This window comes from Halomonas flagellata, from assembly GCF_022487945.1.
Lineage (GTDB): Bacteria > Pseudomonadota > Gammaproteobacteria > Pseudomonadales > Halomonadaceae > Halomonas > Halomonas flagellata.
In genome coordinates this window covers 1-56,812 of sequence record NZ_JAKVPY010000018.1, presented here as the reverse complement: position 1 = coordinate 56,812, position 56,812 = coordinate 1, and the positions used below count along the sequence as shown (strand labels likewise).

The 56,812-nt window shown below is 58.9% G+C and carries 58 protein-coding genes and 3 pseudogenes (1 of these 61 cut by a window edge); 33 read left to right on the top strand and 28 right to left on the bottom strand.

Annotation, left to right across the window (positions count from 1 at the left end; genetic code table 11):
• Positions 1-399 carry the beginning of an AAA family ATPase gene (locus MKP05_RS14825; protein ID WP_110282590.1) on the bottom strand. 528 nt of this gene lie to the left of the window's left edge, so only the first 399 of its 927 coding nucleotides appear in the window; it begins with the start codon at positions 397-399; its stop codon lies off the left edge, out of view.
• Complete coding sequence (locus MKP05_RS14820; RefSeq protein WP_110282591.1) at positions 396-941, bottom strand: NUDIX hydrolase; 546 nt, start codon at positions 939-941, stop codon at positions 396-398. Before MKP05_RS14820 ends, MKP05_RS14825 begins: the two co-directional genes overlap by 4 nt.
• A 132-nt stretch (positions 942-1,073) precedes the next feature.
• Here MKP05_RS14820 and MKP05_RS14815 point away from each other — a divergent pair, with 132 nt between their 5' ends.
• Positions 1,074-2,720 carry an acyl-CoA dehydrogenase family protein gene (locus MKP05_RS14815; protein WP_240569051.1) on the top strand — a complete coding sequence of 549 codons (1,647 nt, stop codon included), beginning with the start codon at positions 1,074-1,076 and terminating at the stop codon, positions 2,718-2,720.
• Here MKP05_RS14815 and MKP05_RS14810 read toward each other — a convergent pair.
• Both MKP05_RS14810 and MKP05_RS14805 read right to left on the bottom strand, forming a co-directional pair.
• Positions 2,660-3,889: an EAL domain-containing response regulator gene (locus MKP05_RS14810; RefSeq protein ID WP_240569050.1), complete on the bottom strand. Its 1,230-nt coding sequence runs from the start codon at positions 3,887-3,889 to the stop codon at positions 2,660-2,662. The two genes, MKP05_RS14815 and MKP05_RS14810, sit on opposite strands and share 61 nt — an antisense overlap.
• Before the next feature lie 91 nt (positions 3,890-3,980).
• Positions 3,981-4,604, bottom strand: a complete 624-nt coding sequence (locus tag MKP05_RS14805) for a LysE family translocator (protein ID WP_240569049.1) — start codon at positions 4,602-4,604, stop codon at positions 3,981-3,983.
• A gap of 284 nt (positions 4,605-4,888) precedes the next feature.
• Here MKP05_RS14805 and MKP05_RS14800 point away from each other — a divergent pair, with 284 nt between their 5' ends.
• From MKP05_RS14800 to MKP05_RS14765, 8 genes are all read left to right on the top strand, one after another.
• A complete protein-coding gene (locus tag MKP05_RS14800; protein WP_240569047.1) occupies positions 4,889-5,746 on the top strand; it encodes a DUF4922 domain-containing protein in 858 nt (285 codons plus the stop codon).
• Between the two features lie 289 nt (positions 5,747-6,035).
• Complete coding sequence (locus MKP05_RS14795; RefSeq protein ID WP_110282596.1) at positions 6,036-6,266, top strand: hypothetical protein; 231 nt, start codon at positions 6,036-6,038, stop codon at positions 6,264-6,266.
• A gap of 228 nt (positions 6,267-6,494) precedes the next feature.
• Positions 6,495-6,650, top strand: a complete 156-nt coding sequence (locus tag MKP05_RS14790) for a hypothetical protein (protein ID WP_181421975.1) — start codon at positions 6,495-6,497, stop codon at positions 6,648-6,650.
• Positions 6,640-7,254 (top strand): exopolysaccharide biosynthesis protein, encoded by a 615-nt coding sequence (locus MKP05_RS14785; protein ID WP_240569045.1) that lies wholly within the window; start codon positions 6,640-6,642, stop codon positions 7,252-7,254. Before MKP05_RS14790 ends, MKP05_RS14785 begins: the two co-directional genes overlap by 11 nt.
• 228 nt (positions 7,255-7,482) lie before the next feature.
• Positions 7,483-7,695: a hypothetical protein gene (locus tag MKP05_RS14780; RefSeq protein ID WP_110282598.1), complete on the top strand. Its 213-nt coding sequence runs from the start codon at positions 7,483-7,485 to the stop codon at positions 7,693-7,695.
• A 449-nt stretch (positions 7,696-8,144) separates the two neighbouring features.
• Positions 8,145-8,297, top strand: a complete 153-nt coding sequence (locus MKP05_RS14775; protein WP_240569043.1) for an XRE family transcriptional regulator — start codon at positions 8,145-8,147, stop codon at positions 8,295-8,297.
• Between the two features lie 74 nt (positions 8,298-8,371).
• A protein-coding gene (locus MKP05_RS14770) for an IS3 family transposase (RefSeq protein ID WP_240569092.1) occupies positions 8,372-9,888 on the top strand; the annotation gives its coding sequence in 2 pieces (ribosomal slippage) (positions 8,372-8,806 and positions 8,809-9,888; 1,515 coding nt in all).
• A 12-nt stretch (positions 9,889-9,900) separates the two neighbouring features.
• Complete coding sequence (locus MKP05_RS14765; protein WP_338072358.1) at positions 9,901-10,104, top strand: helix-turn-helix domain-containing protein; 204 nt, start codon at positions 9,901-9,903, stop codon at positions 10,102-10,104.
• 223 nt (positions 10,105-10,327) lie between these two features.
• On the opposite strand, the gene MKP05_RS14760 is transcribed toward MKP05_RS14765, so the two are convergent.
• From MKP05_RS14760 to MKP05_RS14740, 5 genes are all read right to left on the bottom strand, one after another.
• Positions 10,328-11,200, bottom strand: coding sequence for a hypothetical protein (locus tag MKP05_RS14760; protein WP_240569038.1), 873 nt, complete (start codon positions 11,198-11,200; stop codon positions 10,328-10,330).
• Between the two features lie 19 nt (positions 11,201-11,219).
• Positions 11,220-11,849: a DUF2726 domain-containing protein gene (locus tag MKP05_RS21890; RefSeq protein ID WP_240569036.1), complete on the bottom strand. Its 630-nt coding sequence runs from the start codon at positions 11,847-11,849 to the stop codon at positions 11,220-11,222.
• Between the two features lie 929 nt (positions 11,850-12,778).
• Positions 12,779-15,169, bottom strand: coding sequence for a S8 family peptidase (locus MKP05_RS14750; protein ID WP_240569034.1), 2,391 nt, complete (start codon positions 15,167-15,169; stop codon positions 12,779-12,781).
• 15 nt (positions 15,170-15,184) lie between these two features.
• A complete protein-coding gene (locus tag MKP05_RS14745) occupies positions 15,185-16,159 on the bottom strand; it encodes an AAA family ATPase (RefSeq protein WP_240569033.1) in 975 nt (324 codons plus the stop codon).
• 225 nt (positions 16,160-16,384) lie between these two features.
• A complete protein-coding gene (locus MKP05_RS14740) occupies positions 16,385-16,669 on the bottom strand; it encodes a hypothetical protein (protein ID WP_240569032.1) in 285 nt (94 codons plus the stop codon).
• A gap of 110 nt (positions 16,670-16,779) precedes the next feature.
• On the opposite strand from MKP05_RS14740, the gene MKP05_RS14735 reads away from it, so the two are divergent.
• The 12 genes from MKP05_RS14735 to MKP05_RS21795 all read left to right on the top strand — a co-directional run bounded on the left by MKP05_RS14735 (position 16,780) and on the right by MKP05_RS21795 (position 24,927).
• Positions 16,780-16,986 carry a MerR family transcriptional regulator gene (locus tag MKP05_RS14735; protein WP_240569031.1) on the top strand — a complete coding sequence of 69 codons (207 nt, stop codon included), beginning with the start codon at positions 16,780-16,782 and terminating at the stop codon, positions 16,984-16,986.
• A complete protein-coding gene (locus MKP05_RS14730; protein WP_240569030.1) occupies positions 16,983-17,549 on the top strand; it encodes a hypothetical protein in 567 nt (188 codons plus the stop codon). The genes MKP05_RS14735 and MKP05_RS14730 overlap by 4 nt, the downstream gene beginning before the upstream one ends.
• Entirely contained in the window at positions 17,546-17,764 is a 219-nt protein-coding gene (locus MKP05_RS14725) for a hypothetical protein (protein WP_240569029.1), read from the top strand. Before MKP05_RS14730 ends, MKP05_RS14725 begins: the two co-directional genes overlap by 4 nt.
• A 383-nt stretch (positions 17,765-18,147) precedes the next feature.
• On the top strand, positions 18,148-18,468 hold the full coding sequence (locus MKP05_RS14720) for a hypothetical protein (RefSeq protein WP_240569028.1): 321 nt from the start codon (positions 18,148-18,150) through the stop codon (positions 18,466-18,468).
• Between the two features lie 217 nt (positions 18,469-18,685).
• Positions 18,686-18,898: a major capsid protein gene (locus MKP05_RS14715; protein ID WP_240569026.1), complete on the top strand. Its 213-nt coding sequence runs from the start codon at positions 18,686-18,688 to the stop codon at positions 18,896-18,898.
• 72 nt (positions 18,899-18,970) lie between these two features.
• Positions 18,971-20,170 carry a virulence factor TspB C-terminal domain-related protein gene (locus MKP05_RS14710; RefSeq protein ID WP_240569024.1) on the top strand — a complete coding sequence of 400 codons (1,200 nt, stop codon included), beginning with the start codon at positions 18,971-18,973 and terminating at the stop codon, positions 20,168-20,170.
• A 10-nt stretch (positions 20,171-20,180) separates the two neighbouring features.
• Entirely contained in the window at positions 20,181-20,468 is a 288-nt protein-coding gene (locus MKP05_RS14705; RefSeq protein ID WP_240569022.1) for a DUF2523 family protein, read from the top strand.
• A 2-nt stretch (positions 20,469-20,470) separates the two neighbouring features.
• The gene (locus tag MKP05_RS14700) at positions 20,471-21,322 is read left to right on the top strand and encodes a zonular occludens toxin domain-containing protein (RefSeq protein WP_240569020.1); all 852 of its coding nucleotides are present in this window, start codon (positions 20,471-20,473) and stop codon (positions 21,320-21,322) included.
• Positions 21,319-21,993, top strand: a complete 675-nt coding sequence (locus tag MKP05_RS14695) for a TraX family protein (protein ID WP_240569018.1) — start codon at positions 21,319-21,321, stop codon at positions 21,991-21,993. Before MKP05_RS14700 ends, MKP05_RS14695 begins: the two co-directional genes overlap by 4 nt.
• A gap of 156 nt (positions 21,994-22,149) precedes the next feature.
• The gene (locus tag MKP05_RS14690) at positions 22,150-23,442 is read left to right on the top strand and encodes a phage replication initiation factor (protein ID WP_240569017.1); all 1,293 of its coding nucleotides are present in this window, start codon (positions 22,150-22,152) and stop codon (positions 23,440-23,442) included.
• Complete coding sequence (locus MKP05_RS14685; protein ID WP_240569016.1) at positions 23,439-24,428, top strand: phage integrase; 990 nt, start codon at positions 23,439-23,441, stop codon at positions 24,426-24,428. Before MKP05_RS14690 ends, MKP05_RS14685 begins: the two co-directional genes overlap by 4 nt.
• Positions 24,429-24,792: 364 nt before the next feature.
• A complete protein-coding gene (locus MKP05_RS21795; protein WP_276316627.1) occupies positions 24,793-24,927 on the top strand; it encodes a hypothetical protein in 135 nt (44 codons plus the stop codon).
• Between the two features lie 170 nt (positions 24,928-25,097).
• Here MKP05_RS21795 and MKP05_RS14680 read toward each other — a convergent pair whose 3' ends face one another.
• The 10 genes and pseudogenes from MKP05_RS14680 to gbd form a co-directional block, all read right to left on the bottom strand.
• Positions 25,098-26,666: an aldehyde dehydrogenase (NADP(+)) gene (locus MKP05_RS14680; protein ID WP_240569015.1), complete on the bottom strand. Its 1,569-nt coding sequence runs from the start codon at positions 26,664-26,666 to the stop codon at positions 25,098-25,100.
• Between the two features lie 363 nt (positions 26,667-27,029).
• Positions 27,030-27,468: pseudogene (tnpA, locus tag MKP05_RS14675) on the bottom strand (IS200/IS605 family transposase).
• A 102-nt stretch (positions 27,469-27,570) separates the two neighbouring features.
• Complete coding sequence (locus MKP05_RS14670; RefSeq protein WP_240569014.1) at positions 27,571-28,398, bottom strand: amidohydrolase family protein; 828 nt, start codon at positions 28,396-28,398, stop codon at positions 27,571-27,573.
• Positions 28,395-28,829, bottom strand: coding sequence for an RbsD/FucU family protein (locus tag MKP05_RS14665; protein ID WP_240569013.1), 435 nt, complete (start codon positions 28,827-28,829; stop codon positions 28,395-28,397). The genes MKP05_RS14670 and MKP05_RS14665 overlap by 4 nt, the downstream gene beginning before the upstream one ends.
• Before the next feature lie 21 nt (positions 28,830-28,850).
• Positions 28,851-29,888 carry an aldo/keto reductase gene (locus MKP05_RS14660; RefSeq protein ID WP_240569011.1) on the bottom strand — a complete coding sequence of 346 codons (1,038 nt, stop codon included), beginning with the start codon at positions 29,886-29,888 and terminating at the stop codon, positions 28,851-28,853.
• Positions 29,889-29,900: 12 nt separating this feature from the next.
• The gene (locus MKP05_RS14655; RefSeq protein ID WP_240569010.1) at positions 29,901-30,914 is read right to left on the bottom strand and encodes an ABC transporter permease; all 1,014 of its coding nucleotides are present in this window, start codon (positions 30,912-30,914) and stop codon (positions 29,901-29,903) included.
• Entirely contained in the window at positions 30,911-31,885 is a 975-nt protein-coding gene (locus MKP05_RS14650) for an ABC transporter permease (RefSeq protein WP_240569009.1), read from the bottom strand. Before MKP05_RS14650 ends, MKP05_RS14655 begins: the two co-directional genes overlap by 4 nt.
• A complete protein-coding gene (locus MKP05_RS14645) occupies positions 31,882-33,396 on the bottom strand; it encodes a sugar ABC transporter ATP-binding protein (RefSeq protein WP_240569008.1) in 1,515 nt (504 codons plus the stop codon). Before MKP05_RS14645 ends, MKP05_RS14650 begins: the two co-directional genes overlap by 4 nt.
• A 91-nt stretch (positions 33,397-33,487) precedes the next feature.
• Complete coding sequence (locus MKP05_RS14640) at positions 33,488-34,564, bottom strand: sugar ABC transporter substrate-binding protein (protein WP_240569007.1); 1,077 nt, start codon at positions 34,562-34,564, stop codon at positions 33,488-33,490.
• 72 nt (positions 34,565-34,636) lie between these two features.
• Complete coding sequence (gene gbd, locus MKP05_RS14635; protein ID WP_240569006.1) at positions 34,637-35,791, bottom strand: 4-hydroxybutyrate dehydrogenase; 1,155 nt, start codon at positions 35,789-35,791, stop codon at positions 34,637-34,639.
• A gap of 416 nt (positions 35,792-36,207) precedes the next feature.
• Between gbd and MKP05_RS14630 the strand changes: the two genes are divergently transcribed.
• The 10 genes and pseudogenes from MKP05_RS14630 (at position 36,208) to MKP05_RS14590 (ending at position 45,602) form a co-directional block, all read left to right on the top strand.
• A complete protein-coding gene (locus MKP05_RS14630) occupies positions 36,208-36,894 on the top strand; it encodes a GntR family transcriptional regulator (RefSeq protein ID WP_240569005.1) in 687 nt (228 codons plus the stop codon).
• Positions 36,891-38,441, top strand: coding sequence for a UxaA family hydrolase (locus MKP05_RS14625; RefSeq protein ID WP_240569003.1), 1,551 nt, complete (start codon positions 36,891-36,893; stop codon positions 38,439-38,441). Before MKP05_RS14630 ends, MKP05_RS14625 begins: the two co-directional genes overlap by 4 nt.
• 47 nt (positions 38,442-38,488) lie before the next feature.
• Positions 38,489-40,027, top strand: a complete 1,539-nt coding sequence (locus MKP05_RS14620) for a GMC family oxidoreductase (RefSeq protein WP_240569002.1) — start codon at positions 38,489-38,491, stop codon at positions 40,025-40,027.
• A gap of 26 nt (positions 40,028-40,053) precedes the next feature.
• Complete coding sequence (locus MKP05_RS14615) at positions 40,054-40,839, top strand: SDR family NAD(P)-dependent oxidoreductase (protein ID WP_240569001.1); 786 nt, start codon at positions 40,054-40,056, stop codon at positions 40,837-40,839.
• A gap of 24 nt (positions 40,840-40,863) precedes the next feature.
• The gene (locus tag MKP05_RS14610; RefSeq protein WP_240569000.1) at positions 40,864-41,982 is read left to right on the top strand and encodes a glycerol dehydrogenase; all 1,119 of its coding nucleotides are present in this window, start codon (positions 40,864-40,866) and stop codon (positions 41,980-41,982) included.
• 387 nt (positions 41,983-42,369) lie between these two features.
• Positions 42,370-43,782: pseudogene (locus MKP05_RS14605) on the top strand (IS1380 family transposase).
• Positions 43,783-44,568: 786 nt separating this feature from the next.
• Positions 44,569-44,772, top strand: a pseudogene (locus MKP05_RS14600) (transposase); the annotation flags it as partial.
• Between the two features lie 131 nt (positions 44,773-44,903).
• Complete coding sequence (locus MKP05_RS14595) at positions 44,904-45,221, top strand: helix-turn-helix domain-containing protein (protein WP_240568999.1); 318 nt, start codon at positions 44,904-44,906, stop codon at positions 45,219-45,221.
• 107 nt (positions 45,222-45,328) lie between these two features.
• On the top strand, positions 45,329-45,445 hold the full coding sequence (tnpA, locus tag MKP05_RS22140) for an IS66 family insertion sequence element accessory protein TnpA (protein WP_439108998.1): 117 nt from the start codon (positions 45,329-45,331) through the stop codon (positions 45,443-45,445).
• Position 45,446: 1 nt separating this feature from the next.
• Positions 45,447-45,602, top strand: a complete 156-nt coding sequence (locus MKP05_RS14590) for a hypothetical protein (protein WP_240568998.1) — start codon at positions 45,447-45,449, stop codon at positions 45,600-45,602.
• Positions 45,603-45,986: 384 nt separating this feature from the next.
• Here MKP05_RS14590 and MKP05_RS14585 read toward each other — a convergent pair whose 3' ends face one another.
• The 8 genes from MKP05_RS14585 to MKP05_RS14550 all read right to left on the bottom strand — a co-directional run bounded on the left by MKP05_RS14585 (position 45,987) and on the right by MKP05_RS14550 (position 54,743).
• Positions 45,987-47,270, bottom strand: coding sequence for an amidase (locus MKP05_RS14585; RefSeq protein WP_240568997.1), 1,284 nt, complete (start codon positions 47,268-47,270; stop codon positions 45,987-45,989).
• The gene (locus MKP05_RS14580; RefSeq protein WP_240568995.1) at positions 47,267-48,397 is read right to left on the bottom strand and encodes a M20 family metallopeptidase; all 1,131 of its coding nucleotides are present in this window, start codon (positions 48,395-48,397) and stop codon (positions 47,267-47,269) included. Before MKP05_RS14580 ends, MKP05_RS14585 begins: the two co-directional genes overlap by 4 nt.
• Before the next feature lie 81 nt (positions 48,398-48,478).
• Positions 48,479-49,189 (bottom strand): ABC transporter ATP-binding protein, encoded by a 711-nt coding sequence (locus tag MKP05_RS14575; RefSeq protein ID WP_110282609.1) that lies wholly within the window; start codon positions 49,187-49,189, stop codon positions 48,479-48,481.
• An 8-nt stretch (positions 49,190-49,197) separates the two neighbouring features.
• Positions 49,198-49,980, bottom strand: a complete 783-nt coding sequence (locus MKP05_RS14570; RefSeq protein ID WP_110282610.1) for an ABC transporter ATP-binding protein — start codon at positions 49,978-49,980, stop codon at positions 49,198-49,200.
• Positions 49,977-51,149: a branched-chain amino acid ABC transporter permease gene (locus MKP05_RS14565; protein ID WP_219999886.1), complete on the bottom strand. Its 1,173-nt coding sequence runs from the start codon at positions 51,147-51,149 to the stop codon at positions 49,977-49,979. The genes MKP05_RS14570 and MKP05_RS14565 overlap by 4 nt, the downstream gene beginning before the upstream one ends.
• 34 nt (positions 51,150-51,183) lie before the next feature.
• Positions 51,184-52,104 (bottom strand): branched-chain amino acid ABC transporter permease, encoded by a 921-nt coding sequence (locus MKP05_RS14560; protein ID WP_219999887.1) that lies wholly within the window; start codon positions 52,102-52,104, stop codon positions 51,184-51,186.
• Between the two features lie 84 nt (positions 52,105-52,188).
• Complete coding sequence (locus MKP05_RS14555) at positions 52,189-53,316, bottom strand: branched-chain amino acid ABC transporter substrate-binding protein (protein WP_240568993.1); 1,128 nt, start codon at positions 53,314-53,316, stop codon at positions 52,189-52,191.
• A 116-nt stretch (positions 53,317-53,432) separates the two neighbouring features.
• The gene (locus MKP05_RS14550; RefSeq protein ID WP_110282613.1) at positions 53,433-54,743 is read right to left on the bottom strand and encodes a M20 family metallo-hydrolase; all 1,311 of its coding nucleotides are present in this window, start codon (positions 54,741-54,743) and stop codon (positions 53,433-53,435) included.
• A 359-nt stretch (positions 54,744-55,102) separates the two neighbouring features.
• Here MKP05_RS14550 and MKP05_RS14545 point away from each other — a divergent pair, with 359 nt between their 5' ends.
• Both MKP05_RS14545 and MKP05_RS14540 read left to right on the top strand, forming a co-directional pair.
• Complete coding sequence (locus MKP05_RS14545) at positions 55,103-55,696, top strand: cupin domain-containing protein (RefSeq protein ID WP_110282614.1); 594 nt, start codon at positions 55,103-55,105, stop codon at positions 55,694-55,696.
• Between the two features lie 545 nt (positions 55,697-56,241).
• The gene (locus tag MKP05_RS14540) at positions 56,242-56,397 is read left to right on the top strand and encodes a hypothetical protein (RefSeq protein WP_181421982.1); all 156 of its coding nucleotides are present in this window, start codon (positions 56,242-56,244) and stop codon (positions 56,395-56,397) included.
• A 320-nt stretch (positions 56,398-56,717) separates the two neighbouring features.
• On the opposite strand, the gene MKP05_RS14535 is transcribed toward MKP05_RS14540, so the two are convergent.
• On the bottom strand, positions 56,718-56,812 hold a 95-nt coding region (locus MKP05_RS14535; protein WP_240566927.1), incomplete at its 5' end, for a transposase domain-containing protein.

Here is a 56,812-nt window from a genome sequence, read left to right as displayed (position 1 = left end):
CTCCACGGTCACCCGCCCCTCCTCCATCGCCTCGAGCAGGGCGCTCTGGGTCTTGGGGGTGGCCCGGTTGATCTCGTCGGCCAGCACCACCCCGTGGAACACCGGCCCCGGGTGGAAGGTGAAACGCGCCTCGCGGGGATCGAACACCGAGACCCCCAGCACGTCGGCAGGCAACAGGTCGCTGGTGAACTGCAGACGCTGCATGTCGAGCCCGGTGACCCGCGCCAGGGCCTGGGCCAGGGTCGTCTTGCCGAGCCCCGGCAGGTCCTCGATCAGCAGGTGGCCGCGGCACAGCAGGCAGCAGAGCGCCAGGCGCACCTCCCGGGACTTGCCCAGCACCACCCCCTCGAGGGCGGCGACCACCGCCTCGAGGCTGTCGATCCGCGCCTGGCGGTTCATGGCGCCGGCTCCAGGGCGCCGGCCTCGAGCAGCGCCTCCACCGCCTGGCGGGTATCCGGGGTGACCGCCTCCAGGGCCAGCGCCTCGGCGGGGGGCAGCCAGAAGGCGTCGGCGACCTCCTCGGCCTGCAGCGTCAGCGGCCCGTCATGGTCGACCAGGAAGAGGCTGCCGAAGATATGGTGGCCGCCCTCGGCGTGGACGAACTCCCGCACATGGCGCAGCGGCACGCCATGGATGCCCAGTTCCTCGGCCAGCTCGCGGCGGGCCGCCACATGGACCGCCTCGCCGGCCCCCACCACGCCACCGGCGGCCAGGTCGAGCCCGCCCGGGAAGACCTCCTTGGTCAGGGTGCGGCGCTGCACGCAGATCTCGCCGCGGGCATTGCGCACCACGATGTAGGTGGCGCGATGCCAGAAACGGAAGCGCCGCATCTGTACCCGGGAGGCACTGCCACAGGGACGGTTGCGGGCATCCACCAGTTGGATGCTCTCGTCGGCGATGCGTGGCGTCGGCAACGCCTCGGGCCGGAGGGCGTCGGTCATGGCATTCTCCCTGCGAAATGCCTTCAGCCTAACCAGTCCCGTCGACAGCGTCACGCGCAGGCAGCGCCGCGTTGACCCGGAGGCTCCCGGCCACCATGCTCGAAAGAGGCAGGTAACAGGGAGTCTTCGCCCATGTCCGACCATGCCCCCCGCACACGACTGGCCACCCACGAGGTGACCAACCAGCCCGCCCCGGGCGGAGACCGCGACCTGCTCGCCACCGACCTGCCCCTGCGCGAGGCCCTGGGCCGCGAGGCCCCCGACTGGGTGGCCCGGCGCCTCGCGGCCCTGGGCCGCGAGACCGGCAGCGCTCGCGTCCAGGCGCTGGGCGAGGCGGCCAACCGCCACCCGCCGGAGCTGCGACTCTTCGACCGCCATGGCCGGCGCCTCGACGAGGTGCTGTACCATCCCGCCTACCACGAGCTGATGCACCTGGCCATCGACCATGGCTGGCATGCCGTAGCCTGGCAGGAAGAGGGGCGCGGCGGCCACCAGGCCCATGTCGCCGCCCTCTACCTGCTGACCCAGGCCGAGCCCGGCTTCTGCTGCCCGATCACCATGACCCATGCCGCCATGCCGGTGCTGCGCCAGTCATCGCGCCTGGAGGCCCGCTGGGCCACCGGCTTGCTGGCCTGGGACTACGATCCCCGCCCCCTGCCCGCCGCCGACAAGAGCGGGCTGACCTTCGGCATGGCGATGACCGAGAAGCAGGGCGGCAGCGATGTTCGCAGCAATGCCACGCGCGCCGAGCCCGGGGAGGATGGCTGGTGGCTGACCGGCCACAAGTGGTTCTGCAGCGCGCCCATGTCCGATGCCTTCCTGACCCTGGCTCGCAGCGACGAGGGGCTCTCCTGCTTCCTGGTGCCGCGTTTCACCCCCGACGGCGAGCGCAACGCCATCGAGCTGCAGCGGCTCAAGGAGAAGTGCGGCAACCGCGCCAACGCCTCGGCGGAGATCGAGTACCGCGGCGCCTGGGCCGAGGCGGTGGGCGAACCGGGCCGCGGCGTCGCCACCATCCTGGCCATGGTGCAGCAGACCCGCCTGGATGCCGCCACCGCCCCGGTGGGCATGATGCGCCAGGCGCTGGGCGAGGCGTGGCGCCACGTGCGCGAGCGCCACGCCTTCGGCCGCGCCCTGGCCGAACAGCCGCTGATGCGGCAGGTGATCGCCGACCTGGCGCTGGAGGTGGAGGCCGGCCTGGCGCTGGTGATGCGCACGGCCCGGGCCTTCGACGGCATGGACCAGGAGCACGAGCGTGCCCTGGCCAGGGTGCTCCCCGCACTGGCCAAGTACTGGCACAACAAGCGCGGGCCGGGCTTCATGGCCGAGGCCATGGAGTGCCTCGGCGGCATCGGCTACGTGGAGGAGACACCGCTGGCCCGGCTCTACCGGGAAGCGCCGGTGAACTCGATCTGGGAGGGGTCGGGCAACGTGATCTGCCTCGACCTGCTGCGGGTGTTCTCGCGCCACCCCGAGGCGGTGGCCGCGCTGCGCATGGAGCTCGCCCAGGCGCACGGCCAACAGGCCGACTTCGACCGCGCCCTGGCCGGGCTGGAGCGCGAGCTGGCCCGCCCCGCGGAGGAGCTCGAGCCCCGGGCGCGCTGGCTCGCCCAGCGCCTGGCCCAGTGCCTGCAGGCCGCCCTGCTGCTGCGCCACGCCCCGCCCGAGGTGGCCACGACCTTCTGCCGCGCCCGGCTCGGCGACGAGGCCGGTCCGGCCTACGGGGTGCTGCCCAGCGACGCGCCGCTGGCGGCGATACTGGAGCGGATCGGCAGTTGAGTGCGGGCCAGCTCGGGGATCGCCTCCGCCGGCACCGGCCGCGACAGGCCGAAGCCCTGGACGTGGGTGCAGCCGTAGCGCTCGAGAAGCGCCAGACAGCTCAGCTCCTCGACCCCTTCGGCCACCACGCGGATGCCCAGCCGGCGGCCGAGCAGGGCCACCGCCTCGACGATGGCGGCATCCTGGGACTCCTCGTGCAGATGGCCCACGAAGCTGCGGTCGACCTTGAGCTCGCTGATCGGCAGCAGCTGCAGCCGGGAGAGCGACGAGAAGCCCACGCCGAAATCGTCCACCGAGACCTCCATGCCGTTGAGGTGCAGCCGGGCGGCGACCTCGCTGCCCAGCAGCTCGTCGTCCATGGCCGCGGTCTCGGTGATCTCGAGCACCACCAGTGGTGGCTCGCCCGGGGCACGGTGCCGGGTCAGCGCCAGCAGGTCGGGGCTCATCAGGTCATCGGCGGTGACGTTGACCGACAGCGACAGCGCCAGCCCCATCTGCCTCCACTGATCGGCATCGGCCAGGGCCTGCCGCAGCACGTGGCGGGTCAGACGCTTGCTCTGGGCCGTGGTGAGCAGGGGCAGGAAGCTGGCCGGTCCGAGCAGTCCGATCTCGGGATGGGCCCAGCGCACCAGGGCCTCGACCCCGCTCAGGCAGCCCGAGGCAAGCTCGAACTGGGGCTGGTAGTGAACGGTGAGTTCCCGCCGCTCGAGGGCCTGCTCGAGCTCCTCGGTGGTGAACACCGGGTCGCCCTCGACCTCCGCCGGCGCTTCGCGGCCGACCCGCAGGCTACCGAGACGCTGGCGCAGCTCGGTTAGCCGCATGGGCTTGTCCAGCGAGCCCAGCATCTGCAGTCCCAGGGTCTGACCGACACGCTCGGCGATGCGCACGATCTTGCGCTCCACCCCGCTGAGCAGCAGTATCCGCCCCCGATAGCGGCGCTCGGCCAGCAGCCGCAGCATGGCGATGCCGTCCAGTTCGCCGAACTCCAGGCTCATGATCACCAGCTGCGGCTGACAGCGGGCGATCTCGTCCAGCAACCGGGTTCCCTGACGGTAGTAGCGGCTCTCCATGCCCAGTACGTGAAGCTGCAACGACAGGACGGCGGCCACGTCGGGGTCTGCTTCCAGAACCACCGCCAGTGCCCGCGTCTCGTTCGACAGTTCGTTCATCGACAGGATTTCCGGTCAGGCAACAGGCTTGAGCGTAGCACCGACGCCGGGCGGCGACACCTGCAGAAACTGTCCCGCATCAACGTTCCCGTCATGAACCGCCGAGCGGTCCGGCCACCACCCGCAGCGCCAGGGCCAGCAGCAGCACCCCGGTGAGGCGATTGATCCAGTGGGCCCGGGCCTGCAGCCAGGGCAGCACCCGGGAGTGCGACAGGCTCACGGCCACCAGCACGTACCAGCCACCGTCGATGATCATCGCCGTGAGCACGATGACGGCCTTGGCCGCGACGCTCATCTCCGGGGTGACGAACTGGCTGAGCAGGGCGACGAAGAACAGGATCAGCTTGGGGTTGCCCAGCGCCACCAGCACGCCCTCCCGGGCTGCCTGGCGCTGGGTGGTGGCCATGGCGGTCGCCTCGAGGGGCCCGGCACGCCCGGCGCGCAACGCCTTGATGCCCAGCCAGGCGAGGTAGCCGGCCCCGGCCCAGGTGATCGCCTGGAACAGGGGCGGGACGCGCACGACCAGGGCTCCCAGGCCCCAGACGGTCAACAACGCATAGAAGCCGACACCGCACGCATGGGAAACTGCCGCCACCACGCCCGGCGCGCGTCCGCCACCCAGGGTATGACGCAGCACCAGGGCCAGGCTGGGGCCCGGTGACATGGCGCCCATGGCGCAGATCGCCACCAGCGAGATCCAGAGGGAAAAGGGCATGTCCGATCGACTCCCGGGGGTGTCAGCGGTGGAACTGCTTCTCGCGCTCCGGCTGCCACAGGATGGCATCGAGCCGATTGATCGTGGGGGGACGGGACGACACGAAACCTCCTTCAATGCCCGGCCAGCGGTCCAGGCGCCATAATAGTGATATGACGGCATCAACCAACAAAAACAGCCCTCCACCCGCGAGAGGTGAAGGACTGGTGTCTTCTGCATCATAGGGCCTCGGCACCGCCTTTGAAAGCCCCGCTGGGGAGGTACATCCGTCAGGGAGGAGCGCAATGGACGATCTCTGGACACGCACCCACCAAGTGAGTGCAGCGGCCCTGGCCAGCGGCGCGTTGCAGCCCATCGCCACCGAGTGCCTGACGCTTCGCGAGAACGGGATCCCCTTTGCGATCCGGATCCTCGGCAGCCTGGCCGACAAGGAGCGGGCCCGGGAACGGCTCGCCCGTGCCGGCCGGCAGGACGTCGATCCCTTCCTGCCACCCGACCCGGCGCTGCTGGTCAGCGAGGCGGGCCCGGCACACCTCTGTGTGCTGAACAAGTACTACGTGATCGAGCACCACCTGCTGCTGGTCACCCGCGCCTACGAGCCCCAGCGGCGGGTACTGAATGCTGCGGACTTCGCCGCCCTCGCCACCTGCCTGGCCGACGGCCCGGCCATGGCCTTCTACAACAGCGGCCCGGAAGCCGGGGCGAGCCAGGCGCACAAGCACCTGCAGCTGCTGCCGCGCGGCGACGCCATGACGCTGCCCTTCGAGCCGCTGCTGACGCGGGCGGCCACGCGGGGCTCGCCCACCGCGCCCGAGATGGCGTTCGCCCACCGGCTCGTCGCACTGCCCGACGGCCTGCTCGCCCGGCCGGCGCAGGCGGCGGGTTGGCTGCATCGGTGCTATCGGGAGCTGCTCGAGGCGCAGCACCTGGTGGTGGCCACCGACGGCAGCGTGACGCATCCCTACAACCTGCTGCTGACCGAGAGCTGGCTGATGCTGGTCCCGCGCCGGCGCGAGCGGACGGGGACGGTCTCGATCAACGCCCTGGGCTTTGCCGGCGCGCTGCTGGTCAAGAGTCGGGAGCAGGCCGAGGCGCTGCGGCGCGAGGGGCTGATGCGGGCCCTGGTGTCGGTGGCCGGCTGATCCCGGGCGACAGAGCGATGGCGCCCGGCGCCACCGTCGATACCGCTCTCGGAGGCTCAAGATACGGTGGCTCACGGCGATCCTCGCTGGTCGGATAGCCGAGGAGCACAGAGTTAGGGAACGGTGTTTACAAACACTGTTTTTATACTACACTAAGGATAGGGACGATGCCAGGCGCAGACACGATTTCCGCTCCCGCTGGCACGGGCTGCAAGAGCCTTACCTGCAGATAATGGAAAGCATCCTGAGCCAGCGCCCTGCACAGGATGCTTGAGGAGGGACAGCCATCATGACCATCGCCATTGCCACCCCGCTCGCACCCAACTGGCAGCACGTCCATGCCGACTGGTGGCAGGACGATCAGGGCAACGACATCCATCGTGTCGAGATCGATGGCGTCGCACTCTATCACTGCCACTTCGCCGGTTCGCCGCTGCCGTGGGATGCGGTGGCCACGAGCCTGGACGAGGCAATGACGGTCGCCTCGAGGGCCCGGGCACGCTCGGCGCGCAACGCCTAGATGTCCAGCCAGGCGAGGTAGCCGCCATCACCGGCGCCATTACGGAGGATGACGCCCTGCAGATGCTCGGCGTCGTGCCGATTGATGACAGCCCTCCACCCGACAGCGGGCAAAGGGCTGTGATAACCACTGCCTGACGTCATTCCAGGCCACCGGGACAGCCCCGGCGGCTGCACTCCCGCGGGGGACGCCGGTACACTGTCGGCATACCCGACGATGGAGCCCTTCATGAACGTCCGCACCTTCGCCTTCGCCCTGCTGCTGCTCGGCCTCGTTCTGGTGGTCTTCGGCTGGCTGACCACCAACCCGGCGGCGCTCGTGGGGCTCACCCTGATCGCTCTCGGCGTGATCCTGCTCTGGACCCGGAGGCAGAATGCCGAGTGACATCCCCGACGAGTCACCATGCGAGTCCCCGACCGACCTGACCGGCCTGTTGGCACGCATGCGACAGGCCGGCCAACGGGAGGAGAGCGTCAGCCTGGACGCCTTGCTCGACAGCGTGGGCCGGCGCTCCTTCGCCCCCTTCCTGCTGCTCGCCGGGCTGATCACCCTGGCGCCCATCCTGGGCGACATCCCCGGGGTGCCCACCCTGATGGCCAGCCTGGTGGTGCTCTCGGCCGTACAACTGCTGGCCGGCCGGGATCATGTCTGGCTGCCGCGCTGGCTGCTGCAGCGCCGTATCGCACGCGAGCGCTTCGTGCAGGCCACCCGCTGGATGGAGCGCCCGGCCGGCTGGGTCGACCGCCTGCTCAAGCCGCGGCTCACCTGGCTGACCCGGCCGCCTGCCCACCTGCCGGTGGCCCTGACCTGCCTGCTGATCGGCCTGGCCATGCCGCCCATGGAACTGGTGCCCTTTACCGCCACCGGCGCAGGCCTGGCGCTCACGCTGTTCGGCCTGGCCCTGCTCGCCAACGACGGCCTGCTGGCCCTGCTGGGCTATGCCCTGACCGGCGGCACCCTGGGCGTGGTGATCGCCAGCCTGGTCTAGGACGCCGTCACACTAGGCCCTCGAGCACGAGCGCGCCCTGGCTGGCACCAGGCATCCACTCCCAGGCGCTGCGCCGGGGTTTGCAACCCTATACCAAGGTCGATGATCAAAACTCTTTGCAAGGTAGCCCCCCGGGTGCTGCCTTTAACCATGTGGGCCGACGCATCCCACGCCGGCGACACCCCGAAGGCCATCGACTACCTGAACCCCCTCGAGGAGGCCTGACCCATGACCCGATGCAACCACACTGAAACTCGCCCAGTCGGAGATGACTGCGCTTTCGCGGGCCCAGTCACCCGCGAACACGAGAATCCCGCGGCACACGGCAACATCACCCGCACCGAGCGCTGCGTACTCTGCGGCGCCGAGCGGAGCGTGAACATCAATGGCATCCACGAGGAGTACGGCGAATGGGATGAACCGTTCGACGACGAAGACTGAAGGACCCGGTGACTGTCGGATTTGACCGGTCGTCGCGAGAGATGCGGATTTCGTGGGGGGGACGATCCGGGCATGCCGGTTCGGGGGATGACTGCTGCGCGTCAGACAGGGTCCGCAGGGCGTACCAGACCTCGGGAGTGGATCACCGAAGTGTCGCACCTCAGGCTCTGATCCAGGCCTGTAACCCGCTGAACCCCATGGCCATGGGGCGCGCAGGTTACGTGGTACCGGCGGTCGGACTCGAACCGACAAGGGCTTGCACCCGGCGGATTTTGAATCGGGGCTCGACTTGCTCACAGCCAGTCAAATCAGCATGTTATCGGCCATGAAAGGCTCGTTTCGCTACGCTAGCGGCTTGTTGCGTCGACGCGATGTCGACACTTTCCGCTATACCCATATGGGTATAAACTGCCGCTGAGTGGTCAGCAGCACGCCAAGGGGAAAACGTCATGACCATCGAAACCGGCTCCACCAATGTCTATGCCGACCTGGGCATGCCCGATGCCGAGGAAATGCTCATCAAGGCCCAGTTCGCCGCCAAGATCGGCGAGATCATCAAGCGCCGCCGCCTGACGCAATCCAGGCCCTATCTGTCAACGTAGTTGTCACCTAACCCAGCTTAGAGGTGATCAACGTGCGTTACTCTCCGGAGCGTAAGGAAGCCATCCTCAAGAAGATGGCACCGCCCATGAGCCTGACCATCCCGGAACTCGCCGAACAGGAAGGCATCTCAGCAGCAACCCTCTACAATTGGCGAAAACAGGCCAGAGCACGAGGACAGGTTTTGCCATCACGATCCACCAAGCCCGATCAGTGGACCAGCCAGGAGAAGTTCCGCATCGTCCTGGAAACCGCCCCGATGAACGAGGCGGAGTTCGCTGCCTACTGCCGTGAGCGTGGGCTCTACCCCGAGCAGGTGGAGGCCTGGCGGGATGCCTGCATGAACGCCAACGCGGATGCGGCAGAGCAGACCAAGCAGCTCCGTCAGGCCCGCAAGGAAGAGCAGAAGCGGCTCCGCAAGCTGGAGCGAGAGCTTCGCCGCAAGGACAAGGCACTGGCTGAGACGGCGGCGCTGCTGGCCCTGTCAAAAAAAGCCGAGGCGATCTGGGGCACGACCAACGACGAGGACGACTGACCAGCCTCCCGGATCGCCAGCACATCGTGGCGTTGGTGCAACACGCCCAGCGCGACGGTGCCCGGCTGGCCAAGGCCTGTCAGGTGATGGGCATCAGCGTACGAACCTTCCATCGCTGGACCGCCGAGGGCGCTGTGGCGGCAGACCGCCGGCCCGAGGCGGACCGGCCTGAGCCGGTCAACAAGCTCTCGGCAGTGGAGCGAGAGGCGATCGTGGCGCTCTGCAATTTGCCGGAGTATCGCAGTCGACCGCCGGCCTTCATCGTGGCGGACCAGGCCGACAAGGGCCGCTATCTGGCCTCGGAGTCGACAATGTACCGAGTGCTTCACGAGCATGGGCAGCAACACCATCGGGGTCGGCAGCAGTCTCCCCAGCGTAAACGCCCACCGACCACCCACCAGGCCGATGCGCCTAACCGCCTGTGGTGCTGGGATATCAGCTGGCTGCCTGGCCCCGCGCGGGGCACCTGGTGGTACCTGTACCTGATCATGGACGTCTTCAGCCGCAAGCTCGTCGGGCACGAGGTCTACGAAACCGAAAATGGTGAACTGGCCGCCGAGCTGATCCAGAAAGCCTGCTGGCGGGAGCACCTGACGGATCGTCATAAACCTTTGATTTTGCATTCAGATAACGGCAGCCCGATGAAGGCCGCGACCTTCCTGGAAAAGCTGTATGACCTGGGGATTACCCCGTCCTACAACCGACCGAGGGTCAGCAACGACAATGCCTTCGCCGAGTCGGCCTTCAAGACGCTGAAGTACCGGCCGGGATTCCCCATCGACGGCTTCGCCACGCTCGCCGAGGCCCAGGCGTGGGTCCAGCAGTTTACCGAGTGGTACAACCATGAGCACCGCCACAGCGCGCTTCGCTACGTCACACCCGGGCAGCGCCACAGCGGCGAGGCCGATGGAATTCTGGCTCAGCGGCGAGAGGTATTTGAGGCCGCGAAGCAGCGCCATCCTGAGCGCTGGGCGGGCGACATCCGCGACCTCAGCTTGCCAGAGGTCGTGTACCTGAATCCCGAACGGGAGCCGGTACGCCAGGCAGCAGGATTTTAAAGAGCCGACACCATTTCATGTGTCATCTATGTTGACAGACACCGCAGGGCCGTCGAGATCATGGGCATTCCCCAGCCCAAGGTTTCCGCCCTGCTGCGTGGCCAGTTCCGCGGCATCTGCGAAGCCAAGATGCTCGAGGCCATTGCTCGTCTCGGCCCTGAAGTGAAAATTGTGATCGGCCCATCACGCCGTCGATCTTCCCCTGGGCATGTTTAACTTGAGATGTCTTGAATCGAGGCCGCTCGAGTTAACTTCCTTTCATATCAGCACGTTACGAGCAAAATAGGCTAATCACGCCTCATTTCAGCTCGCTCCGTCGACAAGGTGTAGTCACTTGCCGTTATATCCATGTGTGAGATGTGGCTGGTCTGATGTTGCACTTCCTCATTGAGAACGCCAACTCGTTCATTCAAGCTGCCACAGTTTGTAGTCCACAACCTCAATCACCATTATAAAAATACCCACCAATCAAATACAAAACAACAACGATCAATGCAAGAGAAATGAATGAAACCAAAATCTCTTGAAGTCTGTTCCTTTTTATCTTTTCTCTCAGAACATTAACATATGCATCTTCTATATTAGAATAAGAATCCTTTATTTTGTTGTAAAGAGACTCAATATCCACCATATTCTCATTAATTGTATCCTTTCTAATCTGACCACATATCGCACGGCATTTCCCCATCGAGCTTTCTATTCTTTCTCGCTCTGCTTTTATTTGGTCGTCGCTCTTTTTGATGATTCGATCCAACTCTCTACTTATAGTTGTATAATCAATAACCCTCATTGCTTCGGCCACAAGAGCAGGTGGCCACCACAAAATCCTTAACATCTTAACAACAAAGGATTCCTCTCCTTTTTTTACTGCCAAGTAGTTAGCATCCACCACCAACTTCACACCTCTAGCAATGACAGCCTCTCCATCTATTTTGATAGAAGCAGGCATATTTTTCATTACAGCCTCTTGCTTTAAAACCAATAACTCTCTTTTTTCATAAATTTCTTCCAGCGCAAACTTTGCCTCGCTTTGAATTTCATTGGTATATGGCATCATCCTCGTGCTTTTAAAGCCTGGCACTCCAATATCGCAACTATCAACATGCTTATCTAACCCCTTCCTGAAAAAGGTCTTTTTTGCAAGTTCAATATTCCTACACGATGCTATAAAATCGTGCACTGCCTCATTGAGTTCTTCTATCTTTTTCTCATTAAACCTAAGTAGGGCATAGTTCTTTTCATTAAAATTCCTGTTGCTTATCAATATTGCCGCATAAAATGCCAAAAAAGGACCCCAAACAAAAATATCCATCCCCCCTCCCTATTACAACCTAAATAATCTCAATTTTTCTTTCTTTATAATTAACGCGCATTCTCTCCAGTCTTACTCCCGCCACTTCACATGCCTTATTAATTATCCTATCTCTCTTCAATCTATCTGGCCTTTCATGGCTAGGATCGTCCAATTCCAAGGTACAATACACCTTAAAATCTTCATGGTTACACAGCACATAGTCAAAGTGCCACTGTGAAAGCTGCCGAAACAGCGACATATACTCGCGACTCTTTGGATGGTACTTTGCGCTGTTTGGCTGGATCAGATCGACAACACGAACCTGACAGAAAATCCTATATCGGCCGCCATAGGCTTTTTCAAGCACCTTATAGACATCACGCTCGGTGGGGGTCATCAGGTGAGATCGAGCGATGTAGGCGTCTTCACGCTCCATCAGCTCTTCTGAGTAGTTACGGTTCGGGCCTTTCTCATGAAGGTTCAAAGACTCTTTCAGCTCTCCCTGGTCCTTGCCTGGCTGGTAGCGGTCCTGTCGTTTCCCCGGTCTTCCCTTACGCGTTGCTCGTTTGACCAGGAGCAGCAGCATAGTGATGGCGGCGATTGCCGCAATAGCGATGAACGCAAATTTCCATACCATTTGCGTGACGTCATTTAAGGCCTGTTCCACTGTGTCCCCTCCCTGGTTTCTTTTTATCTACAATCCCTGCTCAGGCTGCCCCTACTCGTGAAGCTTGCCTCCCTGGTACAGATATCCACAACCCGCCTCGCTACTCAGCACCGGGGTGGTTCGAGCTCTTCATCTGTAAAATCAACAAGCTGAGTCCACCCCCTGGGTCGCTACACTCATCAGCTTATGGCTGTCGACGCAATGTTGCCACCCCCATGTGGCTTGCAGCTCCATCGCCTCAGCTATAATGTTACAGATTGTGTGCTATATCCACTTCGGACACGCACACAGGGGCATCATGGATTATGATATTATGCTAATTCATCACGTTGCAGCTTGCTGCTTGTAGAGTCAGTGTCTTGCAGCGCTTCATTCCTTCATCTTGGCTCGCCATGGCATCACCCTGTAGACACGATGTAGTCACCACATTGTCTACGGCACTGGTCATCCCATCCCTACGCGATTGTCAGCGTTGGCCTACATACCTGCCTGGCTTTTATCTTTATCATTTAATAAAGCGGGAAGGCTCAGCCATTGACGATATCACGATGATGACAGACCCTAGAGGCCGCTGGGTGATGATATGCCGTTGTGGTTCTACAGAGTCAAGGCCCTCCTGGGCGGTGTTTGATCTACACCTGATAGAGGGCACCCGCTACCGCATTGTCTGCCATGCTTTCGGGCATGTCACCGATCACTCAATGCACCATGGGACTGCTGGAAAAGTCCATCATGGATAAGTAGATTGTATAGATCCTCCTTATAAAAGATATAACGACTCATGCGACACCCTACTTATATTCATGGATTAACCTTCTTAACTTTGCGGAAGCTCTACAAAAAACGTGCTTCCACAAGTCTCTTCACAGCACGAGAGAGCTTAACAATATATTGAACCACTAAAGCACAACCTTGTATTAAACCAATTACTAAACTCTAGCTCTTTCCTGCGCTCTAGCCCTCTGTTGAACCTGTTGCTCGATCCGCTGCGATATTTGGGTATATAGTTGAGCATTTTCGTTTTCACGATCAGTAACTGTAACCACAAGCGAATAGGGTTCTTTCTCTAAGCTAAGAGCCTCACCCCAGTCCTTATCTTGACGCGTAACAACTACAAACCACCTTTCAGCTGGATTAGGTTGACGAATTGTCCATTTAGAGAATTGAACAGACCCTTTTCCTCGCAACTCAGAAGAAACATCCCTGTTATTTACAGCAGCATCACTCCTTGATTTTGTTTCATCCTGGGTATTGTGATTAAAGAATCTTTGCACATTATCGAGAGATGTGTCTTTGACCAACCTATAGTGAATCTTCGTGGCCATATAATCAATTCGAGTAGTTCTAACCGCAGGAGAATAGGCTAGGGTTACGCGAATTTCCCTAGTTGCTCGCTGAGATCTTAAAAACTCTTCAGGGAGGGGAAGCTCAAAAAAGTGGTGAACATTATTCTCTATCTTTTCCTCCGCCATAAGCACAACAGCACTTTCAGATGAACGAAAAAGCTCGCTCTCATCAACAAAACCATAGCCAGCCAGATCTCGATGCACCTCACGACCAGTTGAGCGCTTATAAGCCTCTTGGATTTCTTCAGAGAAAGTGCTTTCAACTTCTCTCGGCATATTGGCGTGATTGACGATTAATGCTCTTAGTAAGTTTGAAGAAGCTTTGGGGTAGTTATTTAGCAGGCGGCCGGCCAAATGGGTTATATATGGAGCTGCGTAACTAGTCCCAGACACCTCACTTAAAAGAGTGCTTCCCATAAACCTATTATTGCAAGTCAACACTCCCATGCCATGCCCAACAGCATTATATTCAGCTCCTGTTCTCACAGGAGAAGCCAAGTTACCACCCACTGCAACTAATTCAGGCTTTATTGCACCTTTAACAGATGGGCCATGACGTGTAAACGGAGAGGGCTGGTGTTCAGATGCAGGCGCTAGCTGATTAATTTCCGGGTAGCGCTGAGCATCGAATGTCGCATTATGTCTCGCTATACTCCCTACAGTAATCGCATGTAATGCAGGAGCGGGATCAAAAATAACGCTCTCTTCACACAACAAATATTCCGGGTATTCTTCACGCCAGCTGTACTTAGGAATATCAGGATCTATCGACCCGTTAAAGTTGCCAGCCGAGACAACAAAAAGCACATCATATTCTCTTGAAAGCTTATCCAATACATAAGCTATCCCTCGAACATGCCGACTATCATATGGAGCGTTCTTATTTCCGATCGATAGATTAAATATCCTACACTCATGCTCATCCACAAAGTATGACACTGCATCCATCAAAGTTTTTTCGATTGTATTTATATTAAACTCACAGTTTGAATCCAAAATCTTTCCATTAAACACAAGAAGCTCTGGCTTCCAATAGTTCGATGCTTTGCACGCTTCAAGGTCACCATAAAGAGCTATCCCTGCGACTGCTGTACCGTGGCCAGCAACATCAAACTCATCTTCCCCATTAACAAACGATGCACTCTCAGCCACTGCTGGTGCTAACAGTGGATGATTAGTAGCGACACCACTATCAAGAACACAGATCCTGGCAGCATTTTCGGGCGGGGTAGGAATTTCATGAGGCAACTGCTCAAGATCAATATTGAGCTGATGATATTGAATACCACTCTTAGGCGGCAAGTCCACAAGCCTAACGTCGCCAAGTTCAAGTAGTAGGTTTGCCTGGTCCTCACTAACCTCTAGACGATACATAACCAAGCTATCGAGATTCAACTTATCCTTACGAGCAATATCGTTTTCAGCTATCCATTTCTCGAATGCCTGACAGATAATTAGCCTATCAGGATGGTGAGCAACCGCTATTGGCCAAAGCTCCACATCTAAGGCGAATGATGCTTCATCTGGAAAACCTTGCTTCTTAACAATCCAGCTTTTCCTATCCTCAGCTGTCCAGTTGTCAACCCCCTCAATGGCCTCTAGTATTTGCTTATATGTGAGTTCAGACTCATCTATACCAAGTTTTTGTAGATGATCTGAAAAAATAGCCAACCCAGCCTCATCCGCAAAAACAATACATAACTCATTATCTTCCTGACTGACAAATTGAACGCCGTGCTTTTGCAGGTGATTTATATCTAGAAGGCCTGTATACTGTATTTTAAAAACAAAATTTCCAGGCCTAGAAGAAGGCTGCTCTCTCGCGTACTCAATAGAATGATTCAAGCTGGTCAACAAACGCTGACCGTGGCCTCTCAAATCGCCGCGATCTGGCCTTGGTATATTCATCTTTCTTGTTCTTCTTTCGTTTTGCAGAAGTTCCCTTTCTATCACCAGGTGCTCATAATCCATCATAGCCAACCCTTCTTATTACACTCGTTCCCGCAAAGCGGCCTTCTTAATATCTTTAATAGTTATGAACTCTTGGCTGCGAAGAATCATGCGCTTAACAGCTCTTCTCACGATGCGCTCAATATCAGCACCGCTACAATTTCCAAATATTTCAAGCAATGCTTTCTCATCTAACTCAAACTGACGGCGAACACCACGCAGCTTAAGCAAAAGAATCTGCTGAATCTGTTGTTCGCTTGGAAGCGGGAAATCGATACTTTCATCGAATCTACGCCAGATTGCAGTATCAAGAATCTTCTCATGGTTTGTAGCTGCTAAGATAAGACTTTTTCCTTGGTAAGCATCCATCATTTGTAGCACAGCGTTAACTACTCGACGTAACTCACCATGCTCAGCTGGATCATCCCGCTCCTTACCAATCGCATCAAACTCGTCAAATAACACCACCATCGGCCGAGTTGCAATAAAGTCAAAGACCTTGCGAAGGTTAGCAGCAGTTTCCCCAAGAAAGGAAGAAACCAGCGCATCAAGGCGTACTATAGCCAGTGGAAGATCTAACTCAAAAGCGATCACTTCTGCAGCGAGAGTTTTCCCACACCCCGGAGGGCCAAATAAAATAACTTTCCCTGAGGGTTTCATTCCATAGCTTTTAAGAACATCTGCTCGCCTGTGCTCTTCCAGCAACTCTTCAATAGCTATCAAGCTTTTATCTGGTAATACAATTTCTTCCAAGGGTCGTTGTGCTTGGCGGATATCCAGCAGAGGTAAGCCACGTTCTTTGTCAGTCGGAGGCTCTGGTAAAGTACTACGCCCATTCCATTTTGCAGGCTTCAAGTTGTCGCCGTACAAAATTTTCTCAAGGTCGTTAGCCAACAGGTGATGTTGCTTCTGTCGTTCATCCTGAATAATAGTTTCTGAGGCATGACGAAATGCAGCAGAGTCTCCACTTGCCCCTGCTCTAATCAGCTGCCTTAGTACTTTTCCATTCGCCATTAGTTTTTCCTCGACCAGTCATTTCCTCTTACTGGCATTTTCAACAGCCATTCACTCCCTTTCTGTAATCTTGGGGAACAGCCATCATCTTTCTTCATAAACATTTTTAGCCCTGATTGTGCATCTTGATAGCAGCTTATTTCTACTTCTTTACGCGATGCTCAAGGCCGACCTCCTATCCCTGGAGCCTGCCGCCCTGGTACCACCTTGCCACTGCCTTCCTGGCTAGTCGGTATCCGTCCCTGTCTGCTTGAGCGTCTTCCGCGCCTTCTCGATCTCTGGGCTGACCTGCCCGCCAGCCTCGTTCACCTGCCCTGTCATCAGCCACAGCGTGTATTTCGGCCACACGCTGCACACCGCTTCTAGTAGCTCACCTTTTGGGGCACGACCTGTCTGCTCGAGGCTCTCGAGCGTTTTCTTATTGATTCCAACGAGTTGCGAGAACTCATGACGACCACTTGTCTCGGCCTCGCGGATTTCGCGCATTCTACGCGTGAGTTCGCTTGACATACCCCAACTTCTTAGTACACTCGAATTATAGGGTACCAACTAGTTGGTACACCTCGGTTTTCACCACTCTCTAAAAAGTAACACAACCAGCCACAGCGAGCAGGTACGACATGGAAACGAGCAACGCGCCCCAGGTCCCGGCCTCTGTGCCAGTCATGACCGTCGAGCGGTTCTCCGAGCTCTCTGGCCTCACTGCGGACACCATCCGCGGGCAGATCCAGCAGGGGAACCTTCCGTTCATCAAGGTCGGCCGCCGCCGGCTCGTGAATGTCGCACTCCTGACCGCCGAGTGCATGAACGCGGAGGACTGGTCATGACCTTTAATCTCGGCTTCGACCATGATCGCACCCTCGACGGCTGCACCTTCGTCGACTTCCACTTCGACGCCCCCAGTTACGTCGAGCCCGTCACCCTGCATGGCAAGACCTACGGCATGACCTGCAGCGGCAAGGACAACGGCTACCTCTACGGCTCCGACCTGCTCGGCTGGGACGTGGTATTCGGCAAGCGCATCACCGCCGACCTGATCCACGGCCTCGCGATCCCCGGCGTCACCTTCCGCGTCTGCGCCCGTAACGGCGCCGTGGCGGCCGACGGCTTCGCCTCCTTGGACGCCGCCAAGCGCTTCGTCGCCTACCTCTATGAGCGCTTCTACGAGGCCTTTTATCTCGGCTTCGACACCTACACCGCCACCGAGGCCCCGGCCGCTCAGCCAGCCCCCTCGGCTCAGCACAGCACCGTTTCACCCCGTAGCGTCCCCGCCCCTTTGGCCCGCGACGTCGTCCCTTCTCCTGCCCCTGCCCCGACCAGGACGACCTACCGGGCCGCTTTTTACGGCACCGCTGTTTATCCACACCTGTTCAAGAGGAACACCCCATGACCCACGCCACCGGCAAGAAACAGCCCGTCCGCGTGTTCCTGGACGCCCAGGACTACAGCCGTTACCTCGTCCAGGCCGGCACGCACCAGGTCACCCCCTCCGGCCTCGGTGAACTGCTCATCCAGGACGGCCTCGAGCGCCTCGAGCAGGGCGACTTCCGCGCCCTCGGTCTCGACGCTACTGAACCAGCCCGCGCCCAGGGCTCGGAGCGCTGAAAGATGTTGTCCCCTGCCCGTCACCCGTCGCCCATCGGTCGCACGGCTCCCCGAGTCGGCGACCGGGCCCCCGTCAAGGGCGTGGGGGCGAGCGCAGCGAGCGCCCTTGACGGGGGACAGGGCGTCGACTGCCGTGCGGATCGACCGAGGGGCACGGGGGCGGCGCGGGGGACCCCCTGCCCGGAGCCCCGAGCCTTGAGGGAGCGGGCGGCCCGCTGCCTCCATGGCCGGGACACCGGCAAGGCCGCCCTGCTCTACCGCCGTGCCGAGTACTACGCCAGGGAGTTGGAAGGTTCGACTCCCTTCACCACCGAGCTAGCGGCTCTCGCTGAGCACTGCGAACAGCTCACCAGACCCACAGCCACCACAGGAAGGACATCGCCATGATCAACACCATTCAAGCCCGCGTGATCGGCGCCATGCGCTACAGCATGGATAACGGCGTCAAGGGCGCCAAGCTCACCATCATGAACGAAGCCGACGCCAGCAATGACAACCGCGTCGGCTACGAGGTCGCCACGATCTCCGCCCCCTACGAGATCTTCGACCAGATCCGCCCCCATGCCGCCCATATGCCGTGCAACCTCGAGATCGACGCCGAGATGCGCACCACCGGCGGCAAGATCACCATGCACGCCATCGCCGTGCGCAAGCCCGCCACCGGCGAGCCCAAGGCCACCGCTGCCCAGGGGGCCAAGGCGTGAGAGTTCAGGTCTGCCATGACTTCGATGAGGAGCTCGGCGAATGCAAGGCTCCCCTCGAATGGGTCACGGCAGCTGAAGTAGTCGAGGCCGGCAACGAGCCTTGGCTAACTGTCGAAGGGGCCCTCGTGGTCGCTGCGGCAATCGGTACCGTCTGGGCCGTCGCCTGGGCGTATCGGGCACTTGCCCAACAACTCCACTCAATCCTGAGGTAACTTCCATGCGTCTCATCAAGCAAGCCAAACGTGTCGTCCTCGTCCCCGCCTCCTTCCTCGGCGCCTCGGCCGCCATGGCCGACGCGGGGGGTGTCGATGTCAGCGGCGTCGTCGCCGCCGTCGATGGTGCCGCCGGCCCGATCGCCGCCGTCGGCACCGCGGTGCTCGCCGTGCTGGCCGGCATCCTCGTCTTCCGCCTGATCAAGCGGGTGATGTAACCCCGGCCACGCCGGCCAACCCCGGGCCCCTTCGGGGGCCCTTTTTGATCCACCCCGACCAGGACTGAGGCCATGCCCCATGCTCGAACTCTCCCCCGGTATGCTTGTCTTGCTGGCCTTGTTGCCGGCCTTCTGGCTCCTGTTCATGCACTAGCGTCACCCTCCGCCGAGATCCGCTCTATCCAGTATGCGGGCACCTCCACGCCGACCCATATCAACACCAAGGTGCGTGCCGCGTATCGGTTCTCGGCCAATGACCCGCGTTTCTATCACCGGCTGACCCTGGCCGTCTCTCGTCAAAGCATCAGGACCGGCGCCCTGGCGGCGTTATCTCGGGGTGTCATGCATCCAGGGGTAGCGGTTGCCATTGCGGCCGCTGGCTGGGCCTGGTCGATGGCTGACGGTATCTATGAGGAGCTGGCACCGGAGGAAACCTTCACCTCCCCGGGTTACGACGAATACGGCGCTCTTGAACAATGCTCCCCATCGTCTACCGCCCTGTGCCGGCATTCTTCGTCAAACAAGGAATATGGCTTCGTTCGCTTGGGCAAGTCCTCTGTCTATGGTTATGACTCATCCCGATACGTTGTTGTTGGTCATTGCACCACGGGGGCCTGCCAACCCGATCAGAACGGCTACTGGCCGACTTATTACGCCTCGCGCACCGGCACCGATGCCACCTATTCAGGCGGGCAGATCACGGAAACCTTTCCTCGAGAAATTGAACCCGTCTCGGAAGCGGACCTTCCTGCCCTCGATGAGTTCTTTCCCGGCTCGATCATCGATGACCTGTGGGCCGACGATCCTTCCGCCATCCCCCAGCAATGGCAGGACCAGATCTCCGTGCTTCCCTTTTCTAATCTCAACCCTGCCGGCCAGGCCGCGCCGGAAGTTCATCAGGGGGTATCCCGATGGGCCGAGAACATGACCGCCCGCATGCAGGATGAAGCGCTCCCCCATCCCGATCCCGGCGTGTCGCCCGAGGGCAATACCGCCGCCGAGGAAATCGTCGACCGAATGGATGAAGAGCCGCCCGACTTCCCGAACGAGCCGGAGCCCGTTTGGAACGTGGTCGAAATCGACGAGCTGCCCGACTACAACGCCAGCATTGGCAGCGGCCAGTGTCCCGGCCCGCATCATATCAACTTCCCCTTTTTCGGCTCCATCAGCCTGGATTGGCAACCGGCCTGCGACCTCGCCTCGAACATTCGCGGGGCCGTTATCGCCCTGGGCTACATCCTCGGCCTACTGATCGTCGTCGGCAAAAAATAGGAGGCATGTCATGGCCGCTGTTCTCGTTACGGTTCTCACCTTCTTCAGCAAGTTTCTGATTGCCGTGCTGATCGCCAAGGTGGCGAGTTTCGTCGTCTTTACCACCATCTCCACGATCCTGATCCGCAACCTCATGGATGCGGCCATCAACAACCTGGGCTCGGTCGGTGAAGCCTTGTGGTTTATCCAGCTCGCCGGCTTCGATGTGGCGCTGTCGGCCCTCGGCTCGGCGTTTCTCCTGCGTGCCGCCTTCCGCTCCTGGAGCCTTGGGCCCTCTTCACTGATCACCGGGGGTTAACCATGGCCATCCACCTGATCTCGGGTGTGCCCGGGGCCGGCAAGACCCTGCGGGCCGTCTATACCCTGATCAACCTGCTGCGCAGCGAGGAAGGCGCCGACCGTCCCTTCTTCGGCAACGTCAACGGCCTGCGCCACCAGGCCCCCATTCCCGACCAGTGGATGGACGTGCCCGATGGCGCGATCATCCTGATCGACGAGGTGCAACAGCGCTGGCGCCGCTACCGCAACACCGGGGAGCCCCCGGCCGAGATCGCCGCCCTGGAAACCCACCGGCACCACGGCGTCGACTTCATCCTGACCTGTCAGAACCCCTCCCAGCTCACCAGCGACGTGCGCGCCCTGGTCGACACCCACGAGCACCTGATGCGCAAGGGCAAGCTCAATGGCGCCATCGTCTGGCGCTGGGAAGGCGTCTGCCACACCAACCCCGCCAGCCACAGCAAGGATGCCGACTGCGAAGCGTCCCTCTGGCGCTATCCCAAGTGGGTCTTCGAGCAGTACACCTCGGCCAGCCTGCACACCGGCAAGAAGCGCCTGCCCCGTCTGCTGGTCGTCGCCCCGCTGGTGCTGGTCGCCGGCATCGTCTCGATCACCGTCGCCATCGCCCAGGTCAAGAGCTACTTCAACCCCGACCCGGGCCAGGACACCGACTCGCCGCCGGCGCCCCACGAACAGCCCCATCTTCCCGAGCCCGTAGAGATCCCCACGGCCACCGCCCACGCCGGCGTGATCCAGGGCGATTCCTGCCGGCTCTACGACCAGGACGTCCGCCCCCTGCTGGTCTCCCGCCCCATGTGCCTGGAAGCCATGGACATGGGCCTGCCCTACGACGTGGAGGTGCTCCAGCCATGACCACCCTTACCCTACCCACGACACGGCCCCGCCAGCTCCCCGCCTGGTGGCCCCTGGTCCAGCTGCTCGCCATCGGCACCATGGCCCTCGATCACATCGCCTACTGGCTGATCACCGGGCCCTGGCCGGATCTGCTGCGCCTCACCCTGGGGCGCATCGCCCTGCCCATGTTCGCCTTCCTGATCGCCTGGCATGCGCTGCACACCGCCGATCCGCGCCGCTATGCCAACCGCATCCTCCTGATCGCCCTGGTCGCCCAGCTGCCCTACCTGGCGCTGCGTGGCGAACTCCTCGGCAACATCTGTTTCACGCTGGCCGCCGCGGCCTACCTGGTGACCGCCTACCGCCAGCACGACCTTACCGCCCTCGCCACCGGCCTCGCCCTCACCGGGCTCACGCCCTGGATCTCCTACGGCCCCGCGGCCCTGCTGTTGGTGATGCTCCTGGTGCTCGCCATTCGCCACCCGCTGGCCTGGCTGCTGCCACTGCTCGTGTGGCCGCCGATCCAGTACGGCCTATCGATCCCCGCCCTCTCGGCGGCCGGCGCCGTGGCGCTCCTGATCATCCTGACCACCACCCCCATCGCCGTCCCCAGCCTGCCCCGCTACCTGACGCGATGGTTCTACCCGGCGCACCTGTGGGGGATCTATGCCGTTCGTGCCCTGGGGTAACCGCCCGCGAGTGCGGCGCGGGAGAGGACGCTTGCGCCCGCATCCCCGCGCCGCGCGAGCGGCGCGGGGCGAGACCCTCCCTGTAACACGTCTCGCAGAGTGACAACGAAAAGCGCCGTGACACGTCACAGCAGCACATTGAAGGGGTTTAGGAAAATGAAGCGATGGGAACGCTATTCACAGGACTCGCTGGCACGCGGGGAGCAAGACCCGTTCGGGAAGCTGTTCATCAGTCCCAGGGGGCAGCGGGAGCTCCACGGAATCCGGCTGCTCAATGCCGGCGTCGATACCGTTCGCCAGCTCTACCGCGGCAAGCCCTGTCTCTCTCAGTTTGACGAGATCATCACCGTCTACCAACAGGGTCGCGGCGCGACCATCGATCTCTTCGGCGTCACCTGGGCCGTGGGTGCGGGAGCCGCCGGCTCTGGCTTCCGCTACCGTCTGCAGAACAACGACCTCGGCGTGATCGTCTTCCTTCAGGCGCGACACACCAAGGTCGAGCAGGTCGGCACCCACGTGAAGATCGAGCTCTCGCCCCACTTCATCCAGGAACGCAGCCCCGACGACTGCCAGGCCTTCATGCACCACATCGCCGCCCACCTCCTGGCCAACCTCGAGCCCGCCGGCTGTGCCGTTCACCTCGCCCTGGACGTCCAGGGCTGGCAGCCCCCGAAGGACTTCATGGACCGCTTCGTGACGCGCTCCAAGAAGGTCATGCGCATCGATGGCATCGACGACCTCACCTTCGATCACGGCAACATCGCCACCACCTACGGCCGCTGCGAAACCCTCATGTTCGGTACCGCCGGTGCCCTGCAGTGCGCTATCTATAACAAGACCCGGGAAGCCCACCACCGCGACAAGCTGCACTTCTGGGAAGGGATCTGGCAGCAGGCGTCAGGAGACGACCCGCTCGACACCTCCTACGACCCCGAGCAAGACGTCTGGCGCATCGAAATGCGCTTCCACCAGTCCGTGCTTGCCGAGTTCGCCCGTGCGATCCCCTGCAACGTCGACACCGGCGAAGTCCTCGACGACAACGGCTTCGCCCGCTTCATCGACATCATCCCGCACCTCACCGGCCTGTGGCGGACCGCCATGCAGAGCTACCGCCTCGACACCTGCCGGGATCTCATCGACCCCGCCTGGCAGCTGCTCCAGGACGATGCCCGGTTCTACGCCCACGAACCCCACTTCCTGTACAAGCGAGCCCGCAAGGCCCCCGGCCTGGGAAACGAAAAGAACGTCTGTCTCGCCTTCGGCAACCTGATCTCGATCTACGCCCGCCAGGGCTTCCGCACCCATGAAGCCATTCGCTACCTGCAACGCTCCGGCATGTGGGACGACCTTGCCGAGTACTACCGTCGACGCGGGATCGACAGCGCTGGCTTCCGCCTCCTGGTGGAACAGAAGCTGATCGAGCGACGACTCCTCGGGAAAGCCGCGTGAGCATCAAGAAGGTCAAGACCGGCTGGCAGGTCGATATCTGGCCCCAAGGGCGGTACGGCAAGCGCGTGCGCAAGACATTCAAGACCAGGGCCGAAGCCAAACGGTTCGAGGACTACGTTCGCGGCCAGGCTGCCATCGGCAAGCCCTACCTGCCCAGGAAGCGGGATGTTCGCCGCCTCCTGGATCTCATCCACATCTGGTACGACTATCACGGGATCTCGCTCAGGGACGGCAAGCGCCGACTCTCCCAGCTCCAGGCACTCGCCGAGAAGATGGGCAACCCCATCGCCTCCACCATCACCCCCATGGACGCCGCCAGGTTCCGCCAGCAGCGCCTCGCCGAAGGCATCACCCCCAACACCGCCAACCACGACCAGGCGCACCTTCGTGCCGTCTTCAACAAGGTCATTCGCCTTGGGGAGTGGGAAGGGCAAAACCCCTTCGCCAGCATCCAGCCCCTACGCCTGGACGAGAAGGAACTGGCCTACCTCACCGAGGACGAGATCGCCCGCCTGCTCCAGGTCCTCGAGCAGTCACCCAATCCGGACGTCTACCTGGTCACCCGGCTCTGCCTGGCCACCGGCGCCCGCTGGAGCGAAGCCCAATACCTGCGCGTCGAAATGCTCCGGGATAACCGAGTCACCTACACCGGCACCAAGAACCGCCGGAATCGCACCATTCCGCTCGCTGACGAACTGTTCAAGACCCTGATCGACCATGCCCCCAGGTTCGGGCGCGTCTTCCGTACAGACGCCTATCAGCCCTTCGCCAGGGGAGTAAAGGAAGCCGGTATCAAACTGCCCCAGGGACAATGCACCCACGTGCTACGGCACACCTTCGCCAGCCACTTCATGATGAACGGCGGCGACGTGCTCACGCTTCAGCGGATCCTGGGCCACCAGACCATCACCATGACCATGCGCTATGCACACCTGTCCCCGGACCACCTGGCCGACGCCATCAAGTACGCGCCGAAGGTGTCGTAGACACAATGTAGACACTGGAAAAAATGCGGAAGAAATCAACCGAGGAAGGAAACGCTAAGTGGTTGATTCTCTGGTACCGGCGGTCGGACTCGAACCGACAAGGGCTTGCACCCGGCGGATTTTGAATCCGTTTTTCGACAATACAAGGCCGCGCTTGCTACGGGCATTTGTCGATAAATCAACCGTTTGCACACTTACACTGCTTACACACACAACGTAGAGTCGCTGCAGTCTGCGACCAAACTGCGACCACATTACGCCAGCCATTGCAGCGGACGAGCGTCCGCTGCGTAGGCAGAAGCGCTTGATCGTAGGCATTTCCAACAACCATCATTGCCTGGGCCCCTCCGGGTAGAGCCGCCGGGTGACCGGCGGCTCTACCCGGAGGGCCCTGGCCCATACCATCGAGAACAAGGTGGAGGCGGCCTACCGGCGGGGCGACCTGTTCGAGAAACGAAGAGCACTGAGGCAAGACTGGGCCGACTTCACCACCAGCTAGTCCGGCAGAGTGCATAACATGGCCAGTACTGACAGGGCAGTTAGTCTTTCACGAGCTGAGGTGTACCACCTTTTGCTTAAATTTAGGGAACTAACCAGTTATTTCGTATAACCGAGAAAATGGCGGCTCGTAGGCCGCCAAGCAATCCCATTACTCACTCATTCGAGACATCACTCGCGCTTGCCGTCCACCAAGCGGCTCACCCCTAGCGGGTTGCCGTCCTTGAGCACCTCGGGCAGCAGGCCCTGCTGCAGGTTCTGGTAGCACACCGGTCGCAGGAAGCGGTAGATGGCGGCGCTACCCACCGAGGTGGTACGTGAGTCGGAGGTGGCCGGAAAGGGTCCGCCGTGAACCATGGCGTCACATACCTCGACGCCGGTGGGCCAACCGTTGGCCAATACTCGTCCGGCCTTGCGCTCGAGCAACGGCAGCAGGGTGCGGGCGGCCTCGAGGTCGCCGGCGTCCATCTGCAGGGTGGCGGTGAGCTGGCCTTCCAGGGCCTCGGCTACCGCCTTGACCTGGTCGATGTCATCGCACTCGATCACCAGCGAGGCCGCGCCGAACACCTCAGCCTGCAGCGCTTCGTTCTTCAAGAAGTCTGATGCCTGAGTGGCGAACAGCGCGGTCTGGCAGGCGCAGGGGCCGTTCCCGACCTGGCCACGCGCTATCTCGCGGGCCTCGCCAGAAAGTGCTCCGACGCCATCCTGGTAGGCGCCATGAATCCCCGGGGTAAGCATGGTCTGGGCCGCGCTGCCTTTGACCGCCTGGCCGGCGGCCTCGATGAAGGCGTCCAGCGCCGTGCCCTTGACGCCGATCACCAGGCCCGGGTTGGTGCAGAACTGCCCGGCGCCCATGTTGAGCGAGCCGACGAAGCCCTCGGCGATCGCTTTCCCGCGCGCTTGGAGCGCCGCCGGCAGCAGGAACACCGGGTTGATCGAGCTCATCTCAGCATACACCGGTATCGGCTCCTTGCGCTGTTGGGCGACCTTCATTAGAGCAGTGCCTCCACTACGCGAGCCGGTGAAGCCCACCGCCTTGATGCGATGATCGGCAACCAGCGCTGCACCCACTTCACGGCCGGAGCCGAACAGCACTGAGAACACGCCTTCCGGCAGTCCGCACTGAGCCACTGCCTTCTGCACCGCGCAACCGACCAGCTCGGAGGTGCCGGGGTGAGCGGAGTGCGCCTTGACGATCACCGGGCAGCCAGCTGCCAACGCCGAGGTGGTGTCGCCCCCGGCCACAGAGAAGGCCAGTGGGAAGTTGCTTGCACCGAACACGGCGACCGGCCCCAGCGCGATGTGGCGCTGACGCAGGTCGGCGCGCGGCATCGGCTGGCGGTCGGGCATCGCCGGGTCGATACGCACGTCGAGCCATTCGCCGGCACGTACCACCTTGGCGAACAGGCGCAGCTGGCCGCAGGTACGGCCGCGTTCGCCCTCGATGCGCGCCTGGGGCAGGCCAGTCTCGGCCACGGCGCGCTGGATCAGGTCATCGCCGATGGCCTCGATCTCGCTGGCCACAGTCTCGAGGAACACTGCGCGGTCCTCGAGCGAGGTCTCGCGGTAAGTGTCGAAAGCGTCCCAGGCTAGCTGCGCAGCATTTGCCACCAGAGTGGCGTTGCCACCGGCATAAGCCGGGTCGAGCTGCTCGCCTGTGGCAGGGTTAACGGCGGAAATAGCGGAGCTATTGCCAGCGACAACCTGCTGACCGATGAGTGATTTGCCTTCCAGTTTCATGCTTGTTCCTCCTGTTATAGATATCTTGCCTTTCGTGTAGCAATGTTCGAACCCGTATCGTCGTATCAGACAGAGACATCTCTGCGTGGACCAAGTTACAACTTCGCCTACCTTGCCCGATGGCCCACTCGTCATGGCGCTACTCCGCCAGCTCAGCAGCCGCATGCTCGAAATTCAAAGGCAGCTTGCTTACGGCCCATTTTTATTAGAAAACTGACCAAGCTGGATACTCCAGTTGGTGTTGAGTTTATAAATGAGTAACGATGTGAAACGGACACCTTAAGTAAGTATCCCCCGGCAAAGCCGCGGGCTTTACATTGTTAGCCCCTCAAAGGGGCAAGAATCTGAGCCGCCTGAAGTCGGCTACCTTCTCATGCCGAACTTGATCTGATAATAATGCTCATTTACCTTTTCTTGGTTACGGATGTAGGCACGGACCATGTCTTCATCAAGTCCGACTGTCGAAACAAAGTAACCTCTTGCCCAGAAACTCTCGCCTGTGAAATTTTTTCGCCCTACCAATAAATCTCCTGGCTATCGAAATTGCGCTCTTCCCTTTGATGTAGCCAACCACATGTGACACAGAGTGCTTTGGTGGAATGCTGATACACATGTGGACATGGTCACGCATCAGATGCCCCTCCACGATCTGGCATTCCTTCTGCCGTGCCAGCTCATGGAACACCTCACCAAGGTGCTTGCGCATCCTTCCGAAAATCATTTTCTTACGCTTTTTAGGTATAAAAACAACATGATACCTGCAATTCCATGTCGTATGGGAAAGACTGTGGTACTCTCTCATTGGGAACATCCTATCTCTTGGCCGAGATTGGAGGCTCCCTGTGACCGCATCACACGGTCAAACCTCGGGTAGTCCCCCGGCAAAGCCGGGGGATTACCTTATTTATTTATTTAATCCATAAAAACTCACTGCGTTAGTTTCGAAGATTTTATGAAGATCCGCTTGCCCAAAGAGCTCCCCTAGTAAAGTTCGGGCAAGCTCCACCACTTCAGCGTGGGAGGCTGCCAGCGTGCAAACGGGCCAGTCTGTACCAAAGACAAGCCTATCGGGGCCAAAGCTATCCGCGACATGACGCAGAAATGGTCGGATGCGGTCGGCGTTCCAATCAGTTCCAGCCTCAGTGACCATGCCGGAGACTTTACACATCAATTGTGGATAAGCGGCAAGGCGTGAGATGCTCTCCCCCCATTCTCCCAACTCCGCCTGTTTCATATCTGGTTTCGATAAATGATTGATAATGCCGCGCAAGTTGGGTACATCATCGAGTACATCGAGCAATGCAGGAAGATGGCTCGGAAAAGTCAGTATATCGAAAGGGATGTTACGCCGTGCCACTTCAGCCAGCGCGGTGCGAAACAGGGGGTTCTTGATGAGAGCAGGATCATGTTCCTGCAGCATCGGGCGAAACCCCAACCATTTTGGCTGTGCGGAATAGTGATCTAGCCGAGCAGAAAACCGCTCATCCAACATATCAAGCCAACCCACCACCCCTGCAACGAAATCCGTCCGCTCAGCAATGTTGAGTAAGAAATCGGTTTCCGCTTCTGTTTCGGCAGCCTGGACAAGTATAGTACGAGAAATGCCAGCATCGTCAATCAAAGGAGCCAAGTCATCAGGTCCGAAGTCCCGTAGGAGAGGCGTAAGATTAGGCGTCATCCAAGTATAATCACCCCTGCCGACTTGCCAGAAGTGGTGGTGAGCGTCGATCATGCCGAACCTCCTCCACGTAATACCCCTTTCTTGAGAATGAGATTAGCGTAGAGACGCCGCTCACCGGTAGAAACTACGGCATAAGCCTTCTTTGCACGTTCGTAAAAATCGAAGCGGTCGATCTGCTCCATGTTGACGGGACCACCTTCAGCCTCGGCCATGACACGGTCAAAATCGTCGCAGACCGGAGGACGTCCATCGGGAGCTGCCATAGTGATAGCAGGCGCCTCTACAAAATCATCGAGGGGTAGGACGGACAGAATAGCTTCCAACACCCGGTCGGCAGGTATACCAGGCAATCGCACAAGACGTTGTGCAACGGTTGCCGCTGGAAAGTTCGAATCCGTTATAACTATTTCGTCCCCATGTCCCATGTCACGCAGAATAGAAAGAAGGTCACCGGTGAGTATCGTGTCTATATTTTTAAGCATGTCTCTTCCTAAGAGTTGTCTTCAAGAAAGTTGAGCCGAAGCGACCGCATCATCAAGATCGGACCAAATACTTTCCGGGAGCTCCTCCCCAAACCAATCTATATTCTGCTGCAGTTGAGCTGGCGTCTTGGCCCCGATTACTACGCATGTAACTGCGGGATGTCGGATGGGGAAGCGAATCGCAGCGGCTGCCAGTGGCACATCATAGTCGTCACAGACACAACGAAGCGCCTCAACCTTATTTATGATGTGGCGGGGGGCATCAGCATAGTTAAACTTCCGCCGACCATCTTTTTTTGCTGCCAAAATGCCAGAATTGTAAACACCGCCAATCGCCAGAGCGACTTCACGTTTCTGCGCAAGAGGTAGGAAGGTCTCTTCAGCGTCACGGTCAAGCAAGGAGTAGCGCCCCGCTAGCATGCAACAATCGAGATCGGTTTCCTCAAGCGCTTCCCTGATAATCTGCCATTCGTTTACACCGAGGCCAAAACCAGCAATATCCCCTGCTGCTTTTAACTCCTGTAATGCACGAAAACCGCCACCCTTCGTCAGGGCCTTCCAGTGATGCGCATTGGCCTCTCCATGCGTCACGTGGCCTATATCATGAACATAAAGCATGTCGATCCGACGCAGCCCTAGCCGCTGCTGGCTGTCGTCGAAGCTTCGCATAATGGCATCGTAGGAATAGTCGAAAACCTCGCGGAAGGGTAGGCCGTTATGCCAACCAGGGTCGAGTGGGTTCTTCGGAGGCTCTGGCGGTAGCCTGCGGCCTACACGGCTGTTGGTCATCAACCTACCTACCTTGGTTGAAAGGACATAGCTACCGGTCTTTTCCCGCAGCATATGACCAACGAGGTGTTCAGATCGTGTCATCCCATACATGGGGGCTGTATCGAAATAACGTATCCCACGGCTCCATGCGGTTTCCAGCATCTCTAGCGCCTGGTCACGTGGAACGTCGGTGTAAAGCCCTCCCAATGGCGCCGTACCGACGCCAAGTGCGGTGACCGTTAGGCCAGTGTTTGAAACGGGGCGGGGTGTGGTGGCAGTAATGGTCATGGCCTCATCCCTTTAGGAAAGATTACGTCGATTTGTACGAGTACGAGCCAGTACAACAAGCCCGACCCCGATGAGAAGTAATGACCCGCGGATAATCTGGCGCTCGCTATCGGTCCAGCCCAACAAGGCGGCACCGTTAAGTAAGCCAACTAAGAACAGCACGGCAGCCAAGGTTCCGAGAACGTTTGGTTTGCCAAACTTCAGCGCCATTCCCCCCAGCAGAACCGCTGTCAGCCCATCAAAGAAATAAGAATTGCCAAGGTAGGGTTGGCCAGAACTTAGATTAGCGGAAAGTAAAACCCCCGCCATAGCCGAGCCTATGCCAGAGAGGACGAAGAGCAGGAACATAAGCCGAGTCACCGGTATGCCAGCCTCAACCACCGCTTCACGGTTTTGCTCCATCGCGTAGATGTATCGACCGAATGTAAGCTTTTCTTGCAACACCCAGGCGACAACGTATAGCAGACCAACAATCACGGCAAGAAGAGGGATAGCTCCCACGATGCGCGCGTCAAGGATTGCTCCCACAAATCCAGTGGACGCCAGAGAGATAGATGTCCCCTTTCCAATAGCGGCGGCGAGGGAGGCGGCAAGTGCCCCGGATGCAATTGTAATTACAAGTGCAGGAAGGCGGAATACGGCAACTAATGTTGCATTAAGCACGCCGAAAACGATGCCGACTCCCAGACCACCAAGAACAGCGATAGGCCACCCGACACCAGTGGAAACTAGGCCTGCAACGGCCATATTGGCAAGTGCGGCAACGGACATGAAGCTAACATCGATCTCTCCTGCTGCGATAATCCATGTGAGACCAAGAAACATTAGGCCAGCAATAGAGGTAGACAGCAGAATCCCATGGATATTGCCAAGAGTTGTAAAGCTTGGTCGTAGGATTGCCAAGGCAACGAAGACAACAGCAACTAAAAGAAAAAAGCTGTAACGCATTACTACACGTTCGGCTGTTTTCTCTGCTTTTTGGCAGGATACTGTGGCCGGTACGGACTGCTGAACCATATCGGTCATGTCAGTGCCTCCTTTCGGATCGTAAATACCCGGCTTAGAGCGCCGAAGATTCTAACATCGAAGAGCGTTATTGAGAGGATGAGAACGGTGCTGACAATTGCATCTGAGTAGTAATAAGGGATAGCCAGAAGTGTAAAGCCGTTTAGCATCAGGGACATGAGCATCGTGCCTGCCATGGTCGCTAAAACTGATGGCCGACCGAAGAGCGCAGCCCCAAGGTAGACAGCTGCAAAAGCTGGCATTAGCAACTGATTGCCAGCAGTTACGTTGGCTGCTCCGGATGAGGCCACCAAAAGCACTATTGAGAGACACGCGCACAGTCCACAAATGGTGTAAGCTGCAACTATCATGGGCTTAACCGGAATCCCGGAAAAGAATGCAGAAGTTGGATTTTCCCCTGTAGCGTAGAAAGCTCGGCCAAAGCGTGATCCATGCAAGATTACCATCCCCACTAGCGCCACAGAAAGGAGAATCACAAAAGGCTTATCAAGGCCCAGCACTCTTCCATCATTCAGGTCAAGAAGGCCTGACATAAATAAGTTCTGCGAAATCGAAGTGCCACCCGAATAAAAATAACTAAACCCGATGGCCAACCCACCAGTCGCGATTGTTGTCACAATTCCCGGAAGTGCAAATCGTGCTATAATGATACCGTTAGTAATTCCGAAGACTAACCCCATTGCTAGACAACCACTAATGGCGACCCAAAGCGGTGCCCCGACAGAGATAAGCCAGCCTAAAGTCATAGCGCCTAACGAAGCCACACCTGGAAAGGACAAGTCATAATGGCGAACCACTATAACGAATGTTAAACCTAAAGCAGCTAGTCCATTTACCGACATATGCCGAAGCAGAGCATGCATATTGTTACTGGATAAGAAACTTGGTTCCTGGGTCCAGAAGGCTGCAGAAATGATTGCCACGATGGCAAGAAAAGCAACAATTCGAAATGTCAGAGCATATAGTTTCATTGCTGGATTCCCCCCATAAGACCAGCGTGAAAAAGATTATCCCGGCTGACGTTCCGGGCTAACACGCCGATAGGTTCACCCCGACAGAAGGCAATAGTTCGGTCAGCGACGCCATGCACCTCATCACAGTCCGAAGACATGACTATCACAGCAGCATTTTCCGAAAGCTCACGCATCAGGTCATAAATTTTTGCACGAGCTCCGATATCTACACCGACGGTGGGCTCGACAAAGATGTAAACACTCGCTTTGCTATAAAGCCCTTTGGCCACAACAACCTTCTGCTGATTGCCTCCGGAGTAGCCTCGCAAAGGTCGATTGAGCTTGGGGGGTTGTAGATCCACCCGTTCAGCCAATGCATGGGTTTCCCGTCGGTTCAGGCCAAACCGCAGTAAGCCGCCCAGCGATGCGCGGCTGAGGTTCGCCAATGTAGTATTGAATACCACGTCTTCTTCCATACTTAGTCCTTCAGCCCGACGATCACCTGGAACAAGAAAGAAGCCTTTCTTCAACGCGTCAGCGGGCGACCGAAACTGGACAGGTTGGCCATACAGTCGGATTTCACCTTCGTCGGGTTTCAATACACCAAAAAGGGTTTTTGACAGTTCGTCTATGCCTGAGCCGGCAAGGCCGAATATGCCAAGAATTTCTCCCTTACGTGCAACTAAATCTATGGCCTCAAAGTCACTGTGGCGCGCAAGGCCGTATGCTTCAAGAACCACTTCACCATTTACACGTTCCGAGTAGGGTGGAAAGAAATTTCCCGCTACTGCATCGAGCATCAGGTTTGGAATTGAAATGTTTTGCTCACGGGCATTCTCAGTCGTATAGCTCGCTACATTTCGCCCGCCTCGGAACACGGTGAAGCGATCAGCAATCTCGGACACCTCATCAAGATGGTGGGTTATGTATATTATTGCCAAGCCCTGCGCCTTGAGCGCCTCCATCATCGAAAAGAGTGATACCTTTTCGCGTTCAGTTAGGGTGGAAGTTGGCTCATCCAAGATAAGGATCCGCGCGTTTTCCAACCGGAGAGCGTGCAAGATGGCAACGATTTCACGGTCAACGGCAGGCATTTTAGCCACGGGCTGATCGAGGTCGATTTCGATTGGAAATCGATCCAATAATCTAGCCGCCTGCCGACGGATATCTTCGTGATCAACAGGGCTGAAGAGACCAGTGCGGGTAGCCTCCTGACCGAGAAAAATATTCTCAGCCCCGCTGAGATCGTCTACAAGTTCAGGATGTTGCTGAACTACTGCGATACCTGCATCAATTGCTGCCCGGGGCGAGCCGAGGGGGTAGTCTTCTCCATTAATGATAATAGAGCCAGCATCCTTAGAATAGACCCCTGACAAAATTTTAATCAGCGTGGACTTCCCGGCCCCGTTGACGCCTAAAAGAGCATGGATCTCACCTTTAGCAAGGTCGAAATCAATATTATCCAGGGCAAGTACATCCCCGAAGCGCTTTGTAATACCCCGCATGGCAAGGAAGCTTTCGCCACTCATCGCCTTCCTCCCGTTCAGGTGAGTCTTTGGCAGGTGGGACGCTCTTCCCCGAGCGCCTACCTGCCATGTTTTGTAAAATCAAGCTGATAAATTAGAGTACTCGCTGCCATCCAAGTTTGGCTGCTTCGCCCGGCTGATCGTAGGTATCGGGCATTTGCTCCATACCCGCGAGGCTCTCTTGTGTCACTGCATAAGATGGCGTGATAACAAAGCGAGGCGCATCCCGTCCATTCGCGACTTCAAATGCATAGAACGCGTTCATATATGCCATTTCGTAGAAACTTTGCGCCATGGTAATCTTAAACGGCGAACCAGCAGCGATATATTCAAAGCTCTGTCGCCCACCATCGATCCCTGTAATCATGACATCACGGCCAGAGGCACGGATTGCGAGCGTACCTTCTGATGCAGCGCCATCCCAAGCACACCAAATCGCATCAAGTTCGGGATTAGCCGTTAGAATCTGATCGACCACTTGCCTCGGTGTAGTTGACCCACCGAGAGCAAACGCGGTCTCCGACACGATTTCGATATCGGGGTACCGTGTGAAGACGGATTTAGCCCCAAGCGTTCGCTGATCCCAGCTTTCATTAGACGGTAGGGATACCAGTGCGACCTTACCCTTTCCACCTAGTTTGTCGACAATGTATTGAGCGGGATAGGAGCCGAGGCCAAAATTATTCGACATCGCAGTAGAAGTTACGGTCGTACCAGGTACATAGCTGTCGCCTATAAAAACTGGAACTCCCGAGGCAACTGCCTTCTGCACAGCTGGAGAAATTGCTGCAGCGTCAGCGGGTGTAATGAAGATCGCAGTTGGTCTAGATTCAACAAAGGCAAGGATTTGGTCTGCTTGTTTCTTAACGTCGTAATTCGCATCAGCGATGGTTAGCTCCCCGCCCAGCTTTTCTACAGCATCTCTGTAACCGTTCACTATATGCCGGCCTGACTCCCATACAGTCCAGCCTAGTGAGGCAGCAAAGCGCATTTCCGTATTTGGAACTTTTACACTACTGTTTATTTCGTTACTTTGCCCCCAAGAGATACTTGGACGCGCTAGGGCAGCAGCAACCGTGGCAGCGGCACCAGCCGATAACAAGCCACGACGGGTGAGTTTAATCCCGTTATATTCTGAAACTAACTCTTTATCTTTGTTACGTTCTGTCATTTTTATATCCTTAGTTACAGGCAGAAAGAGCTTTAATCGACGACCCGTTATGGGGCCTGCTATACAAGTTTCTCAGGCCGAGCGGCGCAAGATCTCTAGGTATTCCTCTTGTGTAGCAATTTGTGGATTGGTTGCATGGCAATGATCTTTTAGTGCAGCGTGCGACACCTTCTCCATCATCATGTCGGTCACGCCCATTTCTCGCAAACCGGCTGGAATGCCAAGCCGATGATTGAGGGCTGCAATAACCTCCGCCGGGTCTCCGCATAAGCGTTGAGTCAATACATCCCACTTCTTACCGATTGAGTCGCGATTAAAGCGCAGCACCTCGGGCATTAACACGGCATTAAGCGTGCCATGATGAAGGTTGAGTTCACGGATCGCGCCCAAGGGGTGGGTCAACGCATGGACTGCACCGAGACCTTTTTGGAAAGCCATTGCACCCTCCAAAGCGCAGGTCATCATGTCACGGCGAGCTGCAGTATTGCTTCCATCTTTCACTGCCACCTCTACCGCACCGAGACCGCAATCTAGACCATGCAATGCAATTGCCTCGGCAGGAGGATTGAAAGCGGGGGCCATGTAAGTTTCGAGACAGTGCGAGATCGCATCCATTCCCGTAGCCGCAGTAAGCCCTGGAGGTAGGCCATATGTCAGTTCTGGGTCGCAGAGTGCTATAGAAGGAAGATTATATGGCGAAAGGAGCCCAAGCTTATGCCCCTCGGCCGTAATGATAACGGATGCTCGTCCCACCTCGGAGCCGGTGCCAGAGGTTGTAGGTACTGCTACCAAGGGACATATATTACCGTGGATACGACCGACCCCTCCGTTGACCGCAGCATACTGACCAAGTGGTGGCAAGTGACCTGTCAGGATTCGCACTGCCTTGGCTAGATCAAGAGAGGAACCGCCACCTATTCCCACGATGCCATCGCATCCCGCGGCCTTATATAATTGCCACGCAGCCATGACAGCCTCTTCCGTCGGGTTGGCGGGGGTACCATCGAAAACAACGCATGCAGTTAGGTCAGCAGTGACCCGATCTATCATTCCGGTCGCTACGAGGCCTGCATCGGTTGCTATCAAGGGGCGCCTAACACCCAGCTCGTCCAGCAACTCTGGTAGGTGTGTGATCTGACCCTCACCGAACTCGATGCGAGTGAGGTAGCCAATCGTCCCTTTTACCGCGGTCTGTTTTACATCAGAAGTGTAACGTAGAGCTTTCATCGGTTCCTCTTTCTGCGGCAGTCCTGAGCTTGCGCCAGGTTGGGCTGATATATCTCACGCAAACCAGGTAATATATGAGCTGGCTTTCTGAACCCTAGCGCCTCACTCCGATGATGCATACTCGACTTTAGTGGCAAAGCTCTATCAGCGCCGCAAAAATGCCTCGATCGGCCTTACAGCCAAGGCTGCCAGCCTTGCTGAACATCACCCATGAGACAGGTGTATACTCCACGGAATCACTAAAATGACGAGGAAAGGTTTGTCTATGAAGGTAAATGTAGTCAATCCACAGGCTGCAGTGGCTGGGCAGGGAGTACCTCAGGGGTGCGGGGCAAGCAGGGAGAAAAAAATATTGCTCTTTGCTCCTGGATATGGCTACACTGACACCAAAGCGATATATCAGTCGACAAGAGTCCATGAATATACAGCAACCAAAGCATCCTCAGAAATCTGGTCAAATATATGGCGTCCTCCGGCGCGCTATCGTAATGCTGGAGATGAAACCAGGCGCTCCAGTCTCTGAAAAAGCCATCTGTGCAGCGTACAACGTTTCACGCACCCCGGTCAGAGAAGCTATTCAGAAGCTGGCTGAAGAAGGGTTGGTGAACGTAATTCCTCATTCGGGCACTTACGTGAGCAAGATCTCCTATAAGAGTGCAGAGGAAGGTTTCGTTATTCGACGTGCGCTAGAAATAGAGGGTGTTCGCCGCGCAGCCCACAGCCCTACTGATGCCTCAGTGGCCGAGCTGGACAGCATCATCAAATGGACACGCCAGATAATTGAAGATGAGCTGTTCGAATCCTACATCGAAGCTGATGACGCTCTACATAGCACCATTGCGAGAATGAGTGGCATGACTAGGCTATGGAAATTTATATCTATGGCCAAAATTGACTTGGACCGGATGCGGCAACTATCTGCTCCAGTACCAGGCCATTTAGTGCTGGTCACTGAGCAGCATGCTCAAATAGTTGATGCGATCAAACGCGGGAAGCCGGACCAAGCCGAGCTTGCTATGCGGATCCATCTGGATTCATCTTTTGAGGTTATGTCCAGGCTGATCGAAGACGAATTTTTTTTCGCGACAGAGAGCAGAACATGAACGTTTATGATAACCTAATCGATCCCCTCCCCCCCCTCATCGTGCTGAATTCTGAGGACAATGTTGCCGTGGCTCGGTCCCGGATCGATCCGGAAGTGACTGGGGAAGTATTAGGTGTTCGTCCCTTGAGCCGGATACCACGCGGGCACAAGATCGCCTTGCGCCCTATTCCTAGCGGGAGTCCTGTTCTTAAATATGGGCAAATAATTGGCTTTGCCACTCGGGACATCCCAGCAGGAGAACATGTGCATACTCATAATCTTGCCGTTGGGGAATTTGGCCGCGACTATGCCTTTTGCGTCGATGCTCGCCCTGTCGATCCAGTCCCGATGGATAAACAGGCCCATTTTATGGGATTTGTACGCCCAGATGGAAGAGTCGGCACACGCAACTACATCGCAATAATAGCGTCTGTTAATTGTTCAGCGACCGTGTCGCGAGCTATCGCAGCCCATTTCAGCGCTCCCGGAGTGATGGAACGCTTCGCTGGCGTGGACGGGGTGATCGGCCTGACCCATAGCGGCGGGTGTGCATTCAATACAAAAGCTGAGGGCTACGACTATCTGACCCGAACAATCGCAGGCTATGCCACCCATCCAAACGTAGGTGGCGTGCTGATGATCGGGCTAGGTTGCGAGACAAATCAGATCCCAGAGTTGCTTAAGCGCGAAAGACTAGCCGAATCAGACCGGCTACGCTCTATGACGATACAGGCTGTCGGCGGAACTCGCAAGACTATAGAGAAAGGGATTCGTGCAGTCGAAGAAATGATGCCGATCGTCGGCGCCACCCGCCGCGAAAAAGTCAGCGCCGCCGGGTTGACACTTGCTTTGGAGTGCGGTGGGTCAGATGGCTATTCTGGCATATCCGCCAATCCCGGGCTGGGCCATGCGGCGGGTTTGCTGATCCGCCACGGAGGGACAGTGATTCTGAGTGAGACGCCTGAAATATACGGCGCTGAGCACCTCCTTACACGCCGCGCCTCGAGGCCTGACGTGGCTGAAAAGCTGCTTGAGCGGATTGATTGGTGGCGTGACTACGCCAATCGCAACCGAGCCGAGATGGATAACAACCCATCCCATGGGAACAAGGCTGGGGGGCTTACGACGATTCTTGAGAAGTCTCTGGGCGCAGTGGCCAAAGGTGGAAATGCCCCCTTAGAAGCAGTCTACGAATATGCCGAAAAAGTTACAGCCAAGGGGTTGGTTTTCATGGATACGCCTGGATACGATCCAGTTGCTGTTACCGGCCAGGTTGCTGGTGGTGCTAACTTAATCTGTTTTACTACGGGCCGCGGCTCAGTTAGTGGCTTTAAGCCTTCCCCTTCTCTCAAACTTGCTACCAACTCCGAAATGTACCGCCACATGTCTGAGGATATGGACATTGATTGCGGCACCATCCTCACCGGTTTGGAAAGCATCGAAGAGTTGGGTCAGAGGATTTTCAATAACATGCTCGCCACGGCTTCTGGGCAGCAAACGGCCAGCGAGGAACTCGGTTACGGTGATAACGAATTTGTCCCCTGGCAGGTGGGCGCAATCATGTAACCCCTCTATCAAGCTCTGGTCAAGCACAGCATGAGGAGACATGCAAGATGGCTGTAACAGATAAGTTCTATGATGTTGTGATCGTGGGTGCCGGTGTTGGCGGTGGTGCCATGGCCAATCGCTTGGCAAACGCAGGTGCGCGGGTGCTGGTAGTCGAGCGAGGGAACTACCTTCCACGTGAGGCCGACAACTGGTCGGTCAAGGCTGTTTTTCACGATAAGAAATATACTACCCAAGAACTCTGGCGTGATAAGAGTGGCAATGCCTTTAACCCATCGACTTTCTATTTCGTTGGTGGGAATTCAAAATTCTTCGGCGCAGCTACGGTGCGCTTTCGCAAGGAAGATTTTGAGGTTCTTGAGCACGAGGCCGGCGTCTCACCTGCATGGCCCATCAGTTATGAAGATTTCGCTCCGTATTATGACGAGGCTGAACGGTTGATGGGGACCCATGGCACCGCTGGGGAAGACCCAATCGAACCGCCCCGCTCCGGCCCTTACCCTCACCCCGCTATAGGGCACGAACCTGAGATTGAAGCCATCGCAAAAAAGTTGCGATCCAAGGGCGTGCAACCGTTTTCCTTACCTATCGCTATCGACCGGCACGAGGGAGGAAAGTGCATTCGCTGCGCAACCTGTGATGGATTTGCCTGCAAGCTGGGCGCAAAAAACGATGCCGAGGTTCGATTGGTCGGTCCTGCACTGAAGACGGGACTTGTAGACTTGGTATTGGACACCAAGGTTTTGAGATTCTTGACCGATACCTCAGGCAAGAAGGTTACAGGCATCGAGGTGGAACAGGACGACCAAAAAAATACAATCCACGGAGATATCTTTATTTCTGCCGCTGGGGCAATTAATTCAGCCGCACTACTGCTGCGTTCAGCCAACCAAAAACACCCGAACGGTCTAGGTAACAATAGTTCAGACCAACTGGGCCGTAACTACATGGCTCACAATAACACCGCGATGATGGCGATCCATCCTTTCCGGAAAAATGGAGTAACCTTCCAAAAGTCGCTTTGTATTAATGATTTTTACCTTTCCAACAACGTGCGGCCCTACCCGTTGGGCAATGTACAAGGGCTAGGGAAGCTCCAGGGCGGAATGCTTAGCGCCAACGTACCCTTCATTCCCGAATGGTTAATGGATCACTTTGCCAAGCGCTCAGTCGACTGGTGGATCATGTCTGAGGACTTGCCCGACCCAGAGAACCGCATCACGCTCGACAGCGATGGCACAATCCGAGTTAGCTATACCTCGAACAACCTAAAAGCACACCAGGAATTGGTAAAGCATTGGGGGAAAATCATGCGATCTCTGGGGTATCCGCTAATTTTGACCCAAAAAATGGATATCACGGTATCCATGCACCAGTGTGGCACTGCACGTTTTGGCACTGATCCAGCAACTTCAGTGTTGGATCAATATTCTCGAGTATGGGATCTCGATAATCTCTATGTTGTCGATGCATCTTTTCTCCCCAGTTCGACGGGATTTAATCCATCTCTAACAATTGTCGCGCAGGCAGTCCGGGTGAGTGAACATCTGATAGCGAATGTCCTCAGGTCCACAACTGCTGCCTGAACAATCCATAAAAAGAGTGAGGTACTATGAACAAGACCAAAGGGCTATTTGACTTGAGCGGGAAGGTGGCACTTGTCACCGGCGGTTCACGTGGGATCGGAAAGGCGTTGGCGCTTGGCCTCGCGGGTCAGGGTGCAGCAGTGGTTATAAATTACCAGTCTTCTAAGTCCCATGCCGACGAAGTCGTGAATAAAATAAAAGCCGGCGGTGGAAGGGCTGTAGCCATTCAGGCAGACGTATCGCAAGAGGATGAAGCCAACCACCTAGTCATGGAAGCCGTCTCTGCCATGGGGAGGGTCGATATTCTAATTAACAACGCGGGTATCGTCATACCCACCAATGCTGAAGACTGCACTTTTGATGACTGGCGCCGCACTATGTCGGTTAACCTTGATGGTGTCTTTTTAGTCTCTCGTGCCGCAGGGCGGCACATGATTGAACGAGGCAGCGGTTCTATTGTGTCGGTCGGATCGATGTCGGGCCGGATAGTTAACTGGCCCTTCCGCCATGCGGCTTACAACGTTTCTAAGGCCGGCGTGCATATGCTGACGAAGTGTCTTGCCACGGAATGGGCCGAGTACGGTATCCGTGTGAACGCAATCGCGCCGGGATACATCCACACCGAACTGACTGATGAAGTTCTCAAGGAGCATCCGGAGGTGGTTCGCGACCATTGGGCCAAAGGGGCGGTGCAGAACCGGATTGGGGACACCAACGAATTAGTAAGCGCAGCCGTCTACCTGGCGGCTGATAGCGCTAGTTTTACAACTGGCGAGATCATAACAGTAGACGGTGGCCTGACGTTACGTTGAGAATTCCGAGAGGAGAGTCATATCATGGGAACAAAAGCATATGGGAATATCAGAGGATATGGTGGCCCGCTGCGTTATGTACAGGGTCCTGGAGCACTGGCCAGTCTCGGGATCTACGCTGCGGATCTTTCCGATAGAGCGCTGATTCTAATGGATGGGTTCGTTCAGGATACCTATGGGGAGACCCTCATGGCATCTCTAGCCGAAGCAGGCGTGACCGCGACGGCGGCCCGCTTCGGAGGTGAATCCACTGATGCCGAAGTAGACCGTTGCATTTCGTTGGCACGTGATGCCGAAGCCGGTGTGGTCATTGGCGTGGGCGGTGGCAAGACCCTTGATACCGGCAAGCTGACCGCAAGGGCTGTCGATGCCCGAATCATGACTGTGCCAACTATTGCCTCGACAGACAGCCCGACCAGCGCAATCGGAGTAATTTACACGGAGGACGGTGTCTACGTCCGTGTCGAACAGTGCAACCGCAATCCAGACGTAGTTTTAGTGGATAGCGAAGTAATACTTAATGCGCCAGTGCGTTTCCTCTCCTCCGGGATGGGCGATGCTCTATCCACTTGGTACGAAGCCCGATCAAATTTTGAAAGCCAGTCAAAAAACTATATAGACTCAGGGTTTGCCCCAACAATCGCCGGGGCTCAGATAGCAAAGGCATGTCATGATACTTTGATGCGAGATGGGATTTCCGGCTATCATGCAGCGAAGTCAGGCTGTCTGACGCAAGCAGTCGAGAACATTATTGAAGCGAATACGCTGCTGTCCGGCCTAGGCTTCGAGAATTGCGGCGTTTCGGCCGCCCACGGGATTCATGACGCCCTGACTGTCTTGGAGCCGACCCATGACTTCATGCACGGCGAAAAGGTGGCATTCGGTATCATTTGCCTATTAGTTATAGAGAACCGTCCAATTACAGAAATTACCGAGGCTGCGCAGTTCTGCGCCGCGATCGGCCTCCCCATTACGTTGGCGAGCTTGGGGCTAGCAGATGCTACTGACCAAGATCTATTACAAGTAGGAGAGGCAGCAATGGCACCAGCAAGTGTCATTCATTCAGTGCCTGTTCCGTTAAGCGCCAAAAAAATTGCTCATGCGATTCGTGCCGCCGATGCTATAGCAAAACATGTGACTTAGGGAAGCGCTGAACAACTCGGTTCTGGTGCGGTTGAAGTGTTCAGCGCGGCAAATTTGACGCCTCACCGGTTGTTTTCTGACCACCTCAGGTGATCTGTTTGTCCTGGCAGCCGGTTATCCGGCTGCCAGGCCAGAGTAAATATCCCCCGGCAAAGCCGGGGCTTTATATTGTTAGCCCCTCAAAGGGGCAAGAACCCTCGAGTTCGACAGTTATAAGCGTAAACTACTGATTATCCTGGAACGCGTTTTCAAAATTGGCACTACAAGCTGGATGCCATCGGTGCCGGCAGGCCAATCGCCTCGAAGAGGTCGCGTTGTTCAGCCCGGGATATTCATGAGGCAGGCCTGAGAACGAAGATAGCGGATGGGTTCTCTTGTAGAATCAAGCTGTTCCGGCAAGAACACGATTCAAGAGGCCATCCGCTATGGGTGAAAGGTTATCCCCCTGGATTCCGTCCTGCAACGGGTCCATCCGCGTTGAGCTTGATGGCCAGCGCACCACCAGTGACAGCGGTGCCTTGCTGCTGCGCGAAGCCCTCGACAGCAGCGGCGTGATCGCCGCCCTTGAGGATCATCTGGTCGACCAGCGCGATCCGGATCGCGTCCGCCACACCTTGGCCAGTCAACTCCGCACCGTGGTGCTACAACGGGCCATGGGCTGGATCGATCTCAGCGATACCACCACGCTGCGCCGCGATCCGCTCTGGCAACTGGTGTGCAGCGACGCGCGGAGCACGACGCCATTGGCACAGGACCGGCCGTCCCAAGCCACGCTGTCGCGGTTGCTGACCTGCCTGGGCCGGGGTGACAACTACCGTGCATGAAGGTCTTCTGCGGCTGGCGATCTGGCGACTGACCTCGCTGAACGGCGGCGAACGCCCCAAACACCTGACGCTGGATATCGACGGCCTGCCGATCGAAGTCTTCGGCCACCAGGGCGGATCGGCCTACCACGGCCATGTTGGCGCGCGGATCTACTCGCCGCTGATCGCCTCGCTGGCCGAGACCGGCGACATGGTCGGAGGCCTGCTGCGCGAGGGCAACGCCGGCCCAGCCGAGAATGCCGATACCTGGATTCCGCACCTGGTGCGGCGACTCAACGAGAGCCTCGGGGCCAGGGTGCGGGTGCGCATCGATGCCGGCTTCACCGACAACGACACGCTGGAGGCGCTGGAAGAGCGCGGCATTGAGTACTTGGGACGGCTGCGCAGTCACTCGGGGCTTCAGAAGCTGGCGGCGCCGTACCTGAGGCGTCCACGAGGTCGCCGCCCCGAACAACCCCGGGAGTGGTGCCACGACCTGACGTACCAGGCGGGGTCGTGGCCGGCGCCGCGACGCGTCGTGCTGGTGGTGCAGGAGCGCCCCGATGATCTGCTGCTGCATGCCTTCTTCCTGGTCACCAACCTTGGCAAGTTCGACTGGCCGCCGGCGAAGGTCCTGGCGCTCTACCGCAAGCGCGGCAGCGCCGAGGCTCACATGGGCGAGGTGAAGTCGGCCCTCGACGTGCACCTCTCCTCGACGGATCGCGGCGACTCCACTGTCCAGGACGTGATGGCCCGCAACGAGGTGAGCCTGCTGCTGAGCCTCTACGCCTACCAGGTCCTGCATGGGCTGCGGCGCTTGCTGGAGAGCCGGACGCACCAGGGGTGGAGCCTGATCCGGATGCGCGAGCAGGTGCTCAAGGTCGCGGCGACGTTGTCGCTGCACGCCCGACGCATCACGGTGCACCTCGGCGATGCCGCCGACAAATGGTGGCCCACCTTGCTGAAGGGGTTGCCTCGGCTAACGGCCCTGGCCTGACACTCGGCATCACCATGATTCAATCAGCCAGTAGAGCGGCCACAGCGAAGGTCGGCGGTAACGGCTGCGCCGGCGCTCGATATTAATGCTTAAAAGGCATGAATAGACGATCGGTGAGTCGGATAAGGAATAGACTACCCGGCTATCAAGCGGCTTGATGACGTTGAAGTGGGTCGATGCCAGCGACCACTCGGTTCAACACCCTCATTCGGTAACCTGATGAATGAGGCGGGATTAATGCACCAAGGGTGGTCGGCGCCGAGGGCCGTCTCGAGGATCGCGACTGCCCAGTCGGACTCGCGCCGCGCTTCGTCCGTCCGACCCAGTTCGGCAAGGATCATGGCACGACTGTCGAGAACGCATCCCACGTGAGGATGTTCTGCATCAAAAGCACTCGTCATGATTGCCAGGGCGAGAGCCGAACCTGAATCGGCTTCATCGAGCCGCCCAATGCTTCGACGCAGCCAAGACAGGCTGTTCGGCGTCGTCGCGTAGTGCGGATGCCGGTCGTCGAGCGTCGAGCGTCGCCGATAGGATCTCTAGCGCCTGCGCGTAGAGCGCCTCGGCCTCCAGGTAGCGCCCCGCCCCATCGCCTGCCAGACCTGGGCCAGGCTGAGCAGCGTCGTCGCCTATTCCAGATGCCGGTCGCCAAGCGTCGCCGAATAGATCTCAAGCACCTGCACGTAGAGCGCCTCGACCTCCGGGTTGCGCCCCATCGCCTGCCGGACGTTGTCTAGGTTTTGTACGAAAAGTAAATGCTGCTAACTTTTCCCATGCCGCAGCAGCATAGGTGAGGTATGGCAGAACGAGCTCTCCGAGCACAGCTGGTCGCTGATCAAGGATATCGTCTCACCGCCCCAGGCGATGGGCCGGCCACGGCGGGATGACCGCCAGGTATTGAATGGCATCTTCTGGGTCCTGTGCTCGGGGGCCAAATGGCGTGACTTGCCTGAGCGCTATGGCCCCTGGACCACGGTGTATGCCCGATTCCTGTCGGGTGACATGGAAAACTGACCCCCAGGCGACACGGAGAATTGCCCCCTCCGTGATCTCACCAGGAGGGTCCATGCATGCAGCAACCCGGATATAACGTTCCCCACACTCAGGTACGAGGGGAACCGATGCAGAACCCAGAGGATGTCGCGGCCATGCTGCGCCTGAAGGCCTGCGGCTGGGGCGACCGGCGCATCGCCGACGAACTCGACGTCAGCAAGAACACCGTCAAGCGCTACCTGCGACAGGGCGGCTGGGCACCCTATGCCAGCCCGCAGCGCACCAAGTCGCTTGATGGCCTGGAGGACTGGCTGCAGGCCCGCTTCCTGCAGCATGCTGGCAACGCCGCCGTGGTGCTGCAGGACTTGCAGCTCGAACATGGCCTCACGGTCAGTCTGGCCATTCCGGCGCGTTATTTTCCGAAGCAGGTTGCCCCCCTACGCTGATCCCGTCATCCATCGACGGGGAGTCAGTTCCTATGCCTACCAGACGCCATCCGCGATACTCGGCCGAGCAGTGGCAGGCCTGGATCGAGGAGTAAGCCAGCGGCGGGCTGTCTCAGCGTGCGTTCTGTGAACAGAAGGGTCTGTCCAAAAGCTCTTTCCAGCTCTGGAAGCGCCGACAGGGAGACGGGGGCAGCGGCGCCTGCGGCGTCCCGAGCGGCCAGTGACGTGTCGTCGATCTTTGCCCCGGTGATGGCGCCCGATGAGGCGCCAGAGCATGACGCACGAGGCTGGGAGATCGAGGCAGGCAAGGCCATTGCCCTCAGCCATGCCGAGTTCGAGGCCTTGATCGAAGGCTTTGATCTGGTGGTCACGAAACGCTGAAAACGCTGGCATCCCAAGCTGTCAACGGCCTAATGGGGTGGTAAACAGAAGCTTGATTCAACAAGGAATTTCACCCTGTGTCCTCGGCATCCTTGGAGGAGAAATATCAGCAGGCGCTGGTCGATAACTCGGCGCTCAAGATAAAGAATGCCTCGCCCCAATTAGATCAGTTCAAGGATGTCGAGTGCAATGCTGAGAGACGTCCTGATGAACCCTGCTGCTCTCATCAGTAGCACCATACGCCTGAACCATGGCCAACCGGCAGCCCTCGAGAGGGCTGCCAAAGACGTCATGCAGATGCGGGAACCGATGATCAACCGATGGCATTGCTCCGTCTCAAGTCTCCTCGGCGCATGGCCCGATCGATCGGCAAGGCGGCAGCCGCTAGCCTCCATTCAACCGCGAGAAAAGCCACTCGGCGATACTCAAGGTAGCCAGATCACCATCACGGGGGCCGATCAGCTGCACGCCGACGGGCATACCGCTGGCACCTGTCAAGCCGGGCACGTTGACGCAAGGTGTACCAAGCAATGTCCAGATGCGGCTGAATACGGGGTCACCCGTTCCTGCGGCATGTGCCGGCGCTTCCCCCGGGGCGCTGGGCGCCAGCAGGACATCAATGTCCATGAAGACCCGACCAAGCTCGGCTCGACAGCCCCGCGCGGTCTGCCGGGCCTGGTCATAACGCACCGCCGGCACGCCGCTACCCTCATCCAGCAGCGCCTTGAGCTGGCTGCTGAGCTGATCGCCATGCCGGTCACGCTCGAAGGCCAGGCTGCGACAGGCTTCATAGATCATGATGGTGTGCTGGGCCGCGAGGAGCTCATCGAAACTGGCCGGCAACCTCACGTTGTGCACCTCGCCGCCAGCGTCCCGGATACACATCACCGCCTCTTGCAGGGCCTGCTCGGTATCCGCCGTGGCGGCCTCCCACTGGGGCGTAAGGCATAGCCCCACCCTCGGAAGATGTGTTGCTGGCCATGACGGGGCCAGATCGCGCCCACTCAGCACGCCAGCCAATCGCCCGACATCCGGAACATTGCGGGCGAACACGCCAACCGTATCCAGCGACCAGGCAGCGGGCTTAAGCCCCGCCGTATTGATCAGGCCATAGGTAGGTTTGTACCCCACCACGCCGCAATAGGACGCGGGTCGAATGATGGAGCCGGCGGTCTGGGTACCAAGGGCCCACGGCACCATGCCATCCGCCACCGCCGCGGCCGAGCCACTGGACGAGCCCCCCGGTGTGCGCTCTAGATCATGAGGGTTGCGCGTGCCGCCGGGCGAGTAGAAGGCGAACTCCGTGGTCACGGTCTTGCCCATGACGATGCCCCCGGCACGGCGAAGCAGTGCCACCACTGCGGCGTCCGAGGCGGGCCGATGGTCGGCATAGATGGCCGAGCCACACCCGGTCGGCATGTCATGGGTGCTGAACAAGTCCTTCACCGCGACAGGCATACCATGCAGCGGCCCCTGTGATGCTGATGAATCCCGACGGCGGGCCTCCTCGAGCGCCCGACGCTCATCGAGATATTGCCAGGCGGCGACATCAGGCTCGCGGGCCGCCACGCGTTGCAGACATTCCCGCATCAGCGCCTCGCTGGTGAGGTCACCGGTCCTGATCGCTGTCAGGCCGTCTGTGGCGGTGCGCCATGTGGGGGGAGTCACGAGGCATTCCAGTGGGTCATGATGGCGACATAGGCCGCCTTGGCCTGCTCGATGCGATCGACAAAGCAGTATTCATCCGTCTGGTGGGCGAGTGACGGCTCTCCAGGCCCGAGAATAATGGTCGGAATATCGCCGTAGTATGGCGTGAGTGCTGAGGCATCGGTGAAATAGTTGACCCCGCGCGCGTCGGGCATGTCCCCGAGCACAGGCTGCATGATGGCAAATACCTCCCGCACCCAGGCATGCTGGGGGTCGGTCCATACGCCATCCAAGTCGATCACAGTTTCCAGCTCGCTCAAGTCGGGAGCGAGATGCCCCCCGAGGCCATCGCGGAGAGCATCATGCGAGGCGCCCGGCGTCGTGCGAATATCGATGCCGATACGACACAAATCCGGCACGGAGTTCATGTTCAGGCCACCGGAAATGGTACCGACATTCAGCGTATCACTGCCGAGCACCGCATGCGGCGGTCGGTGAAATTCGAAGGCCTCGAGCTTGGCAACGACCCGCGCGGCCTTGTACACGGCATTGACGCCATGCTGGGGCATCGACCCATGCGCGGTGGCCCCCTGAGTGAGGGCATTGAGCCAGAGCGCCCCCTTGTGCCCGACCATGGGAAAGTTGCTGGTCGGCTCGGCCACGATCATGGCACCGGCCTCGCCGAGCAGACCCCCCTGCGTAGCGAGAAAATACGCCCCCTCACAGCCGGTTTCCTCGCCGGCAGTGATCACCAGAACCACGCCGGGCCCCTCATCGAAGGTATCCGCCAGATCGATGGCCGCGGCGACGAAGGCAGCGACGCCCGCCTTCATGTCGGTGGAACCGCGTCCGTAGAGCTTGCCATCGATGATGTCACCGGAAAACGGATCGACGCTCCAGGGCTGGGCGCCGAGGGGCACCGTATCGATATGGCCTGTGAAACAGATCGGCTTGCCAGAGTGCCCCCCCCGACGCGCGATGACATTACTGCGCCCCTCCTCGCCCTCCGGATAGGCCACCGTGAAGCCCGCCGCCGACAGCAACTGCCCGATATGATGGGCGCACTCGCGCTCCTGCCCGGGGGGGTTGATGGTGTTGAACTGTACCAGCGCCTGGGTCAGCGCCACGGGATCGACCGAACTCGGCATGATGAACCTCTCCTGATGAATGGAATCGACCTGCGGCGATGCTGGCCGGTGGGACCCGACAGGGTGCCTGTGGACTTGCCCTCAGCCGAAATAGGCCTGATGAACCTCATCGTTCTCACTCAAGGCCTTGGCATCACCTTCCGCCACCACGCCCCCCTTGCTCAGCACATAGCCGTAGTCGGAAATCGCCAGGGTCTGGCGCATGTTCTGCTCCACCAGAAAGATGGTCACCCCGCGCTCGTTGATGCGCTCGATGATGCTGAAATTCTCCTTTACGAACAGCGGCGACAGCCCAAGCGAGGGCTCATCGATGAGCAGCAGTTGCGGTGAGCTCATGAGCCCCCGGCCGATGGACAGCATCGCCTGTTCGCCGCCGGACATGGTCCCGGCGAGCTGGACATGGCGCTCTTTCAGGCGCGGAAAGATCTCGTAGGCTTCCTCGATGCGCTCACGGATCACCGCGTCGGACTTCACCTGATAGGCCCCCAGGCGCAGGTTTTCCTCGACGGTGAGCTTGGGAAACACCTTGCGCCCTTCAGGAATGCAGGAGATGCCATTAGCGATCACCTTGTGGGTCGACAGGCCGGTAATGTCCTGCCCGTTGAAGGTGATCCGCCCCTCGCGCGGTACGGTCAGTCCCAGGATGGAGCGAATCAGGGTGGTCTTGCCTACCCCGTTGGACCCGAGCAGGCAGGTAATCTTCCCCGGCCGCACCGCGAGGGAGACGCCCTCCAGCACATCCGCCTTGTCATAGGCGGTATAGACGTTCTCTATCTTTAGCCCTTCGGTCATGACAGCGCTCACTCAATGCCGAGGTACGCTTCACGCACCTGTGGGTTGTTGACGACATCCTGGTAGGTGCCCTCGCAGATCTTCTTGCCGAAATTGAGAACCGCACAGTGATCGGTGATGCGCTCCATGACACTCATTTCGTGCTCGATGATGATGATCGAGAGCTCCGGGGTATGTTCGCGCACCGAGAGGATATCCCCCATCAGCTGATGGGTTTCCTCATGGGTCATGCCCGCCGACGGCTCGTCGAGCAACAGCAGCTTGGGCTGGCTGATCAGCGCTCGGCAGATCTCGATGCGCCGCCGATCCAGCATCGGAAAGCCCCCTACCGCCTCGGACATGCGATCGGCCAGGTTCGGGCTGAAGGCCCGCACGAGATCGCGGGCCTGCTCGTAACGCTGCTCGAGATCCCGCGCGAAGGCGCCGCGCCGAAATAGGTTGAAGCCCAGCCCCAGGTTCAGATGCTTGTGATTGCCGACCATGATGTTGTCGAACAGGGAGAGCGACAGGCACATGCGTGAACGCTGAAAGGTGCGTGCGATGCCGGCACGATACACGGCCTGGGCCGAGTGCTTGCTGATGTTCTCACCCGCAAAGTGAGCCTGGCCGTCACTGAAGTCGTAGATCCCCGTCAGGACATTGAAGAAGGTCGTCTTGCCCGAGCCGTTGGGCCCCAGAAAGCCGAGGATATCGCCACGCTTCACTTCGAGATCGAGATGATCCAGCGCGACGAGGCCACCGAATCGGCGCGTGACCCCCTCGCAGGACAGCAGTACATCTGACGCGCTCATGATCTGGCCCCCCCGCCCGGGATGTAATTACGCATGCCGCGAGGAAGCAGTCCGTCCGGCCTGAACAGCAGCACCAGGACCACCAGGCCGGCAAACAGCAGGAATCGGTACTCCTGAATCATCTGCAGTTTCTCGGGCAAAATGACGACAATGGCTGCCGCCACCGCCAGCCCCCAGGGATTGCCGATGCCGCCCAACAGCACGATGGAGACCAGGATCAGGGAGTCGCCGAAGCTGAAGTTGGCGGGAGCAATGAAGCCGAGCATCATGGCATACAGCGCACCGGCCATGCCGATCAGAAAGTTCCCCAGCGTGAAGCCGACGACCTTCCAGCGGGCGATGCTCAGCCCGTAACAGGCGGCCGCCGTCTCGTCGAGCCTGACGGCATCCATGCTCAACCCGATCCAGGAGCGTTCCAGGCGCTTGACCAGGGCGAAGGCGATGACCAGCAAGGCCAGGGCCAGCAACAGGTAGTTCAGGTAAAAGGACCCGTAGAAGCCATTCTCCAGCTCGATCCCGGTGTTGAACCCCCAGCCGAACAGCGCCATTTCACCGGTGGCCAGGCCCTGTGGCCCGCCCAGGGTGTCGTTGACCTGGAGAAAGCTCATGAACAGGATGGCGAAGGCGATGGTCACCACCGCCGAGTAGTGTCCCTTGGTACGCAGCACCGGCAGTACCAGTAGACACCCCACCAGTGCCGACATCACCCCACCGATCACCAGCACCAGCAGGGGCGGCACGGCGGTATGGGCCAGCAGGACCGCCGAGGTATAGGCCCCCACCCCGAGGAAAGATGCCCCGGACAGGTTGACCAGCCCGAGATAGCCGAACTGAATGGTCAGCCCCAGGCCGGCGAGCATGTAGAGCAGCACGATCGCGATCATAAGCAGCGTGAAGTGATCCTCGCGGAACACCGCCGCCAAGGCCAGCACGCCGCACACGGCAGCACCATTCATGAGTTTTTCATGATCGCTGAAGGCGCGACCGACATAGCCTAGTCCCCCCAGGCGAGACACGCCGAGCGTCACCGCCACGGCAAGCGCCAGCAGGAAGCCGATGACGTACTCGTTTTCCGCCTTGAGAAACCAGATCGCGAAGCCGGTCGTGAGCAGCGCGGCGAGCAGCCCAGCGAACAGCGACAGGTTCGACTCCGAGAGTCGACCGAGCACGGGGATTCGGTATATCAGATTATTTTGCATCGACTCAGACCCTTTCACTGGTACGTTCGGCGATCAGCCCGGTCGGTCGCCACGCCATCAGCACGATCACCACGGCAAACGCGAAGACGTCCTTGTAGGCGCTGGCAAACGGCAAGGCCACGGAACCGATGGTCTGCAATGCAGCAAACAGGAAGCCGCCCAGGATGGCACCGTAGATGCTGCCGAGCCCACCGATGATCGCGGCGGCAAAGCCGATCACCCCGAGCAGCAGGCCGTTACCGAAATTGATCTCGTTGTAATACAGGCCATTCATTACCCCGGCGAAGGCAGCGACACCCGAGCCGATGGCGAAGGTCACCAGCACCACCAGCCGGAAATTGATTCCCATGGTCATGGCCGTTTCTTCATCCTGGGCGACCGCCCGAATGGCCAGGCCCAAACGCGTGCGATTGATCACGAGATGCAGGGCGACGATGAGCAGCAGTCCGGCGATCAACAACATCAGACTGTCGACGCGCAGGGTGAAACTGCCAAAGGTGAAGGCCTCATCGGGCAGCAGGGCAGGAAAGCGCTTGGGGTTGGAACCATCGGGGAAGAACAGGCGAACGCTCTCGCGGAGCACGGTGCCCAGCATGAGGGTGATCAGCAATGTATTGAGCGGCGGCGACGATCGCAGCGGCAGCACCAGGTATCTGGCAATCAGTGCCCCCAGGAGGGCCACCACACCGACCGATGCCAGCAGTGCCCCCAGCAACTCGATGATGGGATTATCGATCCCGATCGCCGCCAGCGCCAGGATGGCGGTATAGCCAACGAAAGACCCCACCATCAAAACATCGCCATGAGAAAACTGAATAACGTTGAGCACCCCGAAAAACAGGGTGAATCCTACGGCGACCAGAGCGTACATCATCCCCAGCATGAGGCCGTTGATGACATACTGACCCAGGAGTCCGATGTCCATTGAAGGCACCTCGAAAGTCGTGTGTGGAAAAGGGCGGGCGGGAGCACGCCTCCCTGAGGAGGCGCTCCCGAACGGCTCGAGGTGTTACTGGACATTGACCAGACTACGCTGGCCAGACGCATATTCACTGTCATCCCAGACGAGCCACTCGCCGTCCTGGGCGACATACTTGGTGATCAGGGCCACGACGTTCTGGCCATGATCGTCGAAGGTGATCTCGCCGACGATGGAATCCTTGCCCTCGGTGTTGCCCAGGGCATCGATGACCTTGCCGCGATCCGGCCCCACCGCTTCGATGGTATCGAGCACCAGATCCATGGCCGCGAAGGCGAAGGGACCATAGGCTTCGGCAGGATCGGTATAGCCGGCTGCCTCGTACTGTTCCTTGAAGAACTGGCCACCCGGCAGCTTGGCCAGCGGCGCCCCTTCGATGAAGGCCAGCGAACCCTCGGCCAGATCACCCAGTCCCTGCAGATAGGCATCGGAAACGATGCCCGAGGTACCCTCGAACTGCGCCTCGATACCGAGTTTCTCCATCTGGCGACGGAGACGCACACCCAACGGCGACAGACCGCCGAAGTAGATGACATCCGGCGCCAGTGCCTTGGCCTGCGTCAGCTCGGCGGTGAAGTCCTGCTGGTCCGAGGCGACACCGAAGGTCTCGAGGATCTCACCACCACTCTCGGTGACAAACTTCGAGAAGTGCTCGTTGTGGCCCTTGCCATAATCCGTGGTGTCATGAATGACCACCCACTTCTTGTAGCCCTGCTCGGTCATGAACTGCGCGGCGGTTTCGTTCTGGTTGATCATCGTGCCGTTGACGCGGTGGACTTCCGGGTACTCGTTGCCATAGGTCACATCCGGCAAGACGGCACCCCACACCACCGCCGGCAACTTGAATCGGTGATAGACATCGGCCGTGGCCATGGCCACCGCGGAACAGTAGTGCGTCACCGCCGCAATCACATCTCGATCGGCCGCCGCCTTGGTCGCCACCTGCACACCGATATTGGGTTTGCATTCATCATCGAGCACCAGCAGCTCATAATGGTACTTGGCATCGGGGTCCTGGTTGCGCAGCGCGACCGCCAGCTCTGCCGAGTTGCGTCCGCCGAGACCGTTGGCGGCCACGCCCCCGGAGAGCGGACCGATAAAGGCCACCTCGACCGTATCCTTGGCCTGGGCAGCCCCGGCACCGAGTGCGAGTGCCATGGCCGTCATACCGACGACCGTCTTCATGCCTGAAAGCGTCATGGAACAGTACCTCTTGTTAAAGTTGTGGGTTGTTGGTGTTGCGGTAAGGTGCAATAGGCAGCCCAGTGGATGGCCTATTGCGATGAAGGCATACGTGCGGCTCCAGACTCTCCCGCCAGACGAATCAAGGCATTGCACAACACCTGGGTGCCTGCGCGGAGATCCTCGGGGGCTGCACTTTCCGCCTGGTTGTGACTGACACCGCCCTCGCAGGGCACAAACAACATTCCTGTCGGGGCCATGGTATGCAGCCATTTCGCATCGTGGGTGGCACCAGACATGAGCTCCAGGGTCGCCATGCCTGCGTCGCGGGCGGCCAAGGTCAACAGCCGGCGAATGGCTGACGGAAAATGAATCGGTGCCGAGTGCGACAGTTCTTGGACCAGCACGTCGCAGGGAGCTGCCAGCTGCTCGCAGAGTGGGGCGATGGCATCCCCCATGCGCTCGAGCGCGCCGGCGTCGGGATGACGGAAGTCGATGGTGAACACCACCCGCCCAGCGACAGTGTTCGGGGATCCCGGCTGCACCTGCCAGCGCCCGATGGTGAACCGGGCGATATCGTCCTCATCCTCGAAATAGCGGGTCAGCGCCATCGCGATGCGCATGGCCGCCGCCTGGGCGTCGCGGCGTGCCGCGCGGGGTGTGGTACCCGCGTGAGCCTCTTGGCCTTGCACCTCGATCTCGAACCAGCGCAGTCCCTGGATGCCCGACACGATCCCCAGCGAGCATTCCGCGCGCTCCAGCACCGGACCCTGCTCGATGTGGGCTTCCAGATAAGCGTGCACCGGTGTGCCGAAGTCGCGACGGGGGAGCTCACCGTGCCGCGCCAGGAAGAGCTCGATCACATCCCCCAACGCCATGCCCTGATCATCCCGCGCGGCCAGTGCCTGGTCCAATTTCATGCCGCCAGCAAACACGCTCGATCCCATGGTGGTTGGCGGGAAACGGGACCCTTCCTCATTGGCCCACACCACCAGCTCCAGCGAACGCGGCAACGACAGTTGCCGTGCCTGTATCGCCGTCAAGGCCTCCAACCCCGCCAATACCCCGAAGGTACCGTCGAACTTGCCTCCCGCCGGCTGGGTATCCAGATGTGATCCCGTCAAGACCGGCGGCAGGGTGGAATCGGTGCCGGCCAGGCGCAGGAACAGGTTGCCGATGGCATCGATCGAGGGCTCAAGCCCGCTCTCGGCGGCCCACGCCATCAACTGCAACCGCGCGTCGGCATCCACCGCCGTAAACGCCTGCCGGTTCACGCCGCCCCGGGCCAGGGCACCGTGGCTGGCCAGCGCCATGTGGCGATGCCAGAGACGCTCGCCATCGATGGCGACCTCTGGGCATCCGGATGTTCTTGCCGTATCGCGGCCTGGCTTGCTAGCAGTCATAATGATAGAACCTTACCTATATTCATGGGCATGAATCCCAAGATAGACCTTTCATAAAGAATTGCAAGGACCAGGCCATAGCAGGCAGTTTGTCACGAATGATGGGGCACAAGGCTGCCATACCGCGCCTCAACGCCTTGTTATGGTTGTATAAATGCTGTCTTTCGCTGCCTGATGGCGTGATTCGAGACGCTTGCCCGACGCGACGATACAATAAGCGGTAGCTGCCATACTCAGCCTCTCACTTGCACCAGGGCAGCCTCGATGCACTAAAACAGTGCCGGCGCGCCAGACCTAACCGCCCTTGGAAATCGACCAGACATTCCTCGGGATCTCACTTGAAGAGAAGAGACCAATCGATGGGGAAAGATCCAAAAACAACACCAACCGGTGAAACCGATAGTGAGCTCGGCATACGCATCAAACACCTTCGCATGAGCCGTGGCTTGCGGATGCGGGAGGTGGCCAAGCAGGCAGCCTGTTCGGAAAGCATGGTATCCAAGATCGAGGCGGGCCATACCGTACCCTCACTGAGGGTCCTGCACAGCATTGCGCATGCCCTAGACGTCAGCATCGCCTCGCTGTTCGAGACCCCGAAGGCCGCCGGCATCGTGCGACGTGCCGGGGAGCGGCCGATGATTCGCCTGAAGGGTGCCAACTACTCGGGTCAGATCGCACTGGAAGGCCTGGCTCCAACCGAACAGAATGCCCTGCTCGAGGCAAACATTCACATTGTCGAACCAGGCGCCGAAAGCGACGGCGCCATCAGCCATGAAGGCGAGGAGCTGGGCCTGGTGATCGAGGGCTGCCTGGAGCTTCAGGTCGATGATGAGACCTTCTTTCTGCAGACCGGGGACTCCTTCTGGTTTCCGTCCAATCGCAAGCACCGCTACCGCAACCCTGGTCGCACTACCGCCCGTATCGTCTGGGTAAATACCCCACCAACCTTCTGACCGCGCTCGGCCCCGATGCCCATGCCACGGGGCCGGAACATCAGTTCTTGCCCTCTGACGGAACGTCGCTGCAGACAGGAGTCTGCTGAGACCCGGCTCGGGAGAGGCCAGCAGGGCGCACTCGTTGAGGAATTCGTGACAAGGCGGGCGTTGGAGCCATTCCAGAACAGGCGCGGCAGGCGAGGCAACAGGGCGGGACAAATGAGCGTCAGTGGTGGGTGGTGGTCAGGATCAGGACAGCGCACCTGGAGTTATGCCGCTTCTCTGTCTCGCAGCGTCACGCGGCTCGGCCAAGCAATCGGGTAGGGACCGGGGTCACCCCCGGTGCCCTCCCAGACCACCGCATATGTACGGATCCGTATACAATGGCCTCACGGTTGATGAAGTCTGTGATCTGCGAGGGCTTGAAGGCGCCGCGGAGTATGGTGGGGTAGAGACCCGGCTCGGTGTCCAGCGGATTGTGGATTGTCACGATCAGCCACGGATCTCCGAGCCCTATCATGTCCACGCCGTGCGGGTTGTCGTTGGCGCGCAGGAAGGCCTCCATGCTGGCAAACGGGGAGGACTCCATCCCATTGCTTACGACCAAACACCTCGATGGGCAGGCCATCGAGATCCAGGATTACGACAGCAGATCCCAAAGCATCGCGCGACAGCTCTCCGCGGCGGAGACGGGTCATGCCACGGTCACCGCCCCCTGAGGGCGCGGGATCGTGAGTCAGATGCACTCAGCATCCTGATGCTGGGTGGCCAGCGGTGGCAAGGGGCTTACCATCAGTACCGGGACAAATGGTGGTGTGTCGCACCCCGACTCCCGCCGACGCGCGTCACGGATCCACTTGTGCACCAGGTTGCCGTTCAGGCTATGTTCCAGGGCAACTCCGGCCACCGAGGTGCCGGGTTACTGGCAGGCAGTCACGATCCTGACCTTGAACTCGGGAGTGTAGTGGCGACGCCGACGAATCACGCGATCAATGCTTGGGATGGTCGTAAGCGTTCGGGCATCACCGCTTGTCAGTGATCAGGCGTTGTGCTGCCAGTTGTGGGGCAGGAGTTCGTGGATTTGGCTGGCCTTGTGTGTCGGCAGCCGTTCCAGCACGTTCTTCAGGTAGGCGT

Bases quoted from the DNA above. Each gene is read 5' to 3' on its own strand.
- MKP05_RS14820 (WP_110282591.1), bottom strand. From the start codon at position 941: ATGACCGACGCCCTCCGGCCCGAGGCGTTGCCGACGCCACGCATCGCC.
- MKP05_RS14815 (WP_240569051.1), top strand. From the start codon at position 1,074: ATGTCCGACCATGCCCCCCGCACACGACTGGCCACCCACGAGGTGACC.
- MKP05_RS14810 (WP_240569050.1), bottom strand. From the start codon at position 3,889: ATGAACGAACTGTCGAACGAGACGCGGGCACTGGCGGTGGTTCTGGAA.
- MKP05_RS14805 (WP_240569049.1), bottom strand. From the start codon at position 4,604: ATGCCCTTTTCCCTCTGGATCTCGCTGGTGGCGATCTGCGCCATGGGC.
- MKP05_RS14800 (WP_240569047.1), top strand. From the start codon at position 4,889: ATGGACGATCTCTGGACACGCACCCACCAAGTGAGTGCAGCGGCCCTG.
- MKP05_RS14795 (WP_110282596.1), top strand. From the start codon at position 6,036: ATGACCATCGCCATTGCCACCCCGCTCGCACCCAACTGGCAGCACGTC.
- MKP05_RS14790 (WP_181421975.1), top strand. From the start codon at position 6,495: ATGAACGTCCGCACCTTCGCCTTCGCCCTGCTGCTGCTCGGCCTCGTT.
- MKP05_RS14785 (WP_240569045.1), top strand. From the start codon at position 6,640: ATGCCGAGTGACATCCCCGACGAGTCACCATGCGAGTCCCCGACCGAC.
- MKP05_RS14780 (WP_110282598.1), top strand. From the start codon at position 7,483: ATGACCCGATGCAACCACACTGAAACTCGCCCAGTCGGAGATGACTGC.
- MKP05_RS14775 (WP_240569043.1), top strand. From the start codon at position 8,145: ATGACCATCGAAACCGGCTCCACCAATGTCTATGCCGACCTGGGCATG.
- MKP05_RS14760 (WP_240569038.1), bottom strand. From the start codon at position 11,200: ATGGATATTTTTGTTTGGGGTCCTTTTTTGGCATTTTATGCGGCAATA.
- MKP05_RS14750 (WP_240569034.1), bottom strand. From the start codon at position 15,169: ATGATGGATTATGAGCACCTGGTGATAGAAAGGGAACTTCTGCAAAAC.
- MKP05_RS14745 (WP_240569033.1), bottom strand. From the start codon at position 16,159: ATGGCGAATGGAAAAGTACTAAGGCAGCTGATTAGAGCAGGGGCAAGT.
- MKP05_RS14740 (WP_240569032.1), bottom strand. From the start codon at position 16,669: ATGTCAAGCGAACTCACGCGTAGAATGCGCGAAATCCGCGAGGCCGAG.
- MKP05_RS14735 (WP_240569031.1), top strand. From the start codon at position 16,780: ATGGAAACGAGCAACGCGCCCCAGGTCCCGGCCTCTGTGCCAGTCATG.
- MKP05_RS14730 (WP_240569030.1), top strand. From the start codon at position 16,983: ATGACCTTTAATCTCGGCTTCGACCATGATCGCACCCTCGACGGCTGC.
- MKP05_RS14725 (WP_240569029.1), top strand. From the start codon at position 17,546: ATGACCCACGCCACCGGCAAGAAACAGCCCGTCCGCGTGTTCCTGGAC.
- MKP05_RS14720 (WP_240569028.1), top strand. From the start codon at position 18,148: ATGATCAACACCATTCAAGCCCGCGTGATCGGCGCCATGCGCTACAGC.
- MKP05_RS14715 (WP_240569026.1), top strand. From the start codon at position 18,686: ATGCGTCTCATCAAGCAAGCCAAACGTGTCGTCCTCGTCCCCGCCTCC.
- MKP05_RS14710 (WP_240569024.1), top strand. From the start codon at position 18,971: ATGCCCCATGCTCGAACTCTCCCCCGGTATGCTTGTCTTGCTGGCCTT.
- MKP05_RS14705 (WP_240569022.1), top strand. From the start codon at position 20,181: ATGGCCGCTGTTCTCGTTACGGTTCTCACCTTCTTCAGCAAGTTTCTG.
- MKP05_RS14700 (WP_240569020.1), top strand. From the start codon at position 20,471: ATGGCCATCCACCTGATCTCGGGTGTGCCCGGGGCCGGCAAGACCCTG.
- MKP05_RS14695 (WP_240569018.1), top strand. From the start codon at position 21,319: ATGACCACCCTTACCCTACCCACGACACGGCCCCGCCAGCTCCCCGCC.
- MKP05_RS14690 (WP_240569017.1), top strand. From the start codon at position 22,150: ATGAAGCGATGGGAACGCTATTCACAGGACTCGCTGGCACGCGGGGAG.
- MKP05_RS14680 (WP_240569015.1), bottom strand. From the start codon at position 26,666: ATGAAACTGGAAGGCAAATCACTCATCGGTCAGCAGGTTGTCGCTGGC.
- MKP05_RS14670 (WP_240569014.1), bottom strand. From the start codon at position 28,398: ATGATCGACGCTCACCACCACTTCTGGCAAGTCGGCAGGGGTGATTAT.
- MKP05_RS14665 (WP_240569013.1), bottom strand. From the start codon at position 28,829: ATGCTTAAAAATATAGACACGATACTCACCGGTGACCTTCTTTCTATT.
- MKP05_RS14660 (WP_240569011.1), bottom strand. From the start codon at position 29,888: ATGACCATTACTGCCACCACACCCCGCCCCGTTTCAAACACTGGCCTA.
- MKP05_RS14655 (WP_240569010.1), bottom strand. From the start codon at position 30,914: ATGACCGATATGGTTCAGCAGTCCGTACCGGCCACAGTATCCTGCCAA.
- MKP05_RS14650 (WP_240569009.1), bottom strand. From the start codon at position 31,885: ATGAAACTATATGCTCTGACATTTCGAATTGTTGCTTTTCTTGCCATC.
- MKP05_RS14645 (WP_240569008.1), bottom strand. From the start codon at position 33,396: ATGAGTGGCGAAAGCTTCCTTGCCATGCGGGGTATTACAAAGCGCTTC.
- MKP05_RS14640 (WP_240569007.1), bottom strand. From the start codon at position 34,564: ATGACAGAACGTAACAAAGATAAAGAGTTAGTTTCAGAATATAACGGG.
- gbd (WP_240569006.1), bottom strand. From the start codon at position 35,791: ATGAAAGCTCTACGTTACACTTCTGATGTAAAACAGACCGCGGTAAAA.
- MKP05_RS14630 (WP_240569005.1), top strand. From the start codon at position 36,208: ATGAATATACAGCAACCAAAGCATCCTCAGAAATCTGGTCAAATATAT.
- MKP05_RS14625 (WP_240569003.1), top strand. From the start codon at position 36,891: ATGAACGTTTATGATAACCTAATCGATCCCCTCCCCCCCCTCATCGTG.
- MKP05_RS14620 (WP_240569002.1), top strand. From the start codon at position 38,489: ATGGCTGTAACAGATAAGTTCTATGATGTTGTGATCGTGGGTGCCGGT.
- MKP05_RS14615 (WP_240569001.1), top strand. From the start codon at position 40,054: ATGAACAAGACCAAAGGGCTATTTGACTTGAGCGGGAAGGTGGCACTT.
- MKP05_RS14610 (WP_240569000.1), top strand. From the start codon at position 40,864: ATGGGAACAAAAGCATATGGGAATATCAGAGGATATGGTGGCCCGCTG.
- MKP05_RS14595 (WP_240568999.1), top strand. From the start codon at position 44,904: ATGCAGAACCCAGAGGATGTCGCGGCCATGCTGCGCCTGAAGGCCTGC.
- MKP05_RS14580 (WP_240568995.1), bottom strand. From the start codon at position 48,397: ATGCCGAGTTCGGTCGATCCCGTGGCGCTGACCCAGGCGCTGGTACAG.
- MKP05_RS14575 (WP_110282609.1), bottom strand. From the start codon at position 49,189: ATGACCGAAGGGCTAAAGATAGAGAACGTCTATACCGCCTATGACAAG.
- MKP05_RS14570 (WP_110282610.1), bottom strand. From the start codon at position 49,980: ATGAGCGCGTCAGATGTACTGCTGTCCTGCGAGGGGGTCACGCGCCGA.
- MKP05_RS14560 (WP_219999887.1), bottom strand. From the start codon at position 52,104: ATGGACATCGGACTCCTGGGTCAGTATGTCATCAACGGCCTCATGCTG.
- MKP05_RS14555 (WP_240568993.1), bottom strand. From the start codon at position 53,316: ATGGCACTCGCACTCGGTGCCGGGGCTGCCCAGGCCAAGGATACGGTC.
- MKP05_RS14550 (WP_110282613.1), bottom strand. From the start codon at position 54,743: ATGACTGCTAGCAAGCCAGGCCGCGATACGGCAAGAACATCCGGATGC.
- MKP05_RS14545 (WP_110282614.1), top strand. From the start codon at position 55,103: ATGGGGAAAGATCCAAAAACAACACCAACCGGTGAAACCGATAGTGAG.
- MKP05_RS14540 (WP_181421982.1), top strand. From the start codon at position 56,242: ATGCTGGCAAACGGGGAGGACTCCATCCCATTGCTTACGACCAAACAC.